Annotated in this window: 45 protein-coding genes (1 of these 45 running past the window's edge); 39 read left to right on the top strand and 6 right to left on the bottom strand. The window is 41.4% G+C overall.

All coding sequences use genetic code 11. The features are described 5' to 3' along the window. Positions 1–230, bottom strand: partial view of an Rpn family recombination-promoting nuclease/putative transposase gene (locus tag HMPREF0106_RS14925; protein ID WP_008020943.1) — the 5' portion only. 607 nt of this gene lie to the left of the window's left edge; 230 of the gene's 837 nt are visible here — the first part of the coding sequence; the start codon lies at positions 228–230; its stop codon lies off the left edge, out of view. Positions 231–1,198: 968 nt separating this feature from the next. Here HMPREF0106_RS14925 and HMPREF0106_RS14930 point away from each other — a divergent pair. The 14 genes from HMPREF0106_RS14930 to HMPREF0106_RS14995 all read left to right on the top strand — a co-directional run bounded on the left by HMPREF0106_RS14930 (position 1,199) and on the right by HMPREF0106_RS14995 (position 21,826). After that, positions 1,199–1,672: a hypothetical protein gene (locus HMPREF0106_RS14930; protein ID WP_009039696.1), complete on the top strand. Its 474-nt coding sequence runs from the start codon at positions 1,199–1,201 to the stop codon at positions 1,670–1,672. Positions 1,673–1,812: 140 nt separating this feature from the next. Further along, positions 1,813–4,002: a glutamine synthetase III gene (locus tag HMPREF0106_RS14935; protein WP_009039695.1), complete on the top strand. Its 2,190-nt coding sequence runs from the start codon at positions 1,813–1,815 to the stop codon at positions 4,000–4,002. A gap of 116 nt (positions 4,003–4,118) precedes the next feature. Further along, positions 4,119–4,820: a Crp/Fnr family transcriptional regulator gene (locus HMPREF0106_RS14940; RefSeq protein WP_009039694.1), complete on the top strand. Its 702-nt coding sequence runs from the start codon at positions 4,119–4,121 to the stop codon at positions 4,818–4,820. 34 nt (positions 4,821–4,854) lie between these two features. Next, positions 4,855–5,409: an RNA polymerase sigma factor gene (locus tag HMPREF0106_RS14945; protein WP_008645681.1), complete on the top strand. Its 555-nt coding sequence runs from the start codon at positions 4,855–4,857 to the stop codon at positions 5,407–5,409. 67 nt (positions 5,410–5,476) lie between these two features. Then, complete coding sequence (locus tag HMPREF0106_RS14950) at positions 5,477–6,637, top strand: FecR family protein (protein WP_008645680.1); 1,161 nt, start codon at positions 5,477–5,479, stop codon at positions 6,635–6,637. A gap of 29 nt (positions 6,638–6,666) precedes the next feature. After that, positions 6,667–10,233: a SusC/RagA family TonB-linked outer membrane protein gene (locus HMPREF0106_RS14955; RefSeq protein WP_032851247.1), complete on the top strand. Its 3,567-nt coding sequence runs from the start codon at positions 6,667–6,669 to the stop codon at positions 10,231–10,233. A gap of 19 nt (positions 10,234–10,252) precedes the next feature. Next, entirely contained in the window at positions 10,253–11,797 is a 1,545-nt protein-coding gene (locus HMPREF0106_RS14960; RefSeq protein ID WP_004315454.1) for a RagB/SusD family nutrient uptake outer membrane protein, read from the top strand. A 31-nt stretch (positions 11,798–11,828) separates the two neighbouring features. Then, positions 11,829–12,842 (top strand): hypothetical protein, encoded by a 1,014-nt coding sequence (locus HMPREF0106_RS14965; RefSeq protein WP_004315453.1) that lies wholly within the window; start codon positions 11,829–11,831, stop codon positions 12,840–12,842. Between the two features lie 11 nt (positions 12,843–12,853). Next, the gene (locus tag HMPREF0106_RS14970) at positions 12,854–13,879 is read left to right on the top strand and encodes a TlpA family protein disulfide reductase (RefSeq protein WP_008771145.1); all 1,026 of its coding nucleotides are present in this window, start codon (positions 12,854–12,856) and stop codon (positions 13,877–13,879) included. A 31-nt stretch (positions 13,880–13,910) separates the two neighbouring features. Further along, a complete protein-coding gene (locus HMPREF0106_RS14975; RefSeq protein WP_004315451.1) occupies positions 13,911–15,617 on the top strand; it encodes a S8 family serine peptidase in 1,707 nt (568 codons plus the stop codon). A 10-nt stretch (positions 15,618–15,627) separates the two neighbouring features. Continuing rightward, the gene (locus HMPREF0106_RS14980) at positions 15,628–16,767 is read left to right on the top strand and encodes an aspartyl protease family protein (RefSeq protein ID WP_004315450.1); all 1,140 of its coding nucleotides are present in this window, start codon (positions 15,628–15,630) and stop codon (positions 16,765–16,767) included. 1 nt (position 16,768) lies between these two features. Next, positions 16,769–17,929: an aspartyl protease family protein gene (locus tag HMPREF0106_RS14985; protein ID WP_004315449.1), complete on the top strand. Its 1,161-nt coding sequence runs from the start codon at positions 16,769–16,771 to the stop codon at positions 17,927–17,929. Positions 17,930–17,949: 20 nt separating this feature from the next. Next, a complete protein-coding gene (locus tag HMPREF0106_RS14990) occupies positions 17,950–19,239 on the top strand; it encodes a thioredoxin domain-containing protein (RefSeq protein ID WP_008645677.1) in 1,290 nt (429 codons plus the stop codon). Between the two features lie 157 nt (positions 19,240–19,396). Continuing rightward, entirely contained in the window at positions 19,397–21,826 is a 2,430-nt protein-coding gene (locus HMPREF0106_RS14995; protein ID WP_008645665.1) for a glycoside hydrolase family 20 protein, read from the top strand. A 196-nt stretch (positions 21,827–22,022) separates the two neighbouring features. Here HMPREF0106_RS14995 and trxB read toward each other — a convergent pair whose 3' ends face one another. Genes trxB through HMPREF0106_RS15010 form a run of 3 tightly spaced genes read right to left on the bottom strand, consistent with a single transcriptional unit; the run spans position 22,023 to position 26,169 of the window. Then, positions 22,023–22,973, bottom strand: a complete 951-nt coding sequence (gene trxB / locus HMPREF0106_RS15000) for a thioredoxin-disulfide reductase (RefSeq protein WP_004315443.1) — start codon at positions 22,971–22,973, stop codon at positions 22,023–22,025. A 36-nt stretch (positions 22,974–23,009) separates the two neighbouring features. Next, a complete protein-coding gene (locus HMPREF0106_RS15005) occupies positions 23,010–23,657 on the bottom strand; it encodes a LolA-like putative outer membrane lipoprotein chaperone (protein ID WP_008645663.1) in 648 nt (215 codons plus the stop codon). 19 nt (positions 23,658–23,676) lie between these two features. Further along, a complete protein-coding gene (locus tag HMPREF0106_RS15010; RefSeq protein ID WP_009039692.1) occupies positions 23,677–26,169 on the bottom strand; it encodes a DNA translocase FtsK in 2,493 nt (830 codons plus the stop codon). A gap of 126 nt (positions 26,170–26,295) precedes the next feature. Here HMPREF0106_RS15010 and HMPREF0106_RS15015 point away from each other — a divergent pair, with 126 nt between their 5' ends. From HMPREF0106_RS15015 to HMPREF0106_RS15125, 23 genes are all read left to right on the top strand, one after another. After that, a complete protein-coding gene (locus tag HMPREF0106_RS15015) occupies positions 26,296–26,955 on the top strand; it encodes a DUF5063 domain-containing protein (protein ID WP_008645659.1) in 660 nt (219 codons plus the stop codon). Positions 26,956–26,963: 8 nt separating this feature from the next. Further along, positions 26,964–27,632: a 3'-5' exonuclease gene (locus HMPREF0106_RS15020; protein ID WP_009039691.1), complete on the top strand. Its 669-nt coding sequence runs from the start codon at positions 26,964–26,966 to the stop codon at positions 27,630–27,632. 105 nt (positions 27,633–27,737) lie between these two features. Continuing rightward, on the top strand, positions 27,738–28,916 hold the full coding sequence (locus tag HMPREF0106_RS15025; RefSeq protein ID WP_004315432.1) for a class I SAM-dependent rRNA methyltransferase: 1,179 nt from the start codon (positions 27,738–27,740) through the stop codon (positions 28,914–28,916). 523 nt (positions 28,917–29,439) lie between these two features. Next, positions 29,440–30,690 (top strand): nucleoside permease, encoded by a 1,251-nt coding sequence (locus HMPREF0106_RS15030; protein WP_008020916.1) that lies wholly within the window; start codon positions 29,440–29,442, stop codon positions 30,688–30,690. 13 nt (positions 30,691–30,703) lie between these two features. After that, a complete protein-coding gene (locus HMPREF0106_RS15035; RefSeq protein ID WP_009039690.1) occupies positions 30,704–31,297 on the top strand; it encodes a bifunctional nuclease family protein in 594 nt (197 codons plus the stop codon). Positions 31,298–31,305: 8 nt separating this feature from the next. Then, a complete protein-coding gene (locus tag HMPREF0106_RS15040) occupies positions 31,306–32,004 on the top strand; it encodes a 16S rRNA (uracil(1498)-N(3))-methyltransferase (protein ID WP_004315426.1) in 699 nt (232 codons plus the stop codon). Positions 32,005–32,044: 40 nt separating this feature from the next. Next, complete coding sequence (locus HMPREF0106_RS15045) at positions 32,045–33,592, top strand: DUF4836 family protein (protein ID WP_015532470.1); 1,548 nt, start codon at positions 32,045–32,047, stop codon at positions 33,590–33,592. Between the two features lie 20 nt (positions 33,593–33,612). After that, complete coding sequence (locus HMPREF0106_RS15050) at positions 33,613–34,257, top strand: ATP-binding cassette domain-containing protein (protein ID WP_009039688.1); 645 nt, start codon at positions 33,613–33,615, stop codon at positions 34,255–34,257. 105 nt (positions 34,258–34,362) lie between these two features. Beyond that, positions 34,363–35,568 carry a hypothetical protein gene (locus tag HMPREF0106_RS15055; protein ID WP_004313013.1) on the top strand — a complete coding sequence of 402 codons (1,206 nt, stop codon included), beginning with the start codon at positions 34,363–34,365 and terminating at the stop codon, positions 35,566–35,568. A 21-nt stretch (positions 35,569–35,589) separates the two neighbouring features. Beyond that, entirely contained in the window at positions 35,590–38,244 is a 2,655-nt protein-coding gene (locus HMPREF0106_RS15060) for a TonB-dependent receptor plug domain-containing protein (RefSeq protein WP_009039687.1), read from the top strand. 328 nt (positions 38,245–38,572) lie between these two features. Next, positions 38,573–39,493 (top strand): tRNA (adenosine(37)-N6)-dimethylallyltransferase MiaA, encoded by a 921-nt coding sequence (miaA, locus tag HMPREF0106_RS15065; protein WP_004316676.1) that lies wholly within the window; start codon positions 38,573–38,575, stop codon positions 39,491–39,493. 57 nt (positions 39,494–39,550) lie between these two features. Then, a complete protein-coding gene (locus HMPREF0106_RS15070) occupies positions 39,551–40,477 on the top strand; it encodes a diacylglycerol/lipid kinase family protein (protein WP_004316677.1) in 927 nt (308 codons plus the stop codon). 117 nt (positions 40,478–40,594) lie between these two features. Next, entirely contained in the window at positions 40,595–41,395 is an 801-nt protein-coding gene (gene kdsA / locus HMPREF0106_RS15075) for a 3-deoxy-8-phosphooctulonate synthase (protein ID WP_009039686.1), read from the top strand. An 81-nt stretch (positions 41,396–41,476) separates the two neighbouring features. Next, entirely contained in the window at positions 41,477–44,314 is a 2,838-nt protein-coding gene (locus HMPREF0106_RS15080) for a M16 family metallopeptidase (RefSeq protein ID WP_009039685.1), read from the top strand. A 24-nt stretch (positions 44,315–44,338) separates the two neighbouring features. Then, on the top strand, positions 44,339–45,832 hold the full coding sequence (locus HMPREF0106_RS15085) for a DUF5687 family protein (protein WP_009039684.1): 1,494 nt from the start codon (positions 44,339–44,341) through the stop codon (positions 45,830–45,832). 38 nt (positions 45,833–45,870) lie between these two features. Next, positions 45,871–46,578, top strand: coding sequence for an ABC transporter ATP-binding protein (locus HMPREF0106_RS15090; protein WP_009039683.1), 708 nt, complete (start codon positions 45,871–45,873; stop codon positions 46,576–46,578). A gap of 44 nt (positions 46,579–46,622) precedes the next feature. Beyond that, complete coding sequence (locus HMPREF0106_RS15095) at positions 46,623–47,153, top strand: C40 family peptidase (RefSeq protein ID WP_009039682.1); 531 nt, start codon at positions 46,623–46,625, stop codon at positions 47,151–47,153. 26 nt (positions 47,154–47,179) lie between these two features. Continuing rightward, positions 47,180–48,064 (top strand): TraB/GumN family protein, encoded by an 885-nt coding sequence (locus HMPREF0106_RS15100; protein WP_009039681.1) that lies wholly within the window; start codon positions 47,180–47,182, stop codon positions 48,062–48,064. Between the two features lie 38 nt (positions 48,065–48,102). Then, the gene (locus tag HMPREF0106_RS15105; protein WP_009039680.1) at positions 48,103–48,741 is read left to right on the top strand and encodes an HAD-IA family hydrolase; all 639 of its coding nucleotides are present in this window, start codon (positions 48,103–48,105) and stop codon (positions 48,739–48,741) included. Between the two features lie 193 nt (positions 48,742–48,934). Next, positions 48,935–49,252 carry a 50S ribosomal protein L21 gene (gene rplU, locus HMPREF0106_RS15110; RefSeq protein ID WP_004316691.1) on the top strand — a complete coding sequence of 106 codons (318 nt, stop codon included), beginning with the start codon at positions 48,935–48,937 and terminating at the stop codon, positions 49,250–49,252. Positions 49,253–49,273: 21 nt separating this feature from the next. Further along, on the top strand, positions 49,274–49,537 hold the full coding sequence (gene rpmA / locus HMPREF0106_RS15115; protein WP_004316697.1) for a 50S ribosomal protein L27: 264 nt from the start codon (positions 49,274–49,276) through the stop codon (positions 49,535–49,537). 250 nt (positions 49,538–49,787) lie between these two features. Next, complete coding sequence (gene serS, locus HMPREF0106_RS15120; protein ID WP_004316699.1) at positions 49,788–51,062, top strand: serine--tRNA ligase; 1,275 nt, start codon at positions 49,788–49,790, stop codon at positions 51,060–51,062. Positions 51,063–51,220: 158 nt separating this feature from the next. Then, positions 51,221–53,521: a bifunctional dihydroorotate dehydrogenase B NAD binding subunit/NADPH-dependent glutamate synthase gene (locus tag HMPREF0106_RS15125; RefSeq protein WP_009039679.1), complete on the top strand. Its 2,301-nt coding sequence runs from the start codon at positions 51,221–51,223 to the stop codon at positions 53,519–53,521. A gap of 144 nt (positions 53,522–53,665) precedes the next feature. On the opposite strand, the gene panD is transcribed toward HMPREF0106_RS15125, so the two are convergent. After that, positions 53,666–54,019, bottom strand: a complete 354-nt coding sequence (gene panD / locus HMPREF0106_RS15130) for an aspartate 1-decarboxylase (RefSeq protein ID WP_004316702.1) — start codon at positions 54,017–54,019, stop codon at positions 53,666–53,668. A gap of 18 nt (positions 54,020–54,037) precedes the next feature. Next, the gene (panC, locus tag HMPREF0106_RS15135) at positions 54,038–54,883 is read right to left on the bottom strand and encodes a pantoate--beta-alanine ligase (protein WP_008645647.1); all 846 of its coding nucleotides are present in this window, start codon (positions 54,881–54,883) and stop codon (positions 54,038–54,040) included. Between the two features lie 142 nt (positions 54,884–55,025). On the opposite strand from panC, the gene HMPREF0106_RS15140 reads away from it, so the two are divergent. Beyond that, positions 55,026–55,859, top strand: coding sequence for a glycogen/starch synthase (locus tag HMPREF0106_RS15140; RefSeq protein ID WP_004316705.1), 834 nt, complete (start codon positions 55,026–55,028; stop codon positions 55,857–55,859). A 21-nt stretch (positions 55,860–55,880) separates the two neighbouring features. Then, a complete protein-coding gene (locus tag HMPREF0106_RS15145) occupies positions 55,881–57,620 on the top strand; it encodes a DUF4270 domain-containing protein (protein ID WP_009039678.1) in 1,740 nt (579 codons plus the stop codon). The last annotated feature ends 51 nt before the right edge of the window (positions 57,621–57,671 follow it).

Here is a 57,671-nt window from a genome sequence, read left to right as displayed (position 1 = left end):
TCTACGATAATATGCTCCCCCGTATTGGTTCTACAATATATATCATAGATAAGTCCTCGTTCTGTTTTTACTTCCGGCTGCTGTTCGTTGTTTAGGAACTGGATGTCGGTAATTACATGCTCTCCTACGAGCAAATCATTCAAGAAGTCGATTAATAACTCCTTTTCTACCTCTCTGCCGAATAAAAACTTAAAGCCAAAATCGGTAAAGGGATTGATAAATCTTCCCATTATTTCTTGTATCTCAATTATAGAACAAAGATAGAGTTTTTTTGTTGAATAGTGTCAAGTATGGGATAAAATAAAATCAAACCAATACCTAACATGAAGTATATGGTTTGATACTACGTAATATCGACTCTATATCACGATTTTAAAGTTGATTTATGAATAGACAACTAGAGTCGTCTGTTCGGTCAACTAAAGTCAGCGACTTAGACAACTGCAGTCAGCTGTATGGTCAACGGCAGTCGGCTGATACCATGTTAACTATTTCAATCTGTTATCCGGTCGTATTAATCTTCTTATATCCTTCCATATAAAGAAACGCCTAAGCTTTTGTTTGAACCGGGGGGCTTTTCGTTAGAGTGTGAAGGATGTGAAAAGCTAAAACGAGGTCATTAAATCACAGCAAACATCTGTCATACTACAACTTACGAGTCTGTGAAACTTGTGGAAGGCAAAAGTAAACTTTTATTTCTAAGTTGACAGAGAAGTTGATATACTTTATTTTACCATGATTTTTGAAAATAATCAAACCACCGCTAGTTTGATTCATAACGGTGCATAAATGAACTAAATGATAATTAAGCCCTTTCAGGGCATCCCAATAAATATATAATTGTAAGGCTTTCAGCCTAACCGATAAATTTTCATTTAACTGATAAATTCCCATTTAATTAAAAACTGCATAAAAAAGAGAAATACTTACTCTTACCTTTTTATTTCTCCTTTTATTTTTGACAAAGAAGAAAATTGTCGTATCTTTGTGATACTCTTCATATCAACCAGGCAGGGAACCTGCCTCGTTTTCGTGGCAGGCATTTTTATGCCTGTCCTGATGCTTCATATGGCGGTTTCGTACCCCCGTGTGGAGTGTTAATGCACCCACTGCCTGGTTGGTGAAGAGTAACGGGAAAGGCGGAACCGCTCTTATTTCATAGAAAATCTTCGCCTACCACCTTATTCATAATTATATTATGGAAACAAAACAAGTTACCGTTCAACCAGCGGTGGGAGGCATGATAAAGGCTTCCAAAGATTCATTTGCTATTCCTAAAGAAGAATTAAAGGATTTCTACCTTAAATTCGCTTTCCTCCTGAACCCGGATTCCTGCTCCATAAACCGCACCGAATTCGAACTATTAAACATTCTGCTGAAAGACCTGAAAAAAATCTTGGCAGCATTGACTCACCTCAACACCCATCCGTGGGATGAAGGTATTGCAGAAATCCAAATTTCATGCGGAGCTTACTCCATACAAGACAATTTGAGCAAGAAAGAACGTATACAAATGAATGCCGCTATGGGCAAACATTTACAATTCCTTACTCAAATGGCTATGGACAGTCCAGTGTTCAAACAGTTATTCAAAAACTATCACAACCATTATATCCAAGTGGAAAGTTTGGTTAAACAGATGGCTAAAGAAATGGACCAACAGAAGCAATAAGAACAGAAGTTGGAGAATCAACAGAGGGGGTATCTTTAGAAAAAACACATTCATTTCTAAAAATACCCCCTTTAAAATAGGGGTACTTTCAGAAAAAACATATAATTTTGCACCATCAACCGATAAAAAGTAGACCATTTATGTCAAAAATGCGTTTTTTTGCCTTACAAGAGCTTTCCAACCGGAAACCTCTGGAAGTAACTGCTCCTTCCAACAAACTCTCTGATTATTATGGTAGCCACGTGTTCGACCGCAAGAAGATGCAGGAGTATCTTCCCAAAGAAGCCTACAAAGCTGTAACCGATGCTATCGAAAAAGGTACGCCTATCAGCCGCGAAATAGCAGATTTGATTGCTAACGGCATGAAAAGTTGGGCCAAGTCACTCAACGTCACTCACTACACACACTGGTTCCAGCCTCTGACAGACGGAACAGCCGAGAAACATGACGGTTTTATCGAATTCGGCGAAGACGGCGGAGTAATCGAACGCTTCTCCGGAAAACTACTGATCCAGCAAGAACCGGATGCCTCTTCTTTCCCTAACGGCGGTATCCGCAACACTTTCGAAGCACGAGGATATACAGCCTGGGATGTTTCTTCACCAGCATTCGTGGTAGACACCACTCTTTGTATCCCAACTATCTTCATTTCTTATACAGGCGAAGCACTGGATTACAAAACTCCATTATTGAAAGCACTTGCCGCCGTAGATAAAGCAGCAACGGAAGTCTGCCAACTATTCGACAAGAACATCACACGCGTATATACCAATTTAGGATGGGAACAGGAATATTTTCTAGTCGACTCTTCCTTATATAATGCACGCCCCGACCTCTGCCTGACAGGACGGACACTGATGGGACACTCTTCCGCCAAAGACCAACAGTTGGAAGACCACTATTTCGGCTCCATCCCTCCACGTGTCACGGCATTTATGAAAGAACTCGAAATTGAGTGTCACAAACTGGGTATTCCCGCCAAAACCCGTCATAACGAAGTAGCCCCCAACCAATTTGAGTTGGCCCCTATCTTCGAAAACTGCAACCTTGCCAACGACCACAACCAGCTTGTCATGGATTTGATGAAACGTATCGCAAGGAAACATCACTTCAATGTACTCCTACACGAAAAGCCATACAGCGGAGTAAACGGTTCGGGCAAGCACAACAACTGGTCGCTCTGCACCGACACCGGCATCAACTTGTTCGCCCCCGGAAAGAATCCGAAAGGAAACATGCTATTCCTCACTTTCCTGGTAAACGCCTTAATGATGGTTTATAAAAACCAGGATTTACTGCGTGCCTCCATCATGAGCGCCAGCAACAGCTACCGTTTGGGAGCCAACGAAGCTCCTCCCGCCATTCTCTCCTGCTTCCTGGGTTCACAACTATCGTCCACTCTCGACGAAATTGTCCGCCAGGTAGGAAACGAGAAAATGACACCGGAAGAAAAAACCACCCTGAAGTTAGGTATCGGACGCATCCCCGAAATCCTACTGGATACTACCGACCGTAACCGCACCTCTCCTTTCGCATTCACCGGAAATCGTTTCGAGTTCCGTGCCGCAGGTTCGTCTTCCAACTGTGCCGCCTCCATGATTGCAATCAATGCCGCCATGGCAAACCAGTTGAACGAATTCCGTGCATCAGTAGAAAAGCTGATGGAAGAAGGAGTAGGCAAAGATGAAGCCATCTTCCGCATACTGAAAGAAACGATTATCGCCTCCGAACCGATTCGTTTTGAGGGCGACGGTTATTCTGAAGAATGGAAACAGGAAGCCGCACGCCGCGGACTGACTAACATCTGCCACGTACCGGAAGCCCTGATGCACTATATTGACAACCAATCCAAATCAGTGCTGATTGGCGAACGTATCTTCAACGAAACCGAATTGAACAGCCGTCTGGAAGTGGAACTGGAGAAATATACCATGAAGGTGCAAATCGAAGGCCGTGTACTGGGCGACCTCGCCATTAACCACATCGTACCGACTGCCGTTGCCTATCAGAACCGGTTGCTCGAAAATCTTCGCGGACTGAAAGAAATATTCCCGGCTGAAGAATACGAAGTGTTGAGTGCCGACCGCAAAGAGCTGATCCGTGAAATTTCACACCGGGTCACTTCCATCAAAGTACTGGTTCGCGAAATGACCGAAGCACGAAAAGTAGCCAACCACATGGAGAACTATAAGGAAAGAGCATTTGAGTATGAAGAAAAAGTACGCCCGTATCTCGATCAGATCCGCGACCACATCGACCACCTAGAGATGGAAGTAGACGACGAAATATGGCCGTTACCCAAATACAGAGAACTGTTGTTTGCTAAATAAAATGCCTATAAGATTGCACGAAAGCTCCCACTTTTGTGCAATCTTTTTATAGATTCGTTCATTTTCTCATTTTTTCTTTTTACTTTTGTGCTGTATAACACAGTTTTGTAGCACTCATGGTAAAAATGAATATGTCAGACATCGATATTTCGGAACCGTTATCCGATATGTTAGCTCCTTTAAATAACGAGCAAAAGGAGTTTCTGATGAACAATTATACGATACAAACCTACAAAAAAAATGAAACCATCTACTGCGAAGGGGAAACACCTTCTCATCTGATGTGTCTTATCAGTGGGAAAGTAAAAATCTTCAAAGATGGCGTGGGAGGTAGAAGTCAGATTATTCGCATGATTAAACCACGCGAATACTTTGCTTATCGTGCTTATTTTGCCAAACAAGATTTTGTAACTGCCGCAGCAGCTTTCGAACCCTCTGTTGTTTGTCTGATTCCTATGAATGCTATCTTAACTTTAGTTGCCCAGAATAATGACCTGGCTATGTTTTTTATCCGCCAGCTTTCTATTGATCTCGGCATCTCAGACGAACGCACTGTCAATCTGACACAAAAGCATATCCGCGGACGCTTGGCCGAATCTCTCATCTTCCTGAAAGAAAGCTACGGCTTGGAAGAAGACGGATCTACTTTGAGCATTTATCTTTCACGCGAAGATTTAGCTAATCTCTCTAATATGACTACTTCGAATGCTATCCGCACATTGTCACAGTTCGCTACGGAACGACTGATTACAATCGACGGAAGAAAGATCAAAATCATCGAAGAAGAAAAGCTGAAGAAAATAAGTAAGATTGGATAAGAAAATTCCTGCACCAGTCGCTCCACCCTAAATAGTGAACATACATATAGAAAATATAATTGCAGACATCAGACGTGGTAACAAACAGGCTTTCAAAAAGCTATTTGATGACTACTATCCTATTCTTTGCGTGTTCGCATCCCACTATATTGAAGACAAAGAAGTTTGCAAAGACATTGCGCAAGATGTATTGTTAGCTTATTGGGAACGGAAAGAAGATTTCGACAACATTTTGAAAGTAAAAAGCTTCCTTTATACCGTCACCCGAAATAAATGTCTGAATCACCTAAAACATGAACAATTAGATATTCCTAATTTTTCCGGACAGGAAGAATTCGATAGTGGTTTTGAAGCTGCTATTATCGAACAGGAAACATTCCACATGGTTCGCAAAGCGGTAGAAGAATTGCCTACCCAAATGCGAAATATCATCTTATACTCTATGAAAGGGTTAAAAAACCATGAGATTGCTGACAAATTGCAAATTTCAGAAGGCACTGTCCATACGTTAAAGAAATTCGCCTATCGCAAACTTCGCGAAAGTCTCAAAGGCATAAATTACACCTTATTACTATTTTTATGCAAATAAAGTAACTTTTTGATTACCCCGTTTTTTCGATTGGATTGTTTTACTTATATAACAAATCGAAAAAACGATGAATTCATTCAAAGAAAAATTTAAAATTGCAAAAATCTTAGCTTCCTTATTTACTCATTCGTCTACTCCCGAAGAGAAAAAAAACTATCATGCGTGGTTGGATGAAAATCCGGAGCATCAAAAAATAGCCGACCGGATATTAAATAAGGAAACGTATGAAGAAAACAGCCGGTTAATAAAAAGCTTCTCTTCACAAAAGGCATGGGACAGAATCTATCCGCTACTAGGAGGAGAAAAAACATCCGGTTTTCTTTCATGGAAAAGGAGTCTGAAATATGCGGCTCTTCTTTTGCTATTGTTAATACCGATTTCATACCTTATTTATAATTGGGTAGCCGGAGAACCAATCGGTGAAATCACTCCAGGAACCCATGGCGGAGAACTGACTTTAAGTAATGGCAACACCTTCAACCTTTTTGAGAATGTCCTTCCGGAGGGTGCAACTGAAGTGTTCATCATTGACTCCAAAGGGATAAATTATCAAACTCCTGCCAACAAGCCCAAAGTGAAAGAAATCAAAAATACGCTTCGTACACTGCATGGTATGGAATGTCACATTGTCCTTTCGGATGGAACAAAAGTACATCTGAACGCAGAATCACAACTGACTTATCCGATTTGTTTCAGCGATAAGGAACGCATCGTACAGGTTGAAGGTGAAGCCTATTTTGATGTTGCTCCAGATAAAGCACATCCTTTTATCGTGCAAACACCGCACACTTCTATTCGGGTGACAGGAACTTCTTTCAATGTAAGGGCTTATGCGGATGAAGAAGTGGAAAGTACTACACTAATTAGTGGAGCTATAGAGATTAGCAGTGAAAACGAAGATTATGAATTGATTCCAAACCAACATTTCGTATATGACAAAAATAGTCGGGAAAGTACCGTATCTAACGTAAATACAGAATTATACACTTCCTGGGAGTCCGGATCATTCATATTTATGAACGTTCCTCTTGAGAATGTAATGTCATATCTTTCCAAATGGTACGGATTCACATACACTTTTGAAGACGATGCAGCCAGACAGGTACAAATCGGAGCTTATCTCAACCGCTATGCAAACATGAATCCAATTATCGACATGATAATGGAATTAAATATGGTAGACATAAAACAAAGAGAAGGTATACTGCACATTTCTTATAAACAATAACTATTAATACATATTATAACTAACGCATTATGAAAAAACGAACACAATCCTCCTCAAAGGGAGTATCTTATGTAAGCAGAAATTTCGTTAAGCTCTGCCTTTTATGGATATTCTCCCTTTCTTCACTTATGATTCAAGCACAAGACAATCAGCGAATCTCCGTTGATCTGAGAGGCGAAAGCCTGGAATCTACGCTTTGGTATTTGCAAAACCGTACAAAATTCATCTTTATGTACGCAACAGAAGATATCGCTAACATAACCGATATCAGCGTAAGGGCAAAAAACAAAACGATCACCGAAATTCTGGATGAATGTCTGGAAGGAACTAACCTGACTTATGAAGTATCAGGCACTGCCATCGTTATTAAGAAAAGAAAGACTAATAAAATCACGATTAGTGGATGGATACGTGATGCAAGCGGTGAAGCACTTCCCGGAGCTACAGTCACTGTCCGAGGTTCAAAACATGGAGCTATCGCCGGACTAGACGGACATTACACTTTTAATATTCCTGCGCAAGAAGGGTTAATATTAACTTATTCATTCATCGGAATGGAGAAAAAGACTGTAAGATATACAGGAAAGAAAACGATTAATGTCACTCTAAACAGTTCCAGTACTGAAATTGACGAAGTGGTCGTAACCGGTTATCAGAATATTCAACGTCGTGACCTAGTAGGTTCTATTACCACAGTAAAAGCAAAAGATATTTTAATGCCTTCGTATACCACTATTGACCAAATGTTGCAAGGACGTGTGGCAGGTATGATTGTCACCAATACAAGTAGTCGTGTAGGTACTGCCCCGAAAATTCAAATCCGTGGTACCAGTACCTTACTGGGTAATCAAGACCCACTTTGGGTAGTCGACGGCATCATTCAGGAAGACCCCCTGGAATTGAATGCATCTTCTCTCATGACAGAGGACTTGAAAAACATTATCGGTAATCAGATTTCTTGGTTGAATCCTGCTGATATCGAAAGCATTAGTATTTTAAAAGATGCTTCTGCGACCGCTATTTATGGTTCAAAAGCATCGAATGGTGTTATTGAGATCACAACCAAAAAGAATACGACTGATCGTCTAAGTGTCAATTACACCTCTAATTTTGTAATGGGTACGCGTCCCAACTATGGACAGTTTAATTATATGAACTCCAAAGAAAGAGTACTATTCTCACAAGAAGCTTTTAACTGGGGAACACCTTATGGTGCAGAACCAATCAAACAAATATATACTTATGAGGGATTATTGAATATGTATCTATCGCACGATATATCTTCTGAAGAATTTCTGGCACAACGCAATGTTCTGGAAACACAAAATACAGACTGGTTCAAACTACTAACCCGCCGTTCTTTTAGCCATAACCATAATATAAGTGTTTCCGGCGGAACAAATAAATACAGTTATGCAGCTTCTATGGGATATTCCAATAGCGAAGGGCAGGAAATAGGAAACGACAGTGAACGTATGACCGGACGCGTTGCCATCACCATACGCCCGGTACAAAAACTAACGATTAATGCAACGATCAACGGTAGCGTAAGTACGAATAACGGTTTTGCCGGAGGAGTCAATCCTATGGGGTATGCTACTACTACCAATCGTTCTATAGACCCTGATGCTTACTATCAAATGAAAGCCTCATACCCATACAATAGCGGAGTCAAATCATTATCATACAATTTCGTAAATGAACGGAATAATAGTGGTTCTAAATCAAAATCAAGTTTCATGTCAGCTTCACTAGACTTGAAATGGAATATTTTGGACTGGTTAACTTACCAATTTACTGGTGGATATTCCAATAATAACAGCACAAACGAAGCTTGGGAAACAGAACAAACGTTTTATATTGCTGAAACATATCGTGGTTATGATTTCAACTCTGTCTCACCAAACAGTAAAGAGTTTGGAGCAGCCTTACTCCCATTCGGAGGCGAATTATTCACAAATAACGCACAGCAGTACTCTTACAACATCCAAAATAAACTGCAATTCAGTAAAGCCTTTAATAATGAGAACCGAATTAATGCTTTAGTAGGTATGGAATTACGTTCTTCCACTAATAAAGGTGTCAGCAATACGGTATGGGGATATGCCCCAGATAGAGGAGAAGTAATAACATTACCAACCACTCCACAAGCTTTTACACCTATTACAGGTTCTAAAGACGAAGGATGGGGGCTTTTAAAAAAGATATATGATGGTGAATGGAGAAAAGTCAATACTACAGACAATTACCTTTCCGTATTCGCCACATTGGCATATTCACTCAAAAACCGATATGTTGTTAATGCAAATATACGTAATGATGCATCCAACCGTTTCGGTCAGGATGCTAATCACCGCATTGATCCTACCTATTCATTCGGTTTCTCCTGGAGAGCCTCAGAAGAGGACTTCATGAAGAAATATGTAAAATGGATAACAACCTTAAACTTCCGCGGCACCTATGGTATTCAAGGAAATGCAGTAACGCGCATTAGTCCGGATTTGATTTTAAATCAGGGGAAAGTGGCTAATCTATACAATAGATATCAGTCTACCATCTCCCAAATCCCAAATCCGAATCTATCATGGGAACGTACCAAATCATGGAATTTCGGTGTAGACCTGGAATTATTCAGTATGTTTTATATGAATTTGGAATATTATACAAGACGATCCAATGCCATTGTTGAACTGGAATTACCTTATGAATATGGAATAACATCCATGAAACGCAACGGTGGTATTATCCACAACAGAGGTATCGAATACACATTAACTTTTACCCCGATACAGAAACGGGACTATGCATTAAGTGTCAGTTTGAATGCTTCCAAGAACTGGAATGAAGGCGGACATACAGACATTGATGTCAATGCAGCTTCCTTCTTAAGTGGACGTTCAGATATTGTATTAAAAGAAGGATATCCGCTCAGCAGTTTCTGGTCATACTCTTTTGCAGGATTAGACGGAAAAACCGGTGAAGCTTTATTCAATCTTTTGGATATTCCGGAAGAAGAACGTAGCAGACAAATAGATCCGACTACTTATCTGGTATATTCTGGTCAGAAAGAGCCTTATTTCACCGGTGGATTGAGCTTAAGTTTCCGCTATAAATCATTAACTTTAAACACCAGTTTTTCACTTTTACTCGGCAACAAGAAGCGTCTGCCATCACCATACAACCAATTCGCTAGTTCTTATTATATGCCGGATCCATATACAAATATAAACCGCGATTTACTGAACCGTTGGAAAGAACCGGGAGACGAAGCCCATACAATCATTCCTTCTTTACCCAAAGCAGGAATGGCTTATATAGAATTGCCCAACAATGAGAATGTTTATAGCATTCCATTATGGGAACAATCTGACGCTATGGTGGTCAGTGGTTCTTTCTTACGCTGCCGTAACATCGGCCTATCCTGGCAAATGAAACGTGAGTGGTGCGAAAAAATATATATGAAAAATCTATCACTCAACTTTAACATGGATAACATCTTTGTTATCGCCAGCAAACGTTTCAACGGTTTCGACCCGGAAGTTAGCAACAGTGTACTTCCACGGAATTATTCATTAGGTATTAACATTGGTTTCTAAAAAAATAAAAAGATAGACAATGAAAAGAATTATATATATACTAACAGGAATAGTCTTACTATCACTATCCTCTTGCTCAGATTTTCTAGAGCCTAAATCTCAAAGTGAGTACGTTCCCAAAGATGCAAATGCTTTGCAAGAAATGTTAATCGGTTCTGCTTATCCCAAACAGGATAAAAGCAATTTCCTACTACCCTTTCTTAGCTTCTTAGACGATGACATTCAGTTCCACAAAACTGATTATGAATTTAGCATCAACTCTCTAAAAAATATAGAAGCCAAACAAGCTGTTTATACATGGCAACCGGATATGTTTTTCATTATGGAAAGAAATGGTTATCCTCTTCAGAATATCTGGGAAGGATACTATAACTATATCTTAGGCGCAAATGCAGCTCTTGATTATATCGGTGACGTAAATGGTACGGAGGCTGAAAAAAATTATGTAATAGCCCAATCCCTCGGATTAAGAGCTTTCTATTATTTTATGTTAGTCAATCATTTTGGAGCACCATACAACTATAACAAACAGGCTTTAGGAGTTCCACTCAAACTAGACAGCAACCTGCTACCTGAAGACCAACTATTAATGACACGAAACACCGTTGAGGAAGTATACAACCAAATTGTGGACGATCTGAATGAAGCTGAACGTTTATTCCTTACTTTAAGCAAAGATAAACAATATGAACCGAATTATCTGGTTAGCCTTCCAATGATACAATTGCTGAAGTCCCGCGTCTTTCTCTATATGGAAAACTGGAAAGATGCAGCCATATACGCCAACAAAGTAATAAAAGACTGGTCCTTCGCTTTAGTAGACTTAAATAACCTCCCTTCTCCAACAGTGGCAGAGCCTTATTACAATTTTACATCTTTAAAATCATCTGAGGTTATTTGGTTATATGGAAGCGTTTCAGACTTAACTGTATTCAATGATGAGTCGGTAGAGTATGAGGAAGAAGGTTACTTCGGTAATACCACCACCTATTACCGAGAAGCTTTTATCGCTTCTGATAACTTGATTGAAAGCTTTGAAGATGGAGATTTAAGAAAAGAAAAGTATATAGCAAAAGAGTTCAATAAAGATGATAAAGTTTTCTATGAAGACTCTTATACTACTTTCGGCAAATACAAACTTTCAGCTACAGGTGAACCTAGTGGTTCGGAAAACTTTGCTTTATCCTTCAGACTAGGTGAGGCTTATTTAAATCTAGCAGAAGCAGCTGCCCATAATAATGACGAGAGTACAGCACTATCTGCTTTAAAAACCTTACTGGCTAAACGTTATGAACCCGACAAATTTGTTGAGCCTACCGGATTAACAGGTGATGCGCTCAAAACTTTCATCAAAAATGAAAGAAGAAAAGAACTTTGTTTTGAAGGGCAACGATGGTTTGATCTCCGACGCTACGGAATGCCACAAATTATTCATAGATGGGGAGAACAGGTATATACATTAAAACAGAATGATCCTTCCTATACCATGCCTATACCAGACGCCGTCTTAATTAAAAATAAAAAACTGGAGCAGAATCCTTTAGCTCCAAAACGCGAAAGTTAATAGTATATATCTTATGAATTAAACAAAAGAAATGAATATGAAAAAAATATATATATTATGGGGATTACTTGCTTGTATGGCATTATTCACCTCATGTTATGAAGAAGACACACTGACTCCTACAGAAGGAGGCATTGAATTACGCTTTAAAGTACCTCAAGGAAATAATAGTTGGGACGATGACATCGCCCAAATATACGAAGACTATAATGTATATCTTATTTATAAAGATCTGCAAAGGGCTGATTTTAATCGCAGCTGGACAGGCATATCATATGGTAGTGGCTACGAAGGCCAAGGCTGTGTAAACGACGAAATGACCAATTACTATGTCGAATTTATGAAAAAGCATATCTTTGCATACTTGAATCCGCCGATCACATCTAAAGTTCTGCCTATGTATTGGTATTTGGGATACAATGTCTATAGCAAAAGCGTATTAGAAGTTGGAGGCGTAATCCTAGCAAGCTGGATTGTACCCATACACGAAAATTACGATGGGCTGGATTATTGGTGCACTTGTATGTTTGGAGAAGACAATCCCAGCGATCCTTATTTAATCCCCACAGACAGAGCACTCCTTGACAGACGCCGGAAAATGATATTGGCTCCCGTATTGGAAAAAGCAGTAAAAGCCGGAAACATCATTATACCTGAAGAATTTGAAGTGGGATTCGACCATGTCACTAATCTGATAGCAGGCTTGGGAATGGAAGATGACCCAAACTATTATCTTACCAGAGGATATCCGGGAAGTGTAAACACGTATGTATTCAATAGTATCAGCGAACCAGCCAACAACTCTTATCCTCCAACCAATGAAGAGACTTTTATAGGATATATGCATCTTTCCATGTACTATAACCAAGCACGACTAGCAGAGGTATATCCGGCTGATAAATATCCTTTTCTCACCGAAAAGTTTGCTTTCGTACAGAAATATTTAAAAGATAAATATCAGATCGATCTGGAAGCAATAGCCAACGGACCGGAAGACTGGGATTTACCTTTACCTCCAATACCGGAGACTCCAGATGAAGAATAACAACTCTGATAATGAACTATAAACTCATAATAATGACAAAAGTAAAAAATCTATTATTAACCATATTACTCTTATGCGGTACCACCATATGGGGAAATAACGGGCTAAGAATATCAGGAAGAATAAAAGTATTAAAGCCAACGACTTTACAAATAAAAGATATGAATGAAGGCGTTGTATTAAGCTGCATCATCGGTACTAATAACACATTCAGTACCGATGAAATAAACATCATTCCTGATGTCTACAAACTCTATTTAGGAGAAACCGAACAGAATATTTATCTGGAAAATAACCCGGTAACAATCAATGGCTACTTCGACGAAAAGAACCCTGAACAAAGTTCGCTTTCATTCACTGGCATCGATCCGTTTCTGACTTTACAAAACTATATGCCAGCAGAAAAAGACCCGGATATAGCAACGATTTCTACTTCCGTCAAAGGAAAACTAACTCCCTCCATGGCATCTGCATTAGCCTATCTGGCAGATGTAAATGATTACCAATCCAACAAGATGCTATTGGACATGATACCGGAACAAGACAGAAAGTCTTTATCTGCCAAATGGCTGGTAAACAGGGTAGAAATCCTCTCCCACCAAATCATTGGTGCAGAATGTCCCGACTTTACTTTCACAGATGCCAACGGAAAAAACGTAAGTCTGAAAGACTTCCGTGGGAAAATTGTCGTACTTGACTTCTGTGCCTCCTGGTGTGGTCCTTGTCGTAAAGAGATGCGTAGTATGCTAACCATATACAATGAATTGAAGGCTGACGATCTGGAATTCATCAGTGTCTCGCTGGATGACAGCGAAGCAAAATGGAGAAAAATGCTGGATGAAGAAAAATTGCCGTGGGTGATGCTATGGGATAAGACAGGATTCCCTAAAAACAGCAAGACTCCAAGTGCTATCCAGACTGATTACGGCTTCTACTCCATCCCTTTCCTTGTAGTCATTGACAAAGAAGGCAAACTTGCTGCACGCAACGTCCGGGGTGAACAAGTACGCGAGGCCATTTTAAAAATAAGACAATAAACAAACTATATAAATTATAACTCTTTTGACAATGAAGAAACTTATATTTCCAATCGTATGCTGTTTTATCAGCGTTACTGTATCAGCCCAGTTAATCAAACCAAAGGCAGAAACACAAAAAAAACAATCCGAACTGGACTGGTTTAACTGTTCTTTCGACCAGGACAGTGTATACGGAGCTGAAGTAAACAAAGCTTATGATTACCTGAAAGCCAACAAAAAGAAAGCAAAGAAAAGACCGGTTGTTGCACTGATCGGAACCGGAATGGACGTAGAACACGAAGACCTAAAACACGCAATCTGGATCAACCCAAAAGAAAAGTCAAACCAAAAAGATGATGATAAAAACGGGCTTGTTGACGACATCAATGGCTGGAACTTCATCGGTGGTAAAGACGGCCAAGTAATGGAAGCTTTGACACGCGAAGGAGAACGTGAATTCTTCCGTCTCAAAGATAAATACGCTGATTATATCTTTGACGGAAAGAAGTATTATAAAATAGTCAATGGAAAACGCCAAGAAGTCCCCGCACCGGAAAACATAGAAGAATATAATTACTATCGCTATAAAGTCATGCCGGAATCAAGAATCGGTGGAGCTTACGGCGGTCTTCAACTATCTTATGTTATAGAAGAATATGTTGAAAAGTTCGATAAGGACATGAAAAAACGTTTTCCCGGAAAAGAGCTGACTGTTGAGGACTTCCAAAGTTGTTATGATCCCAAAGCTGAAAGAGACAGTCTTTCTGAAGTCGCTTTTGTATTTACTGCCTACTATTTCAGCATCTATAATACGGATAAATGGGAACCTGTTTATCAGAATATGGGAAAGAAAAGTGTAGAAACAGGTAAAGCGTCTTATGAAGAGGCTTTAAAGAGATACGGAAGTGATAATCGAAAAGAAATTGTAGGTGACAATCCTCTGGATATTAACGATACGCATTATGGTAATAATGTACTGTTGACATCTGATGCGGCAACAGGCGTAATGAAGGCCGGCGTTATCGCAGCTAAACGTGACAACGGTATCGGAAGTAACGGTATTGCAGACAATGCAGAAATCATGACCTTACGCATCCACCCGGGAGAAGGAGAACCATACCTGAAAGATATGGCATTGGCCATCCGCTATGCAGTAAACCACGGTGCAGATGTAATCGTATTACCGGAACAAAACTCCATATATCCGAAAGAGCAGAAACAATGGGTGTCAGAGGCGTTGAAAGAGGCAGAGAAGAAAGGGGCATTAGTTATAGTTCCGGTTTGGGATCTATCAATGGATATGGATAAAGACGAATTCTTTCCCAACCGTAAGATGAATAAAGAGGGAGAACTTACTAATTTTATGGTAGTTGCTTCTTCAGACAAGAATGGAAATCCGGTATTGAACACCAATTACGGTGCAACTGCTCTCGATATTTATGCTCCGGGAACAGACATTTATTCATCTTATATGGGTGACACTTATCAAAAAGGAACTGGAGAAGGAATGGCTTCGGCTACTGTAGCTGGCGTAGCTGCTCTTGTGAAGTCTTATTTCCCAAAACTGACCGGTTCTCAAATCCGTGACATATTATTAAAAAGCGTCACTTCACGCAAAGGTGTAGAAGTAGAAAAAGGAATCCGCGTGAACGATAGCCCTTCACAAGATTTATTCCTTTTTGATGACCTATGTATTTCCGGAGGTATCGTTAATGCTTACCAAGCAATCTTGGAAGCAGAAAAAGTCAGCAAATAAAGATTAGTCTATGAAATATACTCGTCTAATAGGAACCGTCATTGCCTTTTGCATGGCGGTCCCTTTATTCGCCCAACAATATAAAGCAACCATACCTTATCGGATGGTAGGCGAAAAAATGGTTATCGAAATGAAAGTGAACGGCAATGCACGCCCTTTTATCTTTGATACCGGAGGGCGCACCGCACTTACCACTAAAGCCTGTCAAGCACTACAAATAACAGCAACAGACTCTATGAAGGTGACAGATGTGAATAACGTGGAAAGCTATTACAAAACTACGCGAATAGAAAATCTGACGACTCCCGATGATGTTATTAACTTTAAAAATGCCCCGTCGCTAATCATCAATGAAGTAAAAGGCTGGGAATGTTTTGGAGTAGATGGTATCATCGGAAGCGATTTATTTGCAAGTACTATTGTAAGCATTGATTCGCAGACTAAAAATATCATAGTCACATCTGCCGAAAAGCCTTCTACAGTATCTTTACGAAAAATGCTGAATTTCACGAAAGAAGGGGGAATGCCAATTGTCAATGTACAGATCGCTCCGGTCAGCAACATCACTGTATTATTTGATACAGGCAGTCCCAGTCTGTTATCTCTTATTGAAAGTGATTTTGAGAGAATTAAACCGGAGGCATCTATGGAAGTCGTTTCTGAAGGATATGGGGAAGGAAGTATCGGAGTAGCCGGACAAGCAGATAAAGCATCTTCATATAGAGTACATATTCCCTTATTATCAGTAGGAGCCACCAAATTCCGCAACTTAACGACCCATACAGACAAACACCCTTATACATTACTAGGTGTAAAGTTATTACAATACGGGAAAGTGACTATCGACTATCCACGTGGAAGATTCTATTTTGAAGCTTTCCAACCGGATAATGAAATCAACAATCAATGCAACAACTTCGATTTGACGGTCAAAGACGGAGACTTATTTGTATCTACCGTCTGGAGTAGCACGAAAGGTAAGATAGAAGTAGGAGACAAAGTGATTAAGATTAATGGCAAACCTGCTAAGAAATATGACTTCTGCGAAAGTATTCTGAACGGAATACCGGAATTGAAAGAGAAAAAACAGACGAAGCTAACGATTGAGACTGCTTCCGGAATAAAAAATATTATCTACAAAAAAGAATGACATGAAAAGAATAGGAATACTGACCGGCTTATGGCTGCTATTATTTCTAAACTGCGGACAAGAAATGGTAGCGCAAATCCAGAATAAGGTTTGCGATACCATTCCTTATGAATTCATTCAGGAGAAAATCATTATACCCGTTACTGTTAATGGTGTAAATGTAAAATACATCGTCGATACAGGAGGAAGAACCGGGACTATGTATGACGCCGCAACTGAAATGAAAGCTACTGCCGCAGGATATATGCGCATTTCCGATGTGAATGCACAAGGCTCCAACTATCAGGAAGCCCACGTACAAAATGTTTCCATCGGAAAGAACTACAAAATCAAACAGTTGAAAACGATGGTACTACCTAAGAATCCATTCTTCACAGACCTGGGAGTTGTCGGAATTCTTGGAGGAGATGCCTTTGCACAGTCGGTAGTAACATTCGATTCCCGTTCTAAAATAATGGTAATCAACTATCCTTATCGTCCCGAAAAGTTAAAGGTTACAGACGGAATTCCTTTGTTGGATGAAACTGAACATCATTCCATCGTCAACGTTCGTTTAGGAAATAATGATTTAAAAGTTCTGTTCGACACAGGTGCCGGAGGCTTTCTACTTTATTCTACGGAAGATTACAACAGGCTGGCTGACATCTCGCAAGTTACCAATCATGGATATGGTATCGTAGCTGCCGGAATAACAGGGTTGGGCAAGCCGGTGGATATTAAAAAAGTATCTGTACCTTCCATCAATATCATGGGAAAAGAATTCACAAACGTAGGTAGTACAACAACTGTCATGAATGGAACTATCATCGGGGTGGATCTACTGCAATATGGTAAAGTAATTATTGATTATATGCGGAGACGTTTTTACTTCCTCCCATTTGAAGAAGGGAAAATCGACATGGGTGGTGCTCCCGCTCTTTGGAACGTAAGCATATTACCGCGTAACGAAAGATTCGAAATTACAACTATATGGGATAGCATGAAAGATACAGTTGCTTTCGGCGACGAAGTGATTAATATCAACGGAACTTCTCTTAAAGATTGCCCCATGAGCCAGATGGCCGTAGAAGAAATTATGAATGCTATACCTGGTGATACCGGCTATATTATCATCAAAAAAGATAATCAAGAGAAAAGAATTGAAATCAGGAAAGAGAAATAAACTTTAAACAGAAAGAATATATGAAACGAATAATAACTAAAATGTATCTCTGTTTGCTTGCATTTTGTATCACAGGAGGCATCAGTGCACAAACACAAAACAGTATGACAGAGGTCATTCCATTCAAAACTATTGATGGAAAAATTATCGTGGAAGCCACTATAAATGGTGAAGTGGCTGACTTTGTCCTTGATTTATCGGGACATAACGCTCTACTTCCTGAAGCTCTCAAAAAGTTACACATCAATACAGAAAAGAGAGGAACTTTTAGTTCTTACCAAGATTTTGTATTTAAACAGGTGCCTGTTGGAAAGGTATATGAAATGGGAACAGTAGCTATTGGTAAAAATACATTTGCAAACGATCTTCCGGCTTTCACATTAGAAGACGAACCCTATCTACGCAAGCTAGGGGTTATGGGTGTATTAAGTGGTGCTGTTTTCCGCACTTCTGTATTAACCATTGACATGCAACGGAAGAAAATTACGATTACACAACCCTACCGTCCTTCTTATATGAAACTTAACTATCGGGAAAATTTTAACCTGATAACAGGATTAGGAGTAGTATGCCCGATAAACATTCAGGGAAAGCCGATATCTTTTGTTCTGGATACATGGAGTGAAGGATTAGTGAATCTTACTGAAGCAGATTTCAATACATGGAGCGCACAATATACCAAAGGGAGTAACCAAAAAGTCTCCAATGGATATAAAGAAATAAGTCAAGATGAGGAAAGCCTCATCCTACCTGAAACGATGTTTGTAAAAACAAAGATTGAAGATGCCATAGCAGTGAAAAACCCATTCTTGAAACGTTCCGTATTAGGCAAAAAGATACTGGACTACGGAATTATATCCATCGACTATATTCATCAGAAAATTTATTTTCAGCCGTTTGACATGGTTCCTATACCGGAAGCGGAAGCTAAAGTGACGGAAACCAAAGTTGAAGATGGTAAATTGAATCCAATTACCCGCCAGTTCTTCCTCGAACACATTTTCGACTATCGAAAAGGAAATGATTTCGTTTATAATGGCGACAAACCGGTTGTGATTGATTTCTGGGCAACTTGGTGCGGACCTTGCATGCGTTTACTTCCGGAAATGGAAAAGCTGGCCGAAAAATATAAAGGAAAAGTTATATTCTATAAGGTAAATGCTGATAAAGAAAAAGATTTATGCAGCCACTTCAGTGTACAAGCATTACCTACGTTATTCTTCATCCCGGTAGGCGGCAAACCGATAATCGAGGTTGGTGCTACGCCGGAAAAGTATGTGCAAATCATCGAAGAGCAACTACTGAAATAAAAACTCTCTCTTTATTATATAACTACATTAATCTGAAACTTTAGCTAAAAGCCGGACATCATTCCGGCTTTTTTATTTCCATATCATTGGAACTTATCATTAAAACAAGTACATTTGCCCTGTCAAATCTATTTATAACTTAACACACATTTTGACCATGAAGAAAAGTATTTCTCTTCTTCTTTTGTCTTTGCTTATGATTGCCCCCGGTTGCCAAAAGACAAAAGAAGTGGTGAACGAGTACAACATCGTTCCCAAACCCAATCAAATTCTCCCACAGGAAGGACGTTTTGAACTAAACAGCAAAGTCTGCCTCGTAGTACCTTCGGATGCTCCGGAAGTAAAAAGCATTGCCGACAGCCTGGCCGGACAACTAAAACTGACAGCAGGAATCTCGTTGAAAGAGGCAGAAAGTGCAGATGGAAAATCAGCAATCTGCTTTGTTGTACAAGAAGGTATGCCGAAGGAAGGATATAAATTATCCGTTACTCCCAGTCTCATCACGCTTACCGCTTCTCAACCGAACGGGTTCTTCTACGGCGTACAGACACTTTATCAGTTACTCCCTCCGGCGGTTTACGGAAACCAGTTGGATAAGAAAGCAAACTGGTCGGTTCCTGCTGTAGAAATAGAAGATTCGCCCCGTTTTGTTCACCGCGGACTGATGCTGGATGTTTGCCGCCATTATGTACCGATTGACTATATTTACAAGTTTATCGACTTGCTGGCAATGAACAAGATGAATGTTTTCCATTGGCATTTGACAGACGATCAGGGATGGAGAATCGAAATCAAGAAATATCCTAAATTGACAGAAATCGGTTCTAAACGTGAAAAGACATTGGTAGACTATTACTATGTAAATTATCCGCAAGTATTCGACGGAAAAGAACACGGAGGGTATTACACACAGGAACAAATCAAAGATGTAGTAGCTTATGCTGCAAGTAAATATATCAACGTTGTTCCCGAAATAGAAATGCCGGGACATGCGTTGGCTGCACTGGCTGCCTATCCGGAACTGTCATGTGATTCTACACAGACTTATAAAGTATCTCCTACATGGGGTGTATTCGAACAGGTGTTCTGTCCGAGTGAAACAACTTTCAAATTCTTTGAAGGAGTGATGGATGAAGTAATTGAATTATTCCCTAGCGAATACATTCACATCGGTGGCGACGAATGTCCCAAGACAGCATGGAAGAACAGTGCTTTCTGCCAGCAGCTAATCCGCCAGTTAGGACTGAAGGATGATACGGCTCCCAGCAAGACAGACGGAATAAAGCATAGTAAAGAGGATAAGTTGCAGAGCTATTTCGTTACCCGCATGGAAAAGTATCTGAATAGTAAAGGCAGAAACATCATTGGTTGGGATGAAATCCTCGAAGGTGGTCTGGCTCCAAATGCGACTGTTATGTCATGGCGTGGTGTAGAAGGAGGAATGAACGCTGCCAAAGCCGGACATAATGCAATCATGACTCCGAACCCTTATGTATATCTGGACTACTACCAGGAAGAACCTGAAATTGCCCCGACTACTATCGGCGGATACAACACACTGAAAAAAACATATAGCTACAACCCTGTCCCGGATGATGCAGACGAACTTGCCAAGAAGCATATCATCGGAATACAAGGTAATATATGGAGAGAATATATGCAGACTTCCGAACGTACAGACTATCAAGCTTTCCCGCGTGCAATGGCTATCGCCGAAACGGCATGGACACAAAACGCAAACAAAGACTGGAAGAATTTCTGCGAACGAATGGTAACTGAATTTGAACGTTTGGAAGTAATGAACACCAAACCTTGTCTCAACTTCTTTGACGTAAACGTAAATACGCACGCGGATGAAAACGCTCCTTTAATGGTAATGCTGGAAAGTTTCTATCCGAATGCAGAAATCCGATATACTACGGACGGCAGTGAACCTAGTAAAACATCCACAGTGTACGAAAAGCCTTTCGTTCTGGAAGGTAATATCGACCTGAAAGCCGCTGCTTTCAAAGATGGAAAAATGCTGGGTAAAGTAGCTCACAAGCCATTATACGGTAATTTATTGACAGGAAAGCCCTATACTGTTAATTATAAGATGGGATGGACAGGCGATATATTTGATGAAAACGATGTATTAGGAGCTGACAAGACAACCTTCGGACTGACCAACGGTAAACGAGGAAATAACGCTTCTTATACTCCGTGGTGCAGCTTTGGCATTGTTGAAGGTAAAGACTTGGAATTTATCGTTAATTTGGATAAGCCGACACAAATCAGCAAAATAATTTTCGGCTCTTTATTCAATCCGGCTATGAGAATTCTTCCTGCAGGAGGAGTTGCCGTAGAAGTATCAGCAGATGGCAAACAATACACTCCGGTAGCTGAAAAAGCCTTGAAACACGATTATCCGGAAACAGGACGAATTGCATTCACTGATTCCATTGAATTTGAGCCAACACAGGCTACCTTCCTGAAAGTTAAGATTAAGAATGGCGGCACACTGCGCAATGGGGTTAACTTTGAAAAGAACAATGGCCCGGAAGTAATTCCTGCCGAATTATGGATTGATGAAATAGAAGCTTATTAAACAAAGCTAACTATATTTCATGCGGATTTCACGGTACTGACTCAACAGGACGTGGAATCCACATCATTTATCTCCGTACCTGAATAACAAAACGGTGAACGCTAGTTTAATACTAATGTTCACCGTTTTATTTATAATCAATCACACCCCAAAAGGCATAATTATCATTCATTCGTTTACACCGAAGATATATTTATCACACAAGCCCTTTGGAAGAAAGGTAACGTTCTGCCTCCAAGGCAGCCTTACATCCACTTCCCGCAGCTGTAATAGCCTGACGATAATGCGGATCGGCCACATCTCCTGCTGCAAAAACTCCGGGCACTTTCGTACGAGGACTATCACCGTCTGTAATAATATAACCTACTTCGTCCGTATCGATATACTCCTTAAATATTTCAGTATTTGGTTGATGTCCGATAGCCAGGAAGAAACCGTCGATAGGTAAACTATAACGTTCTTCGTCCGGTTCACCCCAACGTTTCACCAAGTTTACACCCTCTACGCCATTGTCACCAAACAAACCAACTGCATTGTGTTCAAAAAGAACTTCAATCTTCTCATGGTTCATGACACGTTCCTGCATAATCTTCGATGCACGCAGGAAAGGTTTACGAACGATCAGATATACCTTGGATGCAAGACCGGCAAGATAAACCGCTTCTTCACAAGCAGTATCACCTCCACCAACTACAGCAACCACTTTCTTACGATAGAAAAATCCGTCACAAGTAGCACAAGCGCTTACACCCATTCCGGCATATTTCTTTTCATCCTCCAGCCCCAGATATTTAGCAGTTGCCCCGGTAGCAATAATCAATGATTCCGTTTCAATCACTTTATCACCGTCAATTGTTATTTTATAAGGAGCTTTGCTTAAATCTGCTGCCGTAGCGATACCAAAACGAATATCTGTTCCGAAACGGCTTGCCTGTGCACGCAAATCTTCCATCAACTGCGGACCACTGATACCTTCCGGATAACCGGGAAAGTTTTCTACATCTGTCGTAGTAGTCAACTGGCCGCCCGGCTGCAATCCTTCATATAGTACCGGACATAAATTTGCACGTCCTGCGTAAATCGCTGCCGTATATCCGGCAGGTCCTGAACCTATAATCAGGCATTTCACTTTTTCTATTTCTGCCATTTTAATTTATCTTTATTGTTTTGTTATAAAAACATGTTATCTCAAATCTATCACCTCTGCATTGGGATATTGTTTTTTATCAAAAGTAAAAACACGATCCGTATAATTCTGCCCCGTCTGATAACTTGTAACGGTTATCTCATTACGTGTCTGCTGTCCACGCTGCTGAAGCAAAATATATAGAGGTTCATAAGTGTCCTTCGTCACAAAAAGAGTGATACGTTCCAACTCCTGTTTCTTATCCCTGGCAGTCAGAACGACTTCCCAAACAGCTTTTCCACGAAACGTTTTGGTTGTCCCCAACTTATAAGAGAATCCTTTCTGATACATATACAGAAATGTATACGGATTTATCTGCTGCAACTCTTCCTGCGTCGGATTACTGACATTCACTTCATCATTCTTTGTCACATAACTCCATTGCGTTTTTCCGTCAAACCAAGTGATGATATCAGATGTTTTCAGTACGAATTTCTCTCCTTTCAACTGAATTGTTCCGTTTTCAGCACCTTCTACCAAGCCGTTTGCCACAGCCTTTACAGTAAAATCAGCCTTCACGCCACCAGCTTTACGAAACGCCTCTGCCGTTTTGTCAAGAATGACTCTAGCCTGGGACTGCTGTTGTTGAGCAATCACAGGCAAAGACAGTAAAGCTATTAAAACACTAAAAATGTACTTTCTCATTTGATTAATAAACGAACTATTACTGTAAATTGTTCAATCGCATTTCAAGATCATTATCGTCAATACACAATACGTCACGCGCCTTACTTCCTTGTGTAGGACCTACAATTCCGGCTTTCTCCAATTGATCCATTATACGGCCGGCACGATTATAGCCAATCGCAAATTTACGCTGAATCAATGAAGTGGAACCTTGCTGATGAATAACAACCAACCGGGCTGCATCTTCAAACAACGGATCGAGACGTCCCATATCAATATCCCCTACTTCACTATTACTATCTTCACTCACATATTCGGGCAGGAAGAACGGAGTAGGATAACCTTGCTGACGGGCAATGAATTTTGTAATCTCTTCCACTTCCGGCGTATCGATAAAGGCACACTGCACACGTACCGGATCAGCTCCCTGCAAGAAGAGCATATCCCCTTTACCAATCAGGCGGTTAGCACCCGGACGGTCAAGAATAGTACGAGAGTCCATCATGGCAGATACACGGAAAGCGATACGCGCCGGGAAGTTGGCTTTAATCGTACCCGTAATGATATTGGTAGTCGGACGCTGTGTAGCAATAATCATGTGAATACCGACAGCACGTGCCAACTGCGCAATACGGGCAATCGGAAGTTCCACTTCCTTACCGGCAGTCATAATCAAATCTCCGAACTCGTCAATAACCACTACGATATACGGCATAAACTTATGCCCCTTTTCCGGATTCAGACGACGGTTAATAAACTTCTCGTTATATTCTCTGATATTACGTACATGCGCCATCTTCAGCAGGTCATAACGGGTATCCATCTCTACACAAACAGAGTTCAGGGTTTGCACGACCTTCGTTACGTCTGTAATAATCGGTTCGCCTCCATCAGGAAGTTTGGCCAGGAAATGATTTTCAATCACCGAATAGATGCTGAATTCTACTTTCTTCGGATCGACCAGTACAAATTTCAATTCTGCCGGATGCTTCTTATATAATAAGGAAGTAATAATAGCATTCAAACCTACTGACTTACCCTGACCGGTTGCACCCGCCACCAATACGTGCGGCATCTTGCAAAGGTCGAACATAAAGACTTCATTCGTGATGGTCTTACCCAATACAATAGGCAGATCATATTTGGATTCCTGGAATTTCTTACTTCCGATCACACTTTGCCCGGAAACGATCTTCGGATTCTTGTTCGGCACTTCAATACCGATTGTTCCTTTACCCGGTATCGGAGCGATGATACGGATACCGTCAGCAGAAAGGCTTAATGCAATATCATCCTCCAAACCACGGATTTTAGAAATACGTACTCCTTGCTCCGGAGTGATTTCGTATAGAGTTACCGTAGGTCCTACCGTTGCTTTAATCGTACTGATTTCGATTCCGAAACTGCGCAATGTATTGATGATACGATCTTTGTTTGCATTTTGTTCGTCCATGTCAATCGTCGGATCATCATTTTCAAAATGCTTCATCAGGTCGATAGTCGGGAAGCGGTAGTTTTCCAAATCCTTAGTAGGATTATAAGGTTCGAGTTCCGGTCCCTCATATTCTTCTTCAGAAGCAGCAGGTTCTACTTCAAACCCGGGTTCCGCCTCTTCCAAAGGTTCGTCCTGCACAGCGGGAACAGGGTTGGAAACAGTCGGTTCAAACACCATCGTCACTCCTTCACTTCCATCAGACAAAGGAGAATCTTCCGGATCCGGCTGGTTGAGCGGGAATTCATCTTCGGGTTCTTCAGCCTGTATATCCATCACTGGTGCCGGAGGAGGTGTCTGTTTATACGTCCGTTTCAAATTGAACTCCACTTCCTGCGGTTGGGAAGTCGTGAATTCCTGATCGCCTTCCCCTTCCGGGATGACTTCTTCCTTCTCTTTCTTTTCGCGTTTTAGGAAGCTCAACGCAAAAAGTTTACGCAACCAAATAACAGTACGCGCACTTATATATATAAAGAAACAGATAGCAGTTATCAACAGGATCATCCATACACCAGGTACTCCTACTTGTGAGATTAACCAACGACTGACATTGTATCCATGCATACCGCCCAGATAAATGAAAGAATCCTGATAATGATCCATAAAAGCAAATCCGAAGAATATGGAGAACCAGACTAATAAAAGCGTGCAGCCAATAAACCACTTCCACAAGCGGACCACACGTACACGCATCAACTTCAATCCTGCCACTGCCAGAAAAACAAGTATAAAGAAAGAGGAAATGCCGAAACAGTCGTTTATCAGATAGCTTGCCAACTGCGCTCCACGTGAACCGGCATAATTCTTCACCTGATTATTAACAGCCGCCAAATCCGCCGAACTACCGCTATCGATAATACTTTGATCGGCAGCCCCCGTAAAGAAGAAGGAAGAAAAAGCCAACAACAGGTAAACGGAAAAGATGACCAGCATCAATCCAATCACAAAATGAACAGTTTCATTCTTACATACAGCCACAATTTTACTGGGGGAAGAGGGAGTGCTTTCTGCCTCCTTATCTAATTTCTTCTTTGCCATGAGTCTTTTATTCTATTTTTATAAAATTGGAATGAGATTCTAAGCCGCAAAAATAATAAAAAAATAACGAGCACTACGCTCATTCAATCCTTTTTCTTACCTTTGCGTTTCAAATCAATATAGATCATGGAAAAAGAAAGCCAAACGATATTTGATAAGAACGTAATTGAGTTCGTTACAGTAGCCGCCGAATTTTGTGCATTTCTCGAACGTGCCGAACGCATGAAGCGTAGTACTTTCGTTGATACATCATTAAAAATACTCCCCCTGCTCTATCTCAAAGCATCTATGCTACCCAAATGTGAGACGATCGGGGACGAAGCACCCGAAACGTATGTCACAGAAGAGATTTACGAAATTCTGCGTATTAATCTTTCAGGATTGATGGGTGACAAGGATGATTATCTGGACGTATTCGTACAAGATATGGTTTATAGCGACCAGCCTATCAAGAAATCAATATCGGAAGATCTGGCTGACATTTATCAGGATATTAAAGATTTCATATTTGTCTTCCAACTGGGACTGAACGAAACAATGAATGATTCATTGGCTATCTGTCAGGAAAACTTCGGTACACTGTGGGGACAGAAACTGGTAAACACGCTACGCGCCCTTCATGACGTGAAATACAACCAGCTGGAAGAGGAGGAAGAGAATGGTAATGAAGAAGGATTTTACGAACCAAGCGACGACAACGATTGTTGTGAAGAAGAAGGCTGTCATTGCCACGACGATGATTGCCACTGTCACGAAGACGGTTGCCATTGCCACGATGATGAATAAAAATAGAAATGATTGTAAGAAGAACCATAGATAAAGATGAACTAAAAGAACTCCCGAAAACTGTTTTTCCGGGACGTATTTACGTTATCCAGTCGGAAGCTGAAACGGAAAGAGCAGTAGCTTACCTCCAATCCAGATCTGTGATAGGCATTGACAGTGAAACGCGTCCTTCCTTTACCAAAGGACAATCGCACAAAGTAGCACTCCTCCAGATTTCTTCTGAAGAATGTTGTTTCCTATTCCGGCTCAACATGACGGGATTGACCCAGCCATTGGTTGACTTATTAGAGAACCCGGCTGTAATCAAAGTGGGCCTTTCACTGAAAGATGACTTTATGATGCTGCACAAACGCGCACCTTTCACTCAACAAAGCTGTATTGAGTTGCAGGACTATGTGCGCCAATTCGGTATACAGGACAAAAGTCTGCAAAAGATTTATGCCATCTTATTCAAAGAAAAAATATCCAAATCACAGCGCTTGTCCAACTGGGAAGCTGATGTATTGAGCGACGGGCAGAAACAATATGCCGCCACGGATGCATGGGCTTGCCTCAACATCTATAATCTGTTGCAAGAGCTGAAACAGACAGGAGATTGGGAAATAGCTGCTCTCCCACCTGCTCCCAAGGAAAGGAAAGAAGTCACTATCGGCCCTATAAGTAACCAGCAGTCATAGACGATAAATGATAAGTGATAAATAATAAAATAAGTAATTAATAACCAATAACAAAACTATCTCAATCCTCCTCTCCCTGGGAGAGGGTTAGGGAAAGGCTATATTATGCATAAAGTATATCTAAAACCCGGTAAAGAAGATTCTCTTAAGAGATTCCACCCCTGGATTTTTTCCGGTGCTATCGCCCGTTTTGACGGAGAGCCCGATGAAGGTGAAGTTGTAGAAGTATACACCTCCAAAAAAGAATTTATTGCCGAAGGACATTTCCAGATCGGAAGTATTGCTGTGCGCGTACTGTCTTTCCATCAGGAACCTATCGATCACGATTTTTGGAAACGCAAACTGGAAATAGCATACGATATGCGTCGCAGTATCGGCATCGCCACCAATCCGACCAACAACACTTACCGGCTCGTTCATGGTGAAGGAGACAATCTCCCCGGACTGGTTATTGACGTTTATGCCAAAACTGCAGTCATGCAGGCACACTCTGCAGGAATGCACGTAGACCGCATGACAATTGCCGAAGCTTTATCCGAAGTAATGGGCGACAAGATCGAGAATATCTATTATAAATCAGAAACAACTCTTCCTTTTAAAGCAGATCTTTTCCCCGAAAACGGTTTCTTGAAAGGAGGAAGCAGTGATAATATCGCGCAAGAATATGGTTTGCAGTTCCATGTAGACTGGCTGAAAGGTCAAAAGACCGGATTTTTTGTAGACCAGCGCGAAAATCGTTCTTTACTGGAACGTTATGCCAAAGACCGTTCGGTACTGAATATGTTCTGCTATACCGGCGGATTCTCATTCTATGCCATGCGCGGAGGTGCAAAGCTCGTCCACTCTGTCGACAGCTCTGCCAAAGCAATTGATCTGACTAATAAAAATGTAGAACTGAACTTCCCCGGTGATTCCCGCCACGAGGCTTTTGCCGAGGACGCTTTCAAATATCTCGACCGCATGGGCGACCAGTATGATTTAATCATTCTCGACCCGCCCGCATTTGCCAAACACAAAGACGCCCTGCGGAATGCTTTACAAGGTTATCGCAAACTGAATGCCAAAGCATTCGAGAAAATCAAACCGGGCGGCATCCTGTTTACTTTCTCTTGTTCGCAAGTAGTAAGCAAGGACAATTTCCGTACTGCCGTATTTACCGCAGCAGCCATGTCAGGACGTAGTGTACGCATCCTGCATCAACTGACTCAACCCGCCGACCATCCGGTAAACATCTACCATCCTGAAGGAGAATACCTGAAAGGCCTGGTACTCTATGTAGAATAACCGGATTCACCACGGATTACACGGATTAACACAGATTTTTATCACAAAGTCATGCAGGAGTTCCACAGGGTGGCACAGGGCTTCACGAAGTCCTTTTCCTTTTCTAAGGTGAGAACAGAGAATCCGGATATAATGATTGATTGATAAAAATCTGTGTTAATCCGTGTAATCTGTGGTGAAACAGAAGGGCAGTAACAGAAAAACGGAGGATTCAAAGTTAATTAGAGTTAACAAACGGAAGATTTTTGAGAAAACATTATGTTGTATAACATAAACCGTCTATCTTTGCACTGTGTTTTTCATGGTATTAGATTTAAGGTTAACAAAGATTGGCTGTCTGGGATAGATAGCCTTCTTTTTTTTATACCCCCTTCATTTGTTTTTTCACGACCAAATCTCTTCTTTTCTTCGCATTTATGCCATTTTTATCCCCTTTTTATCAAATTACTAGTCTACCTATTCAATGAAAATATTATATTTGCAAGGTTTATGAACGTGAAGAGAAACACAAATTAAAAAAGTCATGAGTATAAAAGTTCGTTTGATTATTATGAACTTCCTGCAATTCTTTGTATGGGGGTCCTGGTTAATATCACTAGGTGGCTATATGGGAAGAGAACTTCATTTCGAAGGAGGACAGATCGGAGCCATTTTCGCTACTATGGGGATTGCCTCTTTGGTAATGCCGGGTATTATCGGTATCATTGCCGATAAATGGTTTAATGCAGAACGTTTATACGGGCTTTGCCATATCGCAGGAGCCGGATGCCTCTTCTACGCTTCTACTGCAACAGGATACGACCAGATGTATTGGGCTATGCTACTCAACCTGTTGGTATACATGCCCACGCTATCCCTCGCTAACACTGTATCGTACAATGCACTAGAACAATATAAATGTGACCTGATTAAAGACTTCCCTCCCATCCGTGTATGGGGAACGATCGGTTTTATCTGTGCCATGTGGGCAGTCGACCTTACCGGGTTTAAGAATTCAAGTGCACAGCTTTATGTAGGCGGTGCTTCCGCATTACTACTCGGGCTTTATTCTTTCACCCTTCCCGCTTGCCGACCGGCTAAATCAGAAAACAAATCATGGCTCTCCGCTTTCGGTCTGGATGCGCTGGTGTTATTCAAGAAAAAGAAGATGGCTATTTTCTTCCTTTTCTCTATGCTTTTAGGTGCGGCATTGCAGATTACAAATACTTACGGTGATCTTTTCTTAAGTAGCTTTGCCAGCATCCCCGAATATGCAGAATCATTCGGAGTGAAACATTCGGTAATCCTGCTGTCCATCTCGCAGATGTCGGAAACACTGTTTATTCTTGCCATACCTTTCTTCCTGCGTCATTTCGGAATCAAGCAAGTCATGTTAATCAGTATGTTTGCCTGGGTATTCCGGTTTGGGCTGTTCGGTTTTGGAGATCCGGGATCGGGACTATGGATGCTGATCCTTTCCATGATCGTTTATGGTATGGCCTTTGATTTCTTCAACATTTCCGGTTCATTGTTTGTTGAACAAGAAGCCAATTCTTCCATCCGTGCCAGTGCACAGGGGTTGTTCTTTATGATGACCAACGGACTGGGAGCCATCATTGGCGGATATGCCAGCGGTGCGGTAGTAGATGCATTCTCTGTGTATGCTGACGGCAGACTGGTGAGTCGCGAATGGATGGATATCTGGCTGATATTCGCAGCATACGCGCTGGTGATCGGCATCCTGTTTGCCTTGGTATTCAAGTACAAACACCAGCAGGAGAGTAAAACAAATTAAGTAAAAGAGAACGATGGACAAAAAGGTAGAATTACAAGTTATAAATATCACGAACAGCCAGGCGCAAGTAGGCGCATTTGCTATGCTATTAGGCGAAGTGGACGGTGAACGGCAACTGCCTATCATCATCGGTCCCGCGGAAGCCCAGGCTACCGCTTTATATCTGAAGGGAGTAAAGACACCCCGTCCATTGACACACGATCTGTTTACAACAAGCCTCACCATACTGGGAGCCAGTCTGATACGTGTGTTAATTTACAAAGCAAAGGATGGTATTTTTTACTCCTATATTTACCTTAAGAAAGACGAAGAGATTATACGTATTGACGCACGGACTTCAGACGCAATTGCCTTGGCAGTGCGTGCCGACTGTCCAATTCTTATTTATGAATCTATTCTTGAACAGGAATGCCTTCACATGTCGTCGGAAGAAAGAACCCATTCTGAAAAAACGGACAACGACGAAGAGACTGAAGAAGAACATGATTTGCCGGATGCTACTTCCATAACGCTTGAGGAAGCACTGGAGCAGGCTATCAAAGATGAGAATTATGAATTAGCCGCCCGGATACGTGACCAAATCAATTCAAGAAATAAAAACCAGTAAGTAACATTATGCACGTTTTTTATACTCCCGATATACAGAAAAGCAACGAACTTCCCGAAGAGGAAGCACAACATTGTACCCGCGTTCTGCGATTAGGTATCGGAGATGAAATCACTCTTACGGACGGTAAGGGGAACTTCTACAAAGCTGAAATTACTGTTGCGACCAACAAACGTTGTTTTGTAACGATCAAAGAAACGATTTTTCAGGAACCGTTATGGCCGTGCCATTTACACATTGCCATGGCACCGACGAAGAACATGGACCGTAACGAATGGTTTGCAGAGAAAGCTACCGAAATCGGATTTGACGAACTGACTTTCCTCAACTGCCGTTTCTCGGAACGTAAAGTCATCAAGACCGAACGGATTGAAAAGATTCTTGTATCAGCAATCAAACAATCTCTCAAGGCACGATTGCCTAAATTGAATGAGATGATTGAGTTCGATCCGTTCATCAGACAAGAGTTCAAAGGACAGAAGTTTATCGCCCACTGTTATGAAGGTGAAAAACCTTTATTAAAGAATGTCCTGAAACCCGGAGAAGACGCCCTTGTCCTGATAGGTCCCGAAGGGGATTTCAGTGAAGAAGAAGTGAAGAAAGCCATCGAACAGGGATTTGTTCCGATCAGTTTGGGCAAATCACGACTCCGTACGGAAACAGCGGCACTGGTGGCCTGCCATACGCTGAACCTACAAAATCAATAATTCTGAATCAATGATTATACAACTTTTAAATAACATAAGTATGGCAAAGAAAACGATTTCACGACTCTCGGTACTGGCAGTACTGATTGTTTTTCTGGCAGCATGTTCCAAAACATCGGAGTATACCAATGTGATACCGGCTGACGCCTCGGTAGTTGCCTCTATCAACCTCAAATCCCTTGCAAGTAAAGCGGGATTGGATGATAAAGAGAATGAAGCTGCGAAACAAAAAGTACTGGAAGCACTGAAAAGCGGAATGAATGCCGCCACCTTCCAACAACTGGAAAAGGTCATGAAGAATCCGGGTGAATCGGGAATCGATGTCGAATCTCCATTCTATGTATTCTCATCCTCTTCTTTCCCTTACCCTACTGTTGTAGGTAAAGTGAACAATGAGGACAATCTTCATGCTTCACTCGACGTGATGGCTAAAGAACAAATCTGCCAGCCGATAAGCGAAGCTGACGGCTACAGTTTTACAACAATGAATGGCGGCCTGCTCGCTTTCAACAATTCTACTGTATTGATAGTCAATGTAAGCGGAACCACTCAAACTGAAAAAGCCAAAGAAGCCATCACCAATCTGTTGAAACAGACGGCAGATAACAGCATTGTAAAATCAGGAGCTTTCCAAAAAATGGAAAAGCAGAAAAGCGATATCAACTTCCTTGCTTCTATGGAAGCTATCCCTGCAACCTATCGCAACCAGATAAGCATGGGGTTACCAACCGAGGTGAAAGCAGAGGACATCACTCTTGTAGGAGGACTGAATTTTGAGAAAGGCAAGATTGCCCTCAAAACAGAAAACTATACTGAAAACGAAGCCGTGAAAGCGCTTATAAAAAAACAAATGGAGTCATTTGGAAAAGCAAACAACACTTTCGTTAAATACTTCCCGTCTTCCACACTGATGTTCTTCAACGTAGGTGTGAAAGGAGAAGGGCTTTACAACTTGTTGAGCGAGAATAAGGAATTCCGCAATACAGTATCTATTGCCAAAGCAGACGAAGTAAAAGAGTTGTTCGGCTCGTTCAATGGTGATATTTCTGCGGGATTAATCAACGTAACGATGAACAGTGCTCCTACTTTCATGATGTATGCGGATGTTAAGAATGGTAATGCCCTCGAAACAATTTATAAGAACAAGCAATCATTGGGACTGAAAAGAGGGGAAGATATCATTCAGCTTGGCAAGGACGAATATGTCTACAAAACAAAAGGCATGAATATATTCTTTGGTATCAAGGATAAACAAATGTATGCTACCAATGATGAGTTACTCTACAAGAACGTGGGCAAAGCTGCCGACAAATCGATAAAAGATGCCCCTTACGCATCGGATATGAAGGGTAAAACCATCTTTGTTGCAATCAACGCTGAAGCAATACTGGACTTGCCTGTTGTTAAAATGGTAGCAGGTTTCGGAGGACAGGAAGTTAAAACATATATTGAGTTAGCCAATAAGGTTTCTTATCTGTCAATGAGTTCAGAAGGAGAAATCAGCGAGATCGACCTTTGCTTGAAAGACAAAGACGTCAACGCTCTCAAACAAATCGTAGACTTTGCCAAGCAATTTGCCGGCATGTAATTAATTTGTAAACAAACGGTATGAATAGTATTCACCTGCAGCAAACACTTCCCCAAGTGTTTGCTGACCGTAATTCGGTGACTTCGGATGTATGGCACCAGGATCTGATCTTCCGGAAAGAAGAAATGTATCTGATTGAAGCAGCTTCCGGCACCGGCAAATCTTCGTTGTGCAGCTATATCTATGGTTATCGCAACGACTACCAGGGGATTATTAATTTCGATGAAACCAATATCAAAGCATACTCCGTGAAGCAATGGGTCGACCTAAGAAAGCATTCACTAAGTATGCTTTTTCAAGATTTACGCATCTTCACCGAACTGACCGCTCTTGAAAATGTGCAATTGAAGAATAACCTTACCGGATGCAAAAAGAAAAAAGAAATCTTATCATTCTTCGAGCAACTGGGTATCGCAGATAAAATAAATGTGAAAGCCGGCAAACTATCTTTCGGACAGCAGCAACGTGTTGCCTTTATCCGGGCACTCTGCCAGCCGTTCGACTTTTTATTTCTGGATGAACCGATCAGCCATCTGGATGATGATAACAGCCGCATCATGGGTGAACTTATCATTGCCGAGGCAAAGACACAAGGAGCCGGTGTAATCGCAACCTCCATCGGTAAGCATATCGAGTTGCCTTACAACCATATACTTCAACTGTAACGAGTAATAAATAACAAAAAATGAGTGGAAAATAGTAAGTGAGAAAATCAGCCGTCTCCCTCCACTGCAACATTTCAAATCGTAAATCGTAAAATTATAAATAAAATGCCAACCCTTGTCTGGAAGCTCCTCCGCCAACATATCAGTATCGGTCAACTGGCCGGTTTCTTTTTAGCCAATCTATTCGGCATGATGATTGTATTGCTTAGTGTGCAGTTTTATAAAGATGTCATTCCGGTATTCACCGAGGGAGACAGCTTTATGAAAAAGGATTTCATCATAGCTACCAAGAAAATCAGCACACTCGGTTCTTTTGCAGGAAAGAGTAATACGTTCTCTGCCGAAGATATTGCGGATTTGAAGAAACAACCGTTTACCAAAACAATAGGGGCTTTCACTCCTTCTCAATTCAAAGTATCGGCAGGATTGGGCATGCAGGAAGCTGGTATTCATCTTTCCACGGATATGTTCTTTGAGTCTGTTCCTGATGAGTTTGTGGACATCAAACTCGACAAGTGGCACTTCGACGAAAGCACGCATACCATCCCCATTATCATTCCCCGCAACTATCTGAACCTTTACAACTTCGGTTTTGCACAGAGCCGTAGTCTTCCCAAGCTCTCGGAAGGATTGATGGGGCTAATTCAAATGGATATTATGATGCGTGGAAACGGACGGGTGGAACAGTACAAAGGAAACATTGTCGGCTTCTCCAATCGTCTGAATACGATTCTTGTTCCCCAGTCTTTTATGAAATGGGCGAATGAGAATTTCGCACCGAATGCAGAAGCACAACCGGCGCGATTGATTATCGAAGTGAGCAATCCGGCGGATTCCGCTATCGCCAGCTATTTTCAAAAGAAAGGATATGAAACGGAAGACGGCAAACTGGATGCCGGAAAAACGACTTATTTCCTCCGTCTTATCGTAGGCATTGTATTGGGGGTAGGTTTATTTATCAGTATTCTTTCATTCTATATCCTGATGTTGAGCATTTTCTTGCTCTTGCAAAAAAATACGACTAAGTTGGAGAGTTTGTTATTAATCGGGTACAGTCCCAACAAGGTAGCATTGCCTTATCAGTTACTCACGGTAGGACTGAATGTTATCGTACTTGTATTATCCATCGGATTAGTCTCCTGGCTACGCAGTTATTACATAGACAGCATCCGATTATTGTTTCCACAACTGGAAACCGGGTCATTATGGGCAGCTATCAGCATGGGTGTTGTGTTATTCATTGTCGTATCGGTGATTAACATACTGGCAGTAAAGAGGAAAGTACTTTCTATCTGGATGCATAAATCATAAATGTATTCAAAGATATATCGTATGAAAAGCAAAACTACATTTTCAATGAATAGAGGTTCAATGGCTTTCTTTTTCGGAATGTTATTCTGTTTTACCTCATTATCCGGACAAAACACACAAGATACAATTCTTGCGTATTTCAATCTGCTGGAGAAAGTTCCGCAAGAAAAACTGTATCTGCATTTGGATAAGCCTTTCTATGGAGCAGGAGAAAAAATCTGGTTCAAGGGGTATCTCGTAAATTCTGTCACTCATCAAGACAATACGCAAAGTAACTTCATCATTACGGAGCTTGTCAATCGTTCCGACTCTATCGTGGAACGCAAGAAGATTCGCAGAGATTCGTTAGGTTTCCATAATGCTTTCACGCTCCCTCCCACTCTCCCTGCAGGTGACTATTATTTGCGAGGATATAGCAACTGGATGCTTAATCAGGAACCGGAATTCTTTTATTCACGTAATCTGAAAATTGGTAATTCGATTGATAACACGATTGTTTCAACTATTGAGTATCAACAAGAAAACGAATCACATTATACAGCCAGGGTCAGATTTACCAGCAACACACAAGAGGCTTTCGGAAATACAACCATCCGCTATCGCACCATCGAAAACGGAAAGATAAAAGATAAAGGTAAAAGAAAGACGGACGAAAGTGGTTTGATTTCTATTTCTCTGCCGGTTCTGAAGCCTATTGCCGCACGCCAGATTGAAGTAGAATTTGACGATCCTCAATATATTTATAAGAGAACGTTCTATCTGCCTTCGTTTACAAAAGACTTTGACGTTAAGTTCTTCCCGGAAGGTGGAGCTCTCTTGACCGTTGCTCATCAAAACATAGCTTTCAAAGCTCAAGGATCGGATGGTTTTTCCACAGAAATAGAAGGATTTCTGTTCGATGCAAAAGGAGACACATTAACTGCTTTTCGTTCGGAGCATGATGGTATGGGAGTTTTCACCTTGAACCCGATTGCAGGGAATTCCTATTATGTGATTGCCAAGTCTAGTGACGGCATTACCAAGCGATTCGATCTTCCGGCCGCAGAAGAAAAAGGAATCGCTCTTTCCATGACGCATTACAAAAAAGAAATACGCTACGAAATCCAAAAAACAGAAGCTACCCAGTGGCCTCAAAAGTTATTCTTGATTGCACACACTCGTGGAAAGCTGGCAATCTTGCAACCGGTCAGTGCCGACAGGACTTTTGGAAGAATGAATGACAGTTTATTCAACGCAGGTATCACCCATTTTATGTTAATCGACCAACAGGGAAACGCACTTAGCGAACGTTTAGTTTTCGTACCCGACCGGAACCCGCATCAATGGCAAATCCTTGCGGATAAGCCTACATACGGAAAAAGAGAAAAGGTTTCCTTGCAAATTTCAGCAAAGGATGATAACGGAACTCCGGTAGAAGGTAGTTTCTCCGTCAGCATTACAGACAGAAGAAGTATCCAGCCGGACTCACTTGCAGATAATATCTTATCGAACCTTTTACTAACTTCAGATTTGAAAGGATATGTAGAAAATCCGGGGTATTATGTTCTTCAGCAAGACCTGCGTACACTTCGCACAATAGATTTCTTGATGATGACGCACGGATGGCGCAGGCATCATATCCAAAATGTACTGACTTCGCCTTCATTGAACCTCACCAACTATATGGAAAAAGGACAAACGATCAGCGGACGTATCAAGGGTTTCTTCGGCGGCAACGTCAAAAAAGGACCTATTTGTATTTTAGCTCCCAAACAGAACATCGTTGCCACTACTACCACAGATGATAAAGGAGAATTCATCGTCAATACATCATTCAGAGACAGCACAACTTTCCTCGTTCAGGCACGTACCAAAAGAGGATTCGCCGGAGTAGACATCGTGATCGATGCTCCCCAATACCCGGTAGCTTCTCCTAAATCTCCTTTTCATGATGGAACATCAACCTCCTTTATGGAAGATTATTTGCTAAATACCCGCGACCAGTATTATATGGAGGGTGGAATGAGAGTATACAACCTAAAAGAAGTAGTGGTTACAGGAAGCCGCAAGAAAGCCAGTTCGGAAAGTATTTATACAGGAGGCATCAACACCTACACTATCGAAGGAGACAGACTCGAAGGATTCGGCGCACAGACGGCCTTCGATGCAGTCAGCAGGCTTCCGGGGGTCAGTGTGACTAACGGAAACGAAATACATATCCGTAATAATCCTGAACAGCCCGTTATCGTCATTGATGATGTTGTCTATGAAGACGACAACGACATACTGACCATGATTCAAACCAGCGACATGTCCAGTTTGAGCCTTCTTCGTGGTGCTGATGCAGCAATTTTAGGTTCCCGCGGATCGGCAGGTGCCATCGTCATCACCCTGAAAGACGGCAAGGATCTTCCGGCAAGACCGGCACAGGGCATTATTACATGTACTCCATTGGGATATAGCGATTCAGTAGAGTTCTATCAGCCGACTTATGACACTCCCGAGAAAAAGAATGACCAACGTTCGGATTTACGAAGCACTATCTACTGGAATCCATCCTTACAACTGAATGCAGACGGAAAAGCAACTATAGAATATTATACTCCAGACAGCACTGCACCGGAAGATATCATCATAGAAGGCGTGGATAAAAACGGAAAGATATGCCGGACGATACAAACGATCAACAAAAAATAAATGAAACTGAATTTGAGATATGAATAGACCCATTATTGGTACAAAAAATGAACTAAATACAATCTATTCCGTGCTCCCTGCAAACGATTTTTCATTTTCATTTCTCATATTCTCATTGTTTTTAGATAAACGGAAGATAATCAGATTAATATCTTATGAGAAATGAAATGAAAAATTCTTTTTCAGTGCGTGGAGGTGGGAATTCATTTTGTACAAGAACGAAAACATAAAGAATCCTTCTCCCTCTACTTATCTTGATAAAAAAGTGATTGAATATCAAACAGGTTAAAATTATTTCGTAATTTTGCAGATATAAAAGAATGAAGCTATGCCGGACTATGATTTAATCGCCATACTCGGACCTACAGCCTCGGGTAAAACTCCCTTTGCCGCGGCCTTGGCCTATGAACTCAATACAGAAATTATCAGTGCCGACTCTCGTCAGATATACAGAGGGATGGATCTCGGTACGGGAAAAGACTTGGCAGACTATACAGTAAACGGACGTACAATCCCCTACCACTTAATCGACATTGCAGATCCCGGATATAAATATAATGTATTCGAATATCAACGCGATTTCCTGATTTCTTACGAATCAATCAAACAAAAAGGCTGTCTCCCCGTTTTATGTGGAGGGACAGGCATGTATCTGGAATCCGTATTGAAAGGATATAAGCTGATGCCCGTGCCGGAAAACCCTGAATTACGTATTCGTTTGGCAAATCATTCGCTCGAAGAGTTGACGGAAATATTAGGCCGGTACAAAACATTACACAATTCTACCGACGTAGATACCGTGAAACGTGCTATCCGTGCGATAGAGATTGAAGAATATTATGCTGCCCATCCGGTTCCCGAACGGGAGTTTCCTGAATTGAACAGCCTCATCATCGGAGTAGATATTGACCGGGAACTGCGTCGTGAAAAGATCACCCGCCGATTGAAACAACGGTTGGACGAAGGAATGGTAGATGAAGTGCGGCAATTGATCGAGCAAGGAATTGCGCCGGATGATTTAATCTATTATGGGTTGGAATATAAATACCTGACATTGTATGTTATTGGAAAACTAACCTATGAAGAGATGTTCAACGGTCTGGAAATTGCGATCCATCAGTTTGCCAAACGACAAATGACCTGGTTTCGCGGCATGGAAAGAAGAGGATTTACCATCCATTGGATGAATGCGGAACTGCCGATGAAAGAAAAGATAGCTTTTGTAAAAGAGAAACTGGAAGGGATTTAGTATCTTTGTCAGTTATATAGTGTGATTTTTAATACACAATAGGATAGATATACGAATATGAGTGTAGAACCAAAGAAATGGGGAGTGATTTACAACCCGAAAGCTGGTACCCGAAAGGTAAAAAAGCGCTGGAAAGAAATTAAGGAGTACATGGACAGTAAAGGCGTGGACTATGACTATGTACAATCCGAAGGTTTCGGTTCGGTGGAACGTCTCGCCAAGATTTTGGCCAACAATGGTTATCGCACGATTGTCATTGTGGGCGGTGATGGGGCATTAAATGATGCCATCAACGGCATTATGCTATCCGATGCCGAAGATAAAGAAAACATCGCTCTCGGCATGATTCCCAATGGTATCGGAAACGACTTCGCCAAATATTGGGGACTTAGTACCGAATATAAACCGGCTGTCGACTGTATCATTAATCACCGGCTGAAGAAAATAGATGTGGGGTACTGCAATTTCTACGATGGAAAAGAACACCAACGCCGCTACTTCCTCAATGCTGTTAATATCGGACTGGGGGCACGAATCGTTAAAATCACCGATCAGACCAAACGCTTCTGGGGAGTGAAATTCCTGTCCTACGTGGCCGCCCTGTTTTCTCTTATATTTGAACGGAAACTCTATAGGATGCACCTCCGCATCAACGACGAACATATCCGCGGACGCATCATGACCGTATGCATAGGCAGTGCCTGGGGATGGGGACAGACGCCTAGCGCCGTTCCTTATAACGGATGGCTGGATGTCTCCGTTATCTACCGCCCGGAATTCCTGCAAATCATTTCCGGACTATGGATGCTGATTCAGGGAAGAATCCTGAATCATAAGGTAGTGAAAAGCTACCGGACGAAGAAAGTAAAAGTACTCCGGGCACAAAACGCCGCTGTGGATTTGGACGGGCGGTTGTTGCCCAGACATTTCCCGCTGGAAGTAGGGGTGCTTTCGGAAAAAACAACACTTATTATTCCAAATTGATAAATTCAGGCACGGATTACGCGGATTACACGTTTTTTAGTAAATCTACATCTGCAAAAGCCGTATAGTTCGCGTAATCCGTGCCAGAAACATAAACTTATAATTAGATTAAGAAAAATGATAGAACTTAAGAACAATCCTGCCGGTAACTTCTTTCTGTTGGCAGGTCCATGCGTTATAGAAGGTGAAGAGATGGCAATGCGCATTGCCGAACGAGTAGTAAAAATCACCGAAGCTCTACAAATTCCATACGTATTCAAAGGCTCTTACCGCAAGGCTAACCGCTCACGCCTGGATTCGTTTACAGGTATCGGTGACGAAAAAGCACTCAAAGTATTAAGAAAGGTACATGAGACTTTCGGAGTTCCGACTGTGACAGATATTCACAGTGCAGATGAAGCAGCTATGGCAGCCGAATATGTAGATGTACTTCAAATCCCGGCTTTCCTTTGCCGCCAGACCGATTTGTTGGTTGCAGCAGCGAAAACCGGAAAAACCATCAACATCAAAAAAGGACAGTTCCTTTCTCCGCTGGCAATGCAGTTTGCTGCCGATAAAGTGGTGGAAGCCGGAAACAAAAGTGTGATGCTCACCGAACGCGGAACGACTTTCGGTTATCAGGATCTTGTTGTAGACTATCGCGGCATCCCTGAAATGCAATCATTCGGTTATCCGGTTATTCTGGATGTCACCCATTCCCTGCAGCAGCCCAACCAGACCAGTGGAGTAACCGGTGGAATGCCGCAACTGATAGAGACCGTAGCCAAAGCTGGTATCGCCGTGGGTGCTGACGGGATATTCATTGAAACACATGAGAATCCTGCGGTAGCTAAAAGTGACGGTGCCAATATGCTAAAGTTAGACCTTCTGGAAGGGCTGTTAACGAAGTTAGTCAGGATACGGGAAGCCATAAAATAACTCTTTTCCCTGTCTATTTGTGATTTACAACCAAACACGACGACAAATAACAAAGAAATATTTATTTAAACTAAATAGAACATGAAACATTTATTACGTGGATTATTTATTGCAGTCCTTTTTATATGCTGCAATTTCCAGCTCGTACTTGCACAACCCATGCAAGAACTGCCTGTGGACAAAAACGTCCGCATCGGTAAACTGGACAACGGGCTTACCTATTACATTCGACACAATGCACTTCCTGAAAAACGAGTAGAATTCTACATCGCACAGAAAGTAGGTTCTATTCTTGAGGAACCGCAACAACGTGGTTTGGCTCACTTCCTGGAGCACATGGCTTTCAATGGAACCAAAAACTTCCCGGGGGATGAGACAGGTCTTGGCATTATACCTTGGTGCGAAACGAAAGGTATCAAATTCGGTACAAACCTGAATGCATATACCAGCGTCGATCAGACGGTATATAATATCAGCAACGTGCCGACTGAAAACATTAATGTAGTAGATTCATGCTTGCTTATCCTTCACGACTGGTCGAGTGCCATCGACCTTGCTGACAAGGAAATAGACAAAGAACGTGGCGTAATCCGCGAAGAATGGAGAAGCCGTAACAGCGGCATGCTCCGTATCATGACCAATGCACAGCCTACGATGTATCCGGATTCTAAATATTCAGACTGTATGCCTATCGGAAGCATTGACGTTATCAACAACTTCCCTTATCAGGATATCCGCGATTATTATGCCAAATGGTATCGTCCGGACCTGCAAGGTATCGTTATTGTAGGTGACATCAACGTAGATGAAATTGAAGCCAAACTTAAAAAAGTATTCGCAGACGTAAAAGCTCCGGTAAATCCGGCCGAACGTATCTACTATCCGGTAGCAGACAATCAGGAACCGCTTATCTATATCGGAACTGACAAAGAAGTGAAAAATCCTTCTGTCAACATCTTCTTCAAACAAGATGCTACCCCGGATTCTTTGAAAAATACCATCGCTTATTACGCAACGAACTACATGGTCAGCATGGCTATGAATATGCTGAACAACCGTTTGAACGAACTTCGCCAGACTGCTAATCCTCCTTTCACAAGTGCCGGTGCAGAATATGGAGAATATTTCCTTGCCAAAACTAAAGAAGCATTCAGTATCAGCGCAAGCAGCAAAATCGACGGAATCGATTTAGCTACGAAGACTATCCTGGAAGAAGCAGAACGCGCACGCCGCTTCGGATTTACGCCAACAGAATATGACCGCGCACGCGCCAACTATCTGCAAGCCGTAGAATCTGCTTACAACGAACGCGAAAAAACCAAAAGCGGCTCTTATGTCAACGAATACGTTAACAACTTCCTTGATAAAGAACCGATTCCGGGAATCGAAGTTGAATATACGCTCCTGAACAAACTGGCTCCGAATATTCCGGTAGAAGCTGTTAACCAGATCATGCAACAACTGATTACTGATAATAACCAGGTAGTTCTGTTGGCCGGTCCGGAAAAAGAAGGAGCAAAATATCCTACCAAAGAAGAGATTGCCGCTCTGCTGAAACAAATGAAGTCATTCGACTTGAAGCCTTATGAAGACAAAGTCTCTAACGAACCGCTGATCTCGGAAGAACTGAAAGGTGGCAAAATTGTTTCTGAAAAAGCCGGAGACATTTATGGTACGACTAAGTTAGTGCTTTCCAACGGTGTAACTGTATATGTGAAGCCTACTGATTTCAAAGCTGACCAAATTGTTATGAAAGGGGTAAGTTTCGGTGGTACGAGCATATTCCCGAACGAAGAGATCATCAATATTGCTCAATTAAACGGAGTAGCCCTGGTGGGTGGTATCGGTAATTTCAGCAAGGTTGACTTGGGTAAAGCTCTTGCCGGTAAACGTGCAAACGTGGCTGCCGGTATCGGTAATACAACAGAAACGGTTTCCGGTAGCTGTGTTCCGAAAGATTTTGAGACAATGATGCAGCTCACTTATCTGACTTTCACTTCTCCACGCAAGGACAATGAAGCATTCGAATCTTACAAGAACCGTTTGAAAGCCGAACTTCAAAATGCGGATGCCAACCCGATGACTGCTTTCAGTGACACTATTACAAGTGTATTATATGGTCATCATCCGCGTGCTATCCGAATGAAAGAATATATGGTAGACCAGATCAACTACGACCGTATTCTCGAAATGTACAAAGACCGCTACAAAGACGCAAGCGACTTTACTTTCTACCTGGTGGGAAATGTAGATTTGGCAACGATGAAACCGTTGATCGCCAAATATCTGGGTAGCCTGCCATCTATCAACCGTAAAGAGACTTTCAAGGACAACCACATGGATATCCGCAAAGGACAGATCAAGAATGTATTCGCAAAAGCACAGGAAACTCCGATGGCTACCATCATGTTCCTTTATAGTGGTAGTTGCAAATACGACTTGCGCAACAATGTCCTGCTTAGCTTCTTAGATCAGGCTCTGGATTTGGTTTACACAGCAGAAATCCGTGAAAAAGAAGGTGGTACATACGGCGTAAGCTGTAACGGCAGCCTAGGTAAATATCCGAAAGAAGAATTGGCGCTTCAAATCGTATTCCAGACTGATCCTGCCAAGAAAGACCACCTTTCTGCGATCGTTGTGGAACAACTCCACAAAATGGCCAAAGAAGGTCCGTCTGCCGAACACATGCAGAAGATCAGAGAATATATGCTGAAGAAGTATAAAGACGCCCAAAAAGAAAATGGCTACTGGCTCAATAACATGGACGAATACTTCTACACCGGTGTCGATAATACAAAAGACTATGAAAAGTTGGTCAACAGCATCACTGCTAAAGAAGTACAAGACTTCCTTGCCAAGTTGCTGAAACAGAACAACGAAATTCAAGTCATTATGACTGTACCGGAAGAAAACAAATAAATATTTCTCTAGTATATCTACTGAATGATGATATTCAACGAATTACGTAAACATGGAAGGCTCGCCGCCAAACGGCATCCGATGTATGAAAAGAACAAAGTTGCTAAAATACTCGGTTATGTCATGGGCGCATTTTGGGCCGGTTACCTGATATTCTTCGGTACGACATTCGCGTTCGGTTTTTCAGATATGGTTCCCAACCGGGAACCATATCATGTAATGAACGCAGTGGTTCTGATCTTTATCCTGGCACTGGACTTCCTGTTGCGTGTTCCGTTACAAAAAACACCGACACAGGAGGTAAAACCTTACCTCCTGTTGCCGGTTAAACGAATTCGTGTCATCGACTTTTTACTGATCCGCTCGGGACTAAGTCTGTTCAACCTGTTCTGGTTGTTTCTATTTGTCCCTTTTTCCTTCATCACTATTACCAAGTTTTTCGGTATCTCCGGTGTTATCACCTATCTTATCGGTATCCTGCTATTAATTATTGCCAACAATTACTGGTACTTGCTTTGCCGCACTCTTATCAACGAACGTATTTGGTGGATTCTATTACCTATCGCTTTCTACGGTGGAATAGGCTGCCTTCTTTTTATTCCCGAAGATAGTCCCCTCTTCTATTTCTTCATGGATCTGGGAGACGGATATATACAGGGAAACATTTTCTATTTTCTCGGCACCATACTTGTGATTGCCCTTTTATGGCTGATTAACCGCAAAATCATGTCCGGGCTGATTTATGCAGAGCTAGCCAAAGTGGATGATACCCAAATAAAACACGTCTCCGAATATAAATTCTTCGAACGCTACGGAGAAGTGGGCGAATATATGCGGCTGGAACTGAAAATGCTTCTACGTAACCGCCGCTGCAAAGGTGCACTACGCAATATCTCTATCGTAATTGTAGCTTTCTCCGTTGCACTTAGCTTTTCCAGTGTCTATGACGGTAATTTCATGACCTCTTTTATTTGTGTGTATAACTTTGCCGTATTCGGAATGATTATCCTTTCACAGATAATGTCATTCGAAGGCAACTACATTGATGGTCTGATGTCTCGCAAAGAATCGATTATGAGTTTGCTGAAAGCTAAATATTACACATACAGTATTGGTGAGATTATACCTTTCATACTGATGATCCCCGCTATCATCATGAACAAACTTACCTTACTGGGTGCTTTTGCTTGGTTTTTCTATACCATTGGCTTTATCTATTTCTGCTTCTTCCAACTGGCTGTTTACAACAAACAGACAGTACCTCTGAACGAAAAAGTGACAAGCCGACAAAACAATAGCGCCATACAGATGCTAGTCAATTTCGGTGCTTTCGGCGTACCGCTTATCTTATATAGCCTGTTAAATGCACTTTTGGGAGAAACAATCACTTACACAATCCTGTTAGTGATTGGTCTCGGATTTACCCTGACCTCCCCTTTATGGATAAAAAATGTATATCATCGCTTCATGAAACGGCGGTACGAAAATATGGAAGGCTTCAGAGACAGCCGCCAATAAACGTTCATGAATCATTAACTATATAAACATTGAAGATCATGATTACCATTGATAAACTTAAAAAGAATTTCGGTGAAAAGGTTGCCGTAGACATAGAACATTACGAAATCAATCAAGGCGACATGCTCGGATTGGTGGGTAACAACGGTGCCGGTAAAACAACTCTTTTCCGATTGATGTTGGATCTGCTGAAAGCAGACGATGGAAAAGTGATTATAAATGATATTGATGTCAGCCAGAGTGAAGACTGGAAAAGCATTACCGGTGCTTTCATTGACGATGGCTTCCTGATCGATTATCTCACTCCGGAAGAATATTTCTATTTCATCGGGAAAATGTATGGGCTCAAGAAAGAAGAAGTAGACGAACGACTTGTCCCTTTCGAACGCTTTATGAGCGGAGAAGTAATCGGACACAAAAAATTAATTCGCAACTACTCTGCCGGTAACAAGCAAAAGATCGGAATTATCTCCGCCATGCTTCATTATCCGCAATTATTAATCTTGGATGAACCGTTCAATTTCCTTGATCCAAGTTCGCAGTCTATCATTAAACATCTGCTCAAGAAATACAACGAGGAGCATCAGGCTACGGTTATCATATCCAGTCACAACCTCAATCATACCGTAGATGTATGTCCACGGATCGCTTTACTGGAACACGGGGTCATCATCCGGGATATTATCAACGAAGATAACTCCGCAGAAAAAGAACTGGAGGATTATTTTAATGTAGAAGAAGAGTGAGGGAGATTTATGAGTTATGAGTTATGAGTTGTGATTTATGATTTATGATTGAGATACAGTTGATGAAGGCAAAATTAAGATTTATCTATCTATTAGTTGGGCTGGCTGCTACATTTAGTTCCTGTCGCACTTCCGCTCCCCGGCTGGACTATCAAGCATTGGCACGAGCTTCTATTTTATTAGGTGTAGATGTCAATCTGGAAGATAATCATAAGCTCTATCTCGAAGCAGCCGATTGGATAGGGGTTCCTTATCGTGGTGGAGGTGATTCTAAACGAGGAACAGATTGTTCGGGGCTGGTTTATCAAGTGTATCGAAAGGTATACCGCACCCAAGTGCCACGCAATACAGAGGACTTGAAAAAAGAAAGTAATAAGGTCGCTAAGCGAAACCTTCGGGAAGGAGACTTGGTATTCTTTACCAGTAGCCGTTCAAAAAAGAAAGTAGCTCATGTAGGTATTTATCTGAAAAACGGAAAGTTCATTCATTCCAGTACCAGTAAAGGAGTGATCGTCAGCAACTTGAACGAGAGTTATTATACCAAACACTGGATAAGCGGAGGCAGAATACGTTAATTATCAACTTCTAATGATATAAAATTATGAAATCATTCATCGGAGCAGTTATATTTATCTGTGTGGCATTCAGTGCCAATGCACAACTTTTATGGAAAGTGTCCGGTAACGGACTAACCCAACCTTCCTACATCATAGGTACTCATCACCTGGCACCATTCAGCATCATGGACAGCATTGCCGGACTTCAAAAAGCGATGAATGAAACGCAACAGGTGTATGGAGAACTGAAAATGTCGGAAATGCAGTCGCCCGCCACCATGGGAAAGATGCAAAAAGCAATGATGATTGAAAGTGATACCACACTGACCTCCCTCCTTTCTCCGGAAGACTTTGAGAGTGCTAACAAATTCTGCAAAGAAAACCTGATGGTAGACTTAAATATGGCTCCGAAGCTAAAACCTGCCTTCCTGTTGAATAATGTAGTGGTAATGGCTTACGTAAAACATGTAGGAAAGTTCAACCCGCAAGAGCAACTCGACACGTTCTTTCAAAGCCAAGCCGCCCAAAACGGAAAAAAGGTGGACGGTCTGGAAACTGCCGAATTCCAATTCAACCTGCTTTTCAACGGTAGTTCACTACAACGACAAGCACAGCTACTCATGTGCACTCTTAATAATATAGAAGCAGAAGTAGAAAACCTAAAAAAGCTCACGAACGCTTACATGAAACAGGATTTGAACACTATGTTCAAAATCAGCGAAGAGCGCAAAGGTAATCAATGCGACGCACTTCCCAGCGAAGAAGATGCCCTTATTTACAACCGTAATAAAATATGGGCTGAAAAATTACCGGCTATCATGAAAGCCGCTCCGACTTTTGTTGCGGTAGGCGCCCTGCACCTTCCTGGAGAAAAAGGATTATTAAAGTTGCTAAAAAGCCAAGGATACACAATAGAACCTGTGAAATAAGAAAAGTATTTAGTACTTTTGCGGAAAAGTTTTCCCCAATGAACTACAAAACCTATTTATTCGATTTCGACTATACATTAGCCGATTCGTCGCGTGGTATCGTTAAATGTTTCAGAATTGTGCTCACCCGGCACCAGTATTTAACCGTTACCGATGAAGCTATCAAGCGCACGATCGGCAAAACACTGGAAGAATCATTCAGTATCCTTACCGGAATTACCGACCCGGAACAGTTAGAATCTTTCCGGCAGGAATACAGACTGGAAGCTGATGTACACATGAATGTAAATACCTGTCTTTTTCCTGATACATTATCTACACTGAAAGAATTGAAGAAACGGGGTGCCCGCGTCGGAATTATCTCTACCAAGTATCGCTTCCGAATATTGAGTTATCTGGAAGAATATCTGCCAAAGGATTTTCTCGATATAGTTGTGGGAGGAGAAGATGTAAAAGCGCCGAAACCTTCACCGGAAGGGGTACTATTTGCTTTGGAACATTTGGGAAGTACACCCGAAGAAACTTTGTATATCGGAGATAGCACGGTAGATGCTGAAACGGCCCGAAATGCAGGAGTAGATTTTGCAGGCGTATTGAACGGAATGACAACAGCCGAGGAACTCCGTGACTATCCACACAAAATCATTATGCAGAATTTGGGAGAGTTGGTCCAATAAGCAACAATGAGAGTTAAAATGCTCATTTATTTGCTGTAATCATTTTATCTCCTACAAAAAATAAAAGAAATATTTGTCGGAAACGAATAAAAATAGTACTTTTGTGCCCGATTATTCCGCAACGGGTTCGATAAAGAGCTCTTTAAGTGATTAAAGACCACCCGCCGGAGCTAACTTATACATTATATATAAGATGTACGCAATTGTAGAAATTAACGGTCAGCAGTTTAAAGCAGAAGCTGGTCAAAAGTTGTTCGTTCACCACATCGAAGGTGCAGAAAACGGTTCAACAGTAGAATTTGAAAAAGTTCTTTTGGTAGACAAAGACGGAAACGTTACAGTAGGTGCTCCTACCGTAGAAGGCGCTAAAGTTGTTTGCCAGGTTGTTTCAAACTTGGTTAAAGGCGACAAAGTTCTTGTTTTCCACAAGAAAAGAAGAAAAGGACACAGAAAACTGAACGGTCACCGTCAACAGTTCACTGAATTAACAATTACAGAAGTAGTAGCTTAATCAATTAAAAAGTAAGAAGAAATGGCACATAAGAAAGGTGTCGGTAGTTCTAAGAACGGCCGCGAATCACAGAGCAAGAGATTAGGCGTTAAGATATTTGGTGGCGAAGCTTGCAAAGCAGGTAACATCATCGTTCGTCAAAGAGGTACTGAATTCCACCCGGGTGAAAACATCGGAATGGGTAAAGACCACACTCTTTTCGCTTTAGTAGACGGAACAGTTAATTTCAAAGTAGGTAAAGAAGATAGAAGATATGTTTCTATCGTTCCTGCAACAGAAGCATAATTATCCGGACTGAAAATAGTTAAGACAAGGAGATGCAATCTGCAAGATTGTATCTCCTTTCTTTTTATATCAAAACATACTTTATCGCCTGACAAGTATACGCCTTTTTAACATTCAAATATTCACCTCATGGATATTTTTCATTTTTTCCATCCTTATTATTACCAAAATATTACAGAAGTGTAATATCGTTTATTTTTTTATCTATCTTTGTAGACTTAAAAAAAGGTTTTTCATAAAAAGTATAGATATGCTTACCATTAAACAAATTACAGAAAACACAGAGGCGGTACTCCGCGGACTGGAAAAGAAGCATTTCAAGAATGCAAAGGAAACGATCGATCAGGTGATCGCTCTTAACAACAAGAGACGTAGCACACAAAATGAATTAGATAAAAACCTGGCAGAGGTTAACTCACTTTCGCGCACCATCGGTCAACTGATGAAAGAAGGGAAAAAAGAGGAAGCTGAAACTGCACGTGCCCGCGTTGCCGAACTAAAAGAAGGCAACAAAGAGCTGGATGCTGCCATGACACAGGCTGCAACTGATATGCAGAATGTACTTTATACCATCCCCAACATACCTTATGACAGTGTACCGGAAGGCGTAGGTGCCGAAGATAACGTCGTAGAAAAAATGGGAGGTATGGAAACCGAACTTCCTAAAGATGCACTCCCCCACTGGGAACTGGCAAAGAAATATGATTTAATAGACTTCGACCTGGGCGTAAAAATCACAGGTGCAGGTTTCCCTGTATACAAAGGTAAAGGAGCACAACTTCAACGTGCCCTTATCAACTTCTTCCTGGATGAAGCACGCAAATCCGGATATACCGAAATCATGCCGCCGACAGTAGTCAACGCCGCTTCCGGCTATGGCACCGGACAGCTTCCGGACAAAGAAGGACAGATGTATCATTGTGAAGTAGATGATTTATACCTGATCCCGACAGCGGAAGTTCCCGTTACTAATATCTACCGTGATGTGATTCTGGAAGAGAAACAATTACCTATAATGAATTGTGCGTATACACAATGTTTCCGTCGCGAAGCAGGTTCTTATGGTAAAGATGTACGTGGCCTGAATCGTCTGCACGAGTTCTCCAAAGTAGAATTGGTTCGTATCGACAAACCGGAGCATTCTAAACAATCTCATCAGGAAATGCTGGACCATGTAGAAGGACTGTTGCAAAAACTGGAACTCCCCTATCGCATTCTCCGTCTTTGCGGTGGAGATATGAGTTTCACTGCTGCTCTTTGTTTCGACTTCGAAGTATATTCTGAAGCACAGAAGCGTTGGTTGGAAGTAAGTTCCGTATCCAATTTCGACACTTACCAGGCCAACCGCCTGAAATGCCGTTACCGTAATGCAGAAAAGAAAACCGAACTCTGCCACACACTGAACGGTTCAGCATTAGCACTGCCACGTATTGTTGCTGCCCTACTCGAAAACAACCAGACTCCGGAAGGTATCAGAATTCCGAAAGCATTGGTTCCGTATTGCGGCTTTGACATGATAGACTAAGACTTGGCATGACAGACTAATAAAAGTACCCATATACAGAGAGCCACTCATCAAAAGAGTGGCTTTTCTTTTATATTTCGTAAATTAGCTGTATCTTTGCCAAAATTTATATCATTCTGATAGCAGTTACGTAATAAAAACAACAAATTAATTAGATAATGAACAAAATCATTAGCAAGGAACGCTTTTCTGAAAAAGTATTCAAATTTGAAATTGAAGCTCCTTTGATTGCTAAATCCCGTAAGGCCGGACACTTTGTCATCGTGCGTGTAGGTGAAAAAGGAGAACGTATGCCATTGACTATCGCAGGTTCTGACCTCAAAAAAGGTACCATTACTCTGGTAGTGCAGGAAGTCGGACTTTCTTCTACCCGTCTCTGTGAACTGAATGAAGGCGATTACATCACTGACGTAGTAGGCCCGCTCGGACAAGCTACCCATATAGAGAAATTCGGAACAGTAGTCTGCGCTGGTGGTGGTGTAGGCGTAGCTCCGATGCTTCCTATCGTACAGGCTTTGAAAGCAGCCGGCAACCGTGTTATCACTGTACTGGCCGGACGCAACAAAGACCTGATTATTTTAGAAAAAGAAATGCGTGAAAGCTCTGACGAAGTAATTATCATGACAGATGACGGCTCTTACGGTCGTAAAGGTCTGGTGACAGAAGGCGTAGAAGAAGTTATCAAACGCGAGAAAGTGGACAAATGCTTCGCTATCGGCCCTGCCATCATGATGAAGTTCGTTTGCTTACTGACTAAGAAATATGAAATTCCGACTGATGTTTCATTGAACACCATCATGGTGGATGGAACAGGTATGTGTGGTGCTTGCCGTATCACTGTGGGAGGAAAAACTAAATTCGTTTGTGTAGACGGTCCTGAATTCGACGGTCACCAAGTGAATTTTGATGAAATGCTGAAACGTATGGGCGCGTTCAAAAATATCGAGCGCGAAGAAATGCATAAACTGCAACCAGAATGTGAAGCAACCAAAGAAATCGACGAGAAAAGCCGTAATGCAGCCTGGAGACAGGAATTACGCAAATCAATGAAACCGAAAGAACGTACAGCCATTCCCCGTGTAGAAATGAACGAACTTGACGCTGAATATCGTTCACACAGCCGTAAAGAGGAAGTAAATCAAGGATTAACAGCAGAACAGGCTGTTACAGAAGCTAAACGCTGTCTCGACTGTGCTAATCCTGGATGTATGGAAGGCTGTCCGGTAGGTATTGATATTCCTCGCTTCATTAAGAATATCGAACGTGGAGAGTTTCTTGAAGCTGCTAAAACATTGAAAGAAACAAGTGCGCTTCCGGCTGTTTGCGGTCGCGTGTGTCCACAAGAAAAACAATGCGAATCAAAATGTATTCACTTAAAAATGAATGAAAAGCCCGTCGCTATCGGTTATCTGGAACGTTTCGCAGCTGATTACGAACGTGAAAGCGGGCAAATCTCCGTACCTGTCATTGCAGAGAAGAACGGTATTAAAATAGCTGTAATCGGTTCGGGACCTGCAGGATTGGCATTTGCCGGAGATATGGCTAAATATGGATATGATGTAACTGTATTCGAAGCATTGCATGAGATTGGTGGTGTGTTGAAATATGGTATTCCAGAATTCCGTTTGCCAAACAAGATTGTAGACGTAGAAATCGATAACCTTAGCAAGATGGGGGTTAACTTCATCAAAGACTGTATCGTAGGAAAAACAATCGGCGTAGAGGACTTGAAAGCTGAAGGTTTCAAAGGAATATTTGTGGCTTCCGGCGCCGGGCTGCCTAACTTTATGAATATCCCGGGAGAGAATTCCATCAATATCATGTCATCCAACGAATACCTCACTCGCGTTAATCTGATGGACGCTGCCAGTGAAGATTCGGACACTCCGGTCGCTTTCGGTAAAAACGTAGCAGTAATCGGTGGTGGTAATACAGCGATGGACTCTGTTCGTACTGCCAAACGTCTTGGTGCAGAGCGCGCTATCATTATCTATCGCCGTTCGGAAGAGGAAATGCCTGCACGTATCGAGGAAGTAAAACATGCTAAAGAAGAAGGAGTTGAATTCCTTACACTACATAATCCGATCGAATATATTGCTGACGAACAAGGTTGCGTAAAACAGGTTATTTTGCAAAAGATGGAATTAGGCGAGCCGGATGCTTCCGGACGTCGTAGTCCTGTAGCCATCCCGGGAGCAACAGAAACAATTGATATCGACCTGGCAATTGTCAGCGTCGGAGTATCTCCTAACCCAATTGTTCCAAGCTCCATCAAAGGACTGGAACTAGGACGAAAAGGAACCATCACTGTGGATGATAACATGGAATCTTCCATCCCTATGATTTATGCAGGAGGCGATATCGTTCGCGGTGGAGCTACTGTTATTCTGGCGATGGGCGATGGCCGTAAAGCCGCTGCCGCCATGAATGAACAATTGAAGGCAAACGCCGGTAACTAATTGCCACTTATTAACAGGTGGGCTAAAACCAACTCACACGTGGGCGGAACATCACTCGTCCCCCGGCATAAAAATAAAATAAGAAAAGCCCCGTCTACAAAATGTAAACGGGGCTTTTCTTATTTCAAATATCAAAGATACTTTCTACTTTACCACTTTGTTCGTCGCAGGATCGGGGAAGATTACAGCCGGTTTAAACGACTTTGCTTCCTCAAAATCCATCAATGCATAGGACATGATTATAACAATATCATCCGGTTGCACCTTGCGGGCAGCAGCACCGTTCAAGCAAATTTTACCCGAACCGCGTTCACCTTTGATAATGTAGGTTTCAAAGCGTTCACCATTGTTATTATCAGCGATATACACTTTCTCTCCCGCAATCATGTTTGCAGCATCCAACAGGTCTTCATCAATCGTGATACTACCCATGTAGTTCAGATTGGCCTCTGTGACACGTGCACAATGAATTTTCGACTTCAACACTTCAATCATCATAAGGTTTCGTCTTTTTAGTTATTCTTTATATTTAATATTATCAATCAGCCGGACTTCTCCACAGAACACTGTGATGCATCCAACTGCATAGGAAGTATCTTCCCAATTACTAATTTTCTGCAATGTGTTTCCGTCTACAATCTCAAAATACTCCATGCGCAAACCCGGAGCAGCTTCGATTGCATCTTCTACCATCTTTTGCGTCTCGCTCACTGTGTGAGTGGCTGCAAAGTTACGACTTTTAAATAAGGTCCGGGAAATATTTAAAGCATTTTCACGTTCTTCTGCCGATAAACGTTTATTCCGGCTACTCAATGCCAGTCCGTCTTCCTCACGCACAATTGAACAACCCACAATTTCAAGGTTATATTTCAATTGTCGAACCATCTCACGAATAATTGCTAACTGCTGAAAATCCTTCTCTCCGAAATATGCGCGGTCCGGCAGTACGGCATCAAACAGTTTACTGACAATCTGGCAAACACCGTTAAAATGCCCCGGACGGAAAGCACCTTCCATCACCGTATCTAATGGTGCATAGCTAAATTGACGAGTATCCGGTTCCGGATACATTTCGCTTACCGAAGGAGCAAAAGCAAAATCCGCCCCGCATTCTTCCAACAAACGGCAATCTGCATCCAATGTACGCGGATATTTCTCTAAGTCGTTTTTATCGTTAAACTGTGTGGGATTCACAAAAACACTCACAACAGTTACACCATTCTCACTTACGCTGCGCTTTACCAGAGATGCATGTCCCGCATGTAAAGCACCCATTGTAGGAACCAGTCCCACCTTTTTACCTTGGGCTCTCAAGGCAGTCAATTCTGCCTGTAAGTCCTTGATAGTGTGCACTACTTTCATTTTCGTCAATTGGTTTATGTTTTACTCGTTTGCAAAAACTCTGCAAAATAAACTAATATTTGCCACATAAAGAAAGAATATCTTATTTAATGTGTCTTTTTTTTCGTATCTTTGCAGAATATTATAGTGAACTATTGTTATTATGACAAAGGCGAATAAAGTTTTATTTATTACTCAAGAGATTACACCTTACGTTTCAGAATCCGAAATGGCCAATATAGGTAGAAACCTTCCACAGGCGATACAAGAAAAAGGCCGTGAAATCAGAACCTTTATGCCTAAATGGGGAAATATCAATGAGCGCAGAAACCAGCTGCACGAAGTGATCCGCCTCTCCGGTATGAACCTGATTATCGACGATACTGACCACCCCTTGATTATAAAAGTTGCGTCTATCCAATCCGCACGCATGCAGGTATATTTCATCGATAACGATGATTATTTCCAGAATCGTATGCAGACAGCGGACGAAAATGGTGTAGAATATGATGATAACGATAGCCGTGCCGTTTTCTACGCACGCGGCGTATTGGAAACAGTGAAAAAACTTCGCTGGTGTCCTGATGTCATTCACTGTCATGGCTGGATGACAGCTTTAGCTCCTCTTTATATAAAGAAAGCCTATAAAGACGAACCTTCTTTCCGCGATGCCAAAGTAGTATTCTCTGTTTATGAAGATGACTTCAAGAATACACTTAGCGATGATTTCGCAGCCAAATTGATGCTGAAAGGTATTTCCAAAAAAGATTTAGGTGATTTGAAAGAGCCGGTAGACTATGCTGCTCTGTGCAAACTTGCCGTTGATTATTCGGATGGAGTCATACAAAACAGCGAAAAAGTAGACGAGTCTATTATTGAATATGCCCGCCAATCTGGCAAATTGGTACTTGACTACCAGAACCCGGAAAACTATGCAGATGCCTGCAACGAGTTCTACGATCAGGTATGGGATGCTACTGCAAACGAAGAAGAATAAAATAATCAAGATACGACGATCATGAAAGCAAAATACGCCTTAATAGCTTTACTGGCAATCACTTTTTGGGGTTGTGATGATAACACTGCCGGACTGGGATTGGGAATGTTTCCGGAAAGCGACCGGGATATCAATGGAAAGCTATCTACCTTTGATGTGACTACAGAATCCGTTCATGCCGGTAAGATATATGCAATGACTAATGTGGGATATGTAGGTAAGTTCACTGATGAAACATTCGGAACTTATCAGGCTGGTTTCTTAGCAGAACTCAACTGTCCGTCAGGAATGACATTCCCTGGAGTATACAATGGTACTGCTCTTAACGATAAAAAGAAAGCTACCAATATAATGGTAGACGAAGCTGGGCTTGGAGACGACGCTATTGGAATATACAATACAGATAATATAAATGATCCAAAAAGAAAACTCATAGGCAACATTCATACTATTGAGCTTTATTTGTGGTATAGCAGTTACTTTGGAGACTCATTAACAGCTTGCCGTTTAAGTGTCTATGCATTAAATGAAAATTTAGATACAAAGAACGCCTATTATACAGATATTACTCCAGAGGATTATTACGATGCAAATACTGATAACAGTCTATTAGGAACGAAAGCTTATACAGCTGTTGATCTTTCAGTAAAAGACTCCATTCGTAAACTTAGTACATATGTTCCCAGCGTACACGTTTCTTTCAGAGATAAAGCTGCTAAAGAAATTGGAAAAGAAATTATTAAAAGAGCCAACGAGTTAGGTGTCAATTTTGACAATAAGGAGTTTAGAAAGATTTTTAAGGGTATTTATGTAAAGAGTGATTACGGCGATGGTACTGTGCTTTACATAGACCAAGCTCAAATGAACGTAGTATATAAATGCTATGCAGTTGATACACTTACAGGTGTTAAACTGGAAAAGAAAGTAGTAAAAGAAGGAGAGTCTAAAGACTCTACTTATTATGGATATCGTACCTTTGCCACTACTCGTGAAGTAATTCAAGCTAATCAGTTAGACAATGATAAGGATGCCATTCAAAAATGCATTAATGAGGATACGTGGACTTATTTAAAGAGTCCAGCAGGGATTTTCACTCAAATAACTCTTCCTATTAGCCAAATAGCAGATTCACTTCTTAACCAAACAGCAGAAAAGCGTCAAAGTGACATACTAAATGCTGTTAAACTAGGAATACCTATCTATAATGAAACCAGTGACAAAAAGTTTGGTATGTCGACTCCTAGCAATGTTTTATTAATACGTAAAAAGTACAAAGACAGTTTCTTTGAAAAAAACCAGCTTAGTGATGAAATAACTTCATCTCTATTTAGACCCACCACAACTAGCTTTACTCAATACACATTCAACAATATCACTCAAATGATTAATGATTGTTTAGCAGATAGGGAAAAAGCAGAGAAAGAAATACATGAAAAGGGGTCTATAACAATCAAAATAACCGATTTAGATGGAAATAGTAAAGATGAAACCGTCAATAATATTAAAGATTGGGAAGACTTAAGCGAATGGAACAAATTCGTACTTATCCCAGTACTTGTGACCACAGATTCTTCTTCAAGTAATAGCTACTATGGTTCCAGCAATGTTATTAGTATACAACATGATTTAAAACCTGGCTATGCACGTTTAAAAGGAGGCAAGAAAGGAACTATACAAGATGCCAAAGGTAACCCTGTATATCCAGAGTATGTGCTCAAGCTTGAAGTTGTTTCTACAAACTTTGGAACAAAATCAAAATAAGAAATAGTTGAAATATTATAAAGCAATAGCGCAGGTTACTCAATGTAACTT

The sequence above is a fragment of the Bacteroides sp. D22 genome (assembly GCF_000163675.1).
Classification (GTDB): Bacteria; Bacteroidota; Bacteroidia; order Bacteroidales; family Bacteroidaceae; genus Bacteroides; species Bacteroides xylanisolvens.
The sequence above is the reverse complement of the archived record's forward strand: the minus strand, read 5'-3'. Positions and strand labels throughout refer to the sequence as shown.

Coding starts and splice junctions, on each gene's coding strand:
- HMPREF0106_RS15045 (WP_015532470.1), top strand. CDS start 32,045: ATGGCAAAGAAAACGATTTCACGACTCTCGGTACTGGCAGTACTGATT.
- HMPREF0106_RS14990 (WP_008645677.1), top strand. CDS start 17,950: ATGAAACGAATAATAACTAAAATGTATCTCTGTTTGCTTGCATTTTGT.
- HMPREF0106_RS15080 (WP_009039685.1), top strand. CDS start 41,477: ATGAAACATTTATTACGTGGATTATTTATTGCAGTCCTTTTTATATGC.
- HMPREF0106_RS15025 (WP_004315432.1), top strand. CDS start 27,738: ATGCATAAAGTATATCTAAAACCCGGTAAAGAAGATTCTCTTAAGAGA.
- HMPREF0106_RS14980 (WP_004315450.1), top strand. CDS start 15,628: ATGAAATATACTCGTCTAATAGGAACCGTCATTGCCTTTTGCATGGCG.
- serS (WP_004316699.1), top strand. CDS start 49,788: ATGCTTACCATTAAACAAATTACAGAAAACACAGAGGCGGTACTCCGC.
- panD (WP_004316702.1), bottom strand. CDS start 54,019: ATGATGATTGAAGTGTTGAAGTCGAAAATTCATTGTGCACGTGTCACA.
- HMPREF0106_RS15095 (WP_009039682.1), top strand. CDS start 46,623: ATGATTGAGATACAGTTGATGAAGGCAAAATTAAGATTTATCTATCTA.
- HMPREF0106_RS14940 (WP_009039694.1), top strand. CDS start 4,119: ATGGTAAAAATGAATATGTCAGACATCGATATTTCGGAACCGTTATCC.
- HMPREF0106_RS14935 (WP_009039695.1), top strand. CDS start 1,813: ATGTCAAAAATGCGTTTTTTTGCCTTACAAGAGCTTTCCAACCGGAAA.
- HMPREF0106_RS14975 (WP_004315451.1), top strand. CDS start 13,911: ATGAAGAAACTTATATTTCCAATCGTATGCTGTTTTATCAGCGTTACT.
- HMPREF0106_RS15035 (WP_009039690.1), top strand. CDS start 30,704: ATGGACAAAAAGGTAGAATTACAAGTTATAAATATCACGAACAGCCAG.
- HMPREF0106_RS15055 (WP_004313013.1), top strand. CDS start 34,363: ATGCCAACCCTTGTCTGGAAGCTCCTCCGCCAACATATCAGTATCGGT.
- HMPREF0106_RS15085 (WP_009039684.1), top strand. CDS start 44,339: ATGATGATATTCAACGAATTACGTAAACATGGAAGGCTCGCCGCCAAA.
- HMPREF0106_RS14955 (WP_032851247.1), top strand. CDS start 6,667: ATGAAAAAACGAACACAATCCTCCTCAAAGGGAGTATCTTATGTAAGC.
- trxB (WP_004315443.1), bottom strand. CDS start 22,973: ATGGCAGAAATAGAAAAAGTGAAATGCCTGATTATAGGTTCAGGACCT.
- HMPREF0106_RS14965 (WP_004315453.1), top strand. CDS start 11,829: ATGAATATGAAAAAAATATATATATTATGGGGATTACTTGCTTGTATG.
- HMPREF0106_RS14970 (WP_008771145.1), top strand. CDS start 12,854: ATGAACTATAAACTCATAATAATGACAAAAGTAAAAAATCTATTATTA.
- HMPREF0106_RS15140 (WP_004316705.1), top strand. CDS start 55,026: ATGACAAAGGCGAATAAAGTTTTATTTATTACTCAAGAGATTACACCT.
- HMPREF0106_RS15100 (WP_009039681.1), top strand. CDS start 47,180: ATGAAATCATTCATCGGAGCAGTTATATTTATCTGTGTGGCATTCAGT.
- HMPREF0106_RS14950 (WP_008645680.1), top strand. CDS start 5,477: ATGAATTCATTCAAAGAAAAATTTAAAATTGCAAAAATCTTAGCTTCC.
- rplU (WP_004316691.1), top strand. CDS start 48,935: ATGTACGCAATTGTAGAAATTAACGGTCAGCAGTTTAAAGCAGAAGCT.
- HMPREF0106_RS15145 (WP_009039678.1), top strand. CDS start 55,881: ATGAAAGCAAAATACGCCTTAATAGCTTTACTGGCAATCACTTTTTGG.
- HMPREF0106_RS15060 (WP_009039687.1), top strand. CDS start 35,590: ATGAAAAGCAAAACTACATTTTCAATGAATAGAGGTTCAATGGCTTTC.
- HMPREF0106_RS14985 (WP_004315449.1), top strand. CDS start 16,769: ATGAAAAGAATAGGAATACTGACCGGCTTATGGCTGCTATTATTTCTA.
- HMPREF0106_RS15125 (WP_009039679.1), top strand. CDS start 51,221: ATGAACAAAATCATTAGCAAGGAACGCTTTTCTGAAAAAGTATTCAAA.
- HMPREF0106_RS15030 (WP_008020916.1), top strand. CDS start 29,440: ATGAGTATAAAAGTTCGTTTGATTATTATGAACTTCCTGCAATTCTTT.
- HMPREF0106_RS15050 (WP_009039688.1), top strand. CDS start 33,613: ATGAATAGTATTCACCTGCAGCAAACACTTCCCCAAGTGTTTGCTGAC.
- HMPREF0106_RS15020 (WP_009039691.1), top strand. CDS start 26,964: ATGATTGTAAGAAGAACCATAGATAAAGATGAACTAAAAGAACTCCCG.
- HMPREF0106_RS15015 (WP_008645659.1), top strand. CDS start 26,296: ATGGAAAAAGAAAGCCAAACGATATTTGATAAGAACGTAATTGAGTTC.
- HMPREF0106_RS14960 (WP_004315454.1), top strand. CDS start 10,253: ATGAAAAGAATTATATATATACTAACAGGAATAGTCTTACTATCACTA.
- kdsA (WP_009039686.1), top strand. CDS start 40,595: ATGATAGAACTTAAGAACAATCCTGCCGGTAACTTCTTTCTGTTGGCA.
- rpmA (WP_004316697.1), top strand. CDS start 49,274: ATGGCACATAAGAAAGGTGTCGGTAGTTCTAAGAACGGCCGCGAATCA.
- HMPREF0106_RS15105 (WP_009039680.1), top strand. CDS start 48,103: ATGAACTACAAAACCTATTTATTCGATTTCGACTATACATTAGCCGAT.
- HMPREF0106_RS15010 (WP_009039692.1), bottom strand. CDS start 26,169: ATGGCAAAGAAGAAATTAGATAAGGAGGCAGAAAGCACTCCCTCTTCC.
- HMPREF0106_RS15040 (WP_004315426.1), top strand. CDS start 31,306: ATGCACGTTTTTTATACTCCCGATATACAGAAAAGCAACGAACTTCCC.
- HMPREF0106_RS14930 (WP_009039696.1), top strand. CDS start 1,199: ATGGAAACAAAACAAGTTACCGTTCAACCAGCGGTGGGAGGCATGATA.
- HMPREF0106_RS15005 (WP_008645663.1), bottom strand. CDS start 23,657: ATGAGAAAGTACATTTTTAGTGTTTTAATAGCTTTACTGTCTTTGCCT.
- miaA (WP_004316676.1), top strand. CDS start 38,573: ATGCCGGACTATGATTTAATCGCCATACTCGGACCTACAGCCTCGGGT.
- HMPREF0106_RS14995 (WP_008645665.1), top strand. CDS start 19,397: ATGAAGAAAAGTATTTCTCTTCTTCTTTTGTCTTTGCTTATGATTGCC.
- panC (WP_008645647.1), bottom strand. CDS start 54,883: ATGAAAGTAGTGCACACTATCAAGGACTTACAGGCAGAATTGACTGCC.
- HMPREF0106_RS15070 (WP_004316677.1), top strand. CDS start 39,551: ATGAGTGTAGAACCAAAGAAATGGGGAGTGATTTACAACCCGAAAGCT.
- HMPREF0106_RS15090 (WP_009039683.1), top strand. CDS start 45,871: ATGATTACCATTGATAAACTTAAAAAGAATTTCGGTGAAAAGGTTGCC.